The organism is Flavobacterium sp. (assembly GCF_044377315.1).
Taxonomy (GTDB): Bacteria; Bacteroidota; Bacteroidia; order Flavobacteriales; family Flavobacteriaceae; genus Flavobacterium.
This window is the reverse complement of sequence record NZ_JBILJG010000023.1, coordinates 1-44513: the sequence shown is the minus strand read 5'-3', so window position 1 is coordinate 44513 and position 44513 is coordinate 1. Positions and strand designations below refer to the sequence as shown.

Below are 44513 nucleotides of genomic sequence, written 5' to 3'. Positions count from 1 at the left end.
GGTGGAGCTGCTATTACTATCAAATCGGTTGTAAATAAACCAATTAAGTTTGTCGGAACTGGTGAAAAAATGGATGCTATCGATGTTTTCTATCCAAATCGTATGGCAGAACGTATTCTTGGAATGGGTGACGTTGTATCGTTAGTAGAACGAGCACAAGAGCAATATGACGAGGAGGAAGCAAGAAAATTGCAAAAGAAAATTGCGAAAAATGAATTCGGGTTTGATGATTTCTTAGCGCAAATTCAACAAGTTAAAAAAATGGGTAATATGAAAGACTTGGTCGGAATGATACCAGGCGCTTCAAAAGCCATGAAAGATGTTGAAATTGAAGATGACGCTTTCAAACATATAGAGGCTATCATTTTTTCGATGACGCCAAAAGAAAGAAGCAAGCCAGCTTTAATAGATGTGAAAAGAAAGACTAGAATTGCAAAAGGTGCTGGTAGAAAAATAGAAGAAGTCAACCAGCTAATGAAACAGTTTGACCAAATGAGCAAAATGATGAAAATGATGCAAGGTCCAGGTGGAAAAAACATGATGAAAATGATGGCTGGAATGAAAGGTGGAATGCCAAAAATGTAAAAAACGAGACGTGAATTATCACGTCTTTTTTTATTTGAAATTATAAAAATATATTATAAACAACACAACTAAATAACTACAAACCATGCAAATTCTAGACGGAAAAAAAGTATCAGAAGATATCAAAATTGAAATTGCTGCCGAAGTTCAAAAAATGAAAGACAATGGCGAAAAAGTTCCACATTTAGCAGCCATAATAGTTGGAAATGATGGTGCAAGTTTGACCTACGTTGGTAGCAAAGTAAAAGCTTGTGAAAGAGTTGGCTTTGAATCAACTTTGGTTAAAATGCCAAGCACAACTTCAGAAAATGAACTACTTAGAAAAGTTAAAGAGTTAAATCAAAATGATGATATCGATGGTTTTATTGTGCAACTTCCACTTCCAAAACAAATAGATACGCAAAGTATTATTAATGCGATTGATCCAAGTAAAGACGTTGATGGATTTCACCCAGAAAATTTTGGAAAAATGGCTTTAGATATGAGCACATTTATACCAGCAACACCTTTTGGAATTTTAGAACTTTTAGAAAGATACAACGTTCCAACTGATGGTAAACATACTGTAATTATTGGAAGAAGTCATATTGTTGGTCGTCCGATGAGTATATTAATGGGAAGAAATCATTTTCCTGGAAATTCTACGGTAACTTTAACACATAGTCATACTAAAAATATTAACCAAATCACCTCGCAAGCCGATATTATTATTACAGCTCTTGGTGTTCCAAATTATCTAAAAGCCGAAATGGTAAAAGATGATGTAGTTGTAATTGATGTTGGAATTACACGTGTTGCTGATGAAACATCTGAAAAAGGATATAAAATTGTTGGCGATGTTGACTATGAAAATGTTTCTAAAAAAGCATCATTTATTACACCAGTTCCTGGTGGAGTAGGACCAATGACAATCGCAATGTTGCTAAAAAATACACTTTTAGCAAGAGAACAAAAACGATTAAAAAAATAGCATGATAATTTCGTTAGCAACTAGAGAACAACTTGTTGAGGTTCAAAAGTTGGCACAAATTATTTGGCCAGCAACATACAATTCTATCCTTTCTCAAGAACAGTTTGGCTATATGATGGAAATGATGTACAGCCTTTCATCGCTTAAAAAACAATTGGAAAGCGGAAAAGTATTTTTGCTAGTAGAAGATGTAAATCGTTTTGTTGGTTTTGCTTCTTATGAATTGCATGTGGAAGCAACTGCTAAAACCAAAATTCATAAACTTTACGTTTTGCCCGAAATGCAAGGAAAAGGAATTGGTCGAAAATTGATAGATTACATCAAAGAAATTTCCATAAATGAGAATGATGAATTTTTGCAACTTACTGTAAATCGTCATAACAATGCTAAAGATTTTTATCTTAAATACGGATTTAAAATCACTGAAGAAAAAGTTTTCGAAATAGGAAACGGATATGTTATGGATGATTATGTGATGGAAATGCAGTTGTAATTAGTATTGAAAATTATCATGCAATATTTCCTAATCCTTCAGGAAGTGGTCGATAAGCATAGTAATGTAAAACTTCTTTGATAGCTACTTTTAGAGCTTCGTTTATTGGTAAAATGGTTGTACCTAACCTAAAATCTATTTGGGTTAGATTCATGTAATAATCTGTAAATATCGGCAAATAAAGCCCTTTGCTAATAGCTTCTTCAGTATTGTTGAAGTTTTCTTGTTGGTTTTCTTTTATGATTTTACATGTGGCTAATTTCAATTCTCCAAATTTATCTCGACTGGCAGCATAACCAAAAAGGCGACATATTAACCCGCGATAGCGATAGTTTCTACAACTTCCGTTTGAACTATCAATTAATGTAAGAGGTTGGTACAAATGACAATTAGAAATCTTCTTTTCGTTTAGTGTCTTTAACATAAACTCGGCTTTGCCATTCAAAAAAAGATAGAATGCCCATGGCAAAAATTCTAAAGGTGAAGCATCAATATCGGGTTTAGAGCAACATTTGCCACAACCAGAAAGACAATGCAAGTTTGTTTGCGATTTAAAATCGGTAATTTCATTCTCAAGTCGATCAAATAACTGTTCAACCAATCGCACTTTGCTTTCTATAGACATTAATTTTTGTCTAATTTACGCTTATAAAAATGGCTTATGGCTTAATAGGGTTTTATTTTTTGAAACTTAAAAAGAAGCGAGTCAATTCCTTAAATCTAAATTGGACAACAGTATATCCTAGTTTAGAAAATAGTTCATTTTATGGATTAACTGAAACTGATTTTAAAAATGGAGTAGGAAAAACAATTGTAGTAATTTACGCTTCTTATAATATGTTTGGTAAAACTGTTGTAAAACTTTACTTTATTTAAAAGCTTAATTCTTAAGATAAAGTAGTACTAAGCTATGCTTGATATTTGATTTTGCGCTTTTTTAAGAAATGCTTTCATTAATAATCTGTTAGGAGCTATTCTTGCATTAATTAACATTTTTTTAGCAGATGCTTTATCGCTTATTACGTTTTCTTGAATTGTTTGTTTTGTCCCCATAAACCATGAAACAAAGTTAAAATTCGTTTCTGCAGAAATCTCGCTTTTCGAAGAAGTTAATTTAGCATCATCAGCATTAACTATTAACGATGCAACACTAGTAGTTTCTGAAATAGTTTGACTTATCATAGTAGAACTAGATAATATAAAAAAATACAAAAGAATTGCAGATGATGATAGTAAGCTTGAGAAATTAAACTTTTTCATAATAGTAGGCTTTAGGTTAGAAAACTAATTTTTGGGAAATCATAGTTCTCATTAGCGAAGCAAAGCTAGAGTAATTCAAATCCCTCAAAAAATATTTTCGTCGAAATGCCTGGAAAGTCGTTGAAATGGTATTTTATCTATAAGTTTAGGTTAAATAATTGAAAATTTGTAATTTAAGCAAAAAAAAAGATGCCATAGCGACATCTTTTTATACTATTTTAAGATTAGATTATTTTTTTATTACCAACCTGAATCCTTCTCCATGTATGTTTAGCACTTCTACATTCTCATCAAGTCTTAGGTATTTTCTCAATTTAGCAATATAAACATCCATGCTTCTTGAAGTGAAGTAATTGTCATCTCTCCATATTTTTGTAAGAGCTAATTCTCTTGGCATTAAATCATTTTCATATAATGCTAGCATTTTAAGCAATTCATTTTCTTTAGGAGATAATTTAATTGGCTCTTGGTTTTGAAAGGTTAAGAAACGCAACTTTGAATTAAGATGAAATTTTCCAATTTCAAACTCAAATTTTACAGGTTCATTTTTCACTTCAGATGACTTACGTTGAATAATAGCTTTGATTTTCATTAGCAATACTTCAGAGTCAAAAGGTTTGTTTAGGTAATCATCTGCGCCAACTTTATATCCTTTTAAGACATCTTCTTTCATTGATTTGGCTGTAAGAAAAATAATTGGTACATCTTTATTTTTTTCTCTAATCTCTTTGGCTAATGTATAACCGTCTTTATATGGCATCATTACATCAAGGATGCATAAGTCGTAAGTATCTTTTTTAAATTTTTCAAAACCTTCCATACCATTTTTTGCCAGCACAACTTCAAAATCATTTAGCATTAAGTAATCTTTTAGTATGGCTCCAAAATTTTGATCGTCTTCGACCAATAGTATTTTTTTGTTTAAAGTTTCCATTTTTTTTTAGTTTATTAGTGGTAATTTTATGATGAATGTGCTTCCTTTTCCTTTTTCGCTTTCTACGAAAATTTGTGCATTGTGATCTTCAACAATCCTTTTTACATAAGACAACCCTAATCCGTGTCCTTTAACATTGTGAATATCACCGGTATGTTCTCTGTAAAATTTTTCAAAAATTCTTTTTTGAGCTATTTTACTCATTCCTAATCCATGATCTTTTATTTTTATAATAATAAAATCTTTTACATTTTCGGTGTAAAGATCAATAATTGGGCTGTTTGGCGAATATTTTATTGCATTATCTAAAATGTTTACAATTACATTGGTAAAATGAACGTCATTCAATAAAGCAGTTGCTCTTGTGGCATCCAAATGAGTTATTATTTTTCCTTGTCTGTCTTCAATAATTAGATTAACATGTTCAATTGCTTCTTTAATTATATCGTGAACATTGTTGTTTTCTTTGTTTATTTCTAATTCTCTCTTTTCAAGTTTTGAAATTCTAAGAACATTTTCAACTTGCGCATGCATTCTTTTGTTTTCATCTCTTATCATTTGCAAATAGCGCTTCACTTTTTCATGGTCATCAATAACTTTTGGGTTCTTGATGGCATCAAGAGCTAGGTTGATTGTAGCAATTGGTGTTTTAAATTCGTGCGTCATGTTATTGATGAAATCGGTTTTGATTTCAGAAATTTGACGTTGTTTTATCAATTGGCTTAACGCGCTTGAATAGGCAATTATGATAATTAATGTAAATATTATTGACAAAACTGTAATTCCGATTAATTCTGAAAATAAAAACTTCTTTTTTTCCGGAAAACTTACCATTAATTGGTATTTGTTGTTTCCTTCATTATCAGTAAAAATTGGAATTGTCGATGTATTAGACTTTTCATAACGAAATTTTTCCGATTTTATTTTAGTGGCAAGTCCATTACTATATATTCCAAACTCAAATGGTGTTTTCACATCATATTCGTCAAGATAAAATTTCAATAGTGCATTCAACTTTTCAGTTGAAATTCTTTCTTGAATTGGTTTTACTGCGGCAATATCTTTAAAAAATATTTCAAATTGTGCATTGTCTAAAATTGCCATGTTTCCTGTTTTCTGAATTTTTACATCAGGTGCAATTTTGTGCTGAATACTCGAATTATCAATTTTAGCATTATTATAAATTTCTGTAGTTCTTTTGCTAGAAAAACTTTTTAATTTTATACTGTCAATTTTTTTGTCAAAGAGCGATGATGATAAATTGAAATCTTCTGATATTATATTATTTGAATAAATAATTGTTTCGTTGGTTTTAGAATTTCTTTGATAATAACCAAACTCTAAAAAATCACTTCTTTCAGGATCTTTACCTATGCTATCTTTAAGTTTTTTGTACTTATCAATAAAACTATAAGCTTCTTCTTTTTGAATTCTTTCAGAAACGTTTCCTATAACTTGTGCTACATGAAAACGAAATTGCTCATCATTGTTTTTTAAAGAAGTATTGAACCAATATACTTGAACTACGATTATCCCAATTAAAGATAAACTCATCAATAGTACGAGTAACCGAAAGAAAAACTTATTCATACCTACAAATTTAATATTTTAACAATTAGCGTAAGAATAGATTAACCAAACATTAACATTAATACGAAAAATTATTGAATTGACAATGTTTTGAGAATTTCGTCAATTTTGTTTTTTGCAAGTTCTAAGTCAACGTTTTCAACTACAAAAGTGCTTTTGGAGTTGCGTTCTTCGTCTGTAATTTGATTTTTAATTCTACTTAAAACTTTTTCTTTTGTAGTTTTATCTCTTTCTATAACTCTTTGAATGCGAGTCTCTAGCGGTGCAGTAATGTTTATAATTATAGCACAATCTTTATAACTTCCACTTTCAAATAAGATGGCAGTTTCTTTTACAACAAATGGATTGTTGTTATTCTCTTGTAGCCAATTTTCATAATGTTTTTTTACTTCTGGATGCACTATTGAATTTAGTTGCTTCAGTTTGTCAGCATCATTAAAAACAACTTCTGCTAATTTTTTTCTGTCAATATTGTTTGATTTGTCTGTAATTTCTTTACCTAAAAGGAAAATTATTTTTTCAACAACATCTGGAAAATCCATGACCTTCTTGGCTTCGACATCAGAAATATATACTGGGATTCCTTTTGTTTGTATATAATTGGCAATTGCCGATTTTCCACTTCCAATACCTCCTGTTATGCCAACAACTTTGGTTTTAATTTTTGTTTTGTCAAAAAACAATTCTGGAAAGGCATCTTCAGGCTTTTTTTTGAGAAGATTAATTTTTATAAATGATTCGATAAACCTTAATCCATATCCATAAAATTGTTTCCAAACAGCTTTTATTGAATAAAAGCCAATTAGTAAGTTTCTATTTTGAAAACTTGATACAAGAAAAATTAATAAAAAATAAATGAAATATAGTTTTAAAGGCAAATCAATTGCAAAAACTAATAATAGGATAGAAGCAAAAAATCCAATAATAAAAAGCGAAGGGAACCAGTAGGTGAATTTTGCATATTCTGGATGCCAACTGTTTAGTATAGGTCTTGCTTTTCCAAATTTTGAGACTTGAAGTTCAAACTTTTCCCAATCAATTCTTCTTTTGTGATAAACAAAACAGTTTTTCAAAAGTCGAGATTGAAATCCAAGTTTCCAAAGACGAATTGTCAAATCGGGATCTTCGCCAGGATGAATATTACCAAAGCCATTAGAAGCTAAAAAGGCTTTCTTTGAAATCCCCATATTAAAACTACGAGGTTGAAATTTATCCAATTTTTCTGACCCACCTCTAATTCCTCCAGTTGTAAGAAAGGATGTCATGGTAAAGTTAATAGCTTTTTGAATAGAAGAAAATGATTTTAATGCGCGATCACTTCCTCCATAAAAATCAACAAAATTTGAACTTAATTCTTTTTCAACATTTTCAAGATAATTTTCTGGAATAATACAATCAGAATCAAAAATGATGAAGTAGTCACCTTTTGCTTTCTTCATTCCAAAATTGCGCGAATCGCCAGGACCCGAATTAGGTTTAAAATAATAGGAAATAGTTAGTTTACCTTTAAATTTCTCAAGTACTGTTTCACATTTGGTTGTTGAACCATCTTCGATAATTACTATTTCATATTCTTTTTTATAGGAAGACGATAACAAACTAGCTAGTAATTCTTCTATCTCATCAGGTCGATTGTAAACAGGAATTAGTATAGAAAAAAACATGGGTTGTTTGGTTTTTATAATTTTACAAATATAAAAAAAATCCGCCTCGTTTTTACAACGAGACGGATTTTAAAATTAGCAATGTTTGGGTAAATTATTCTTTTACCACTTTTATAGTTTTAACTTCATTATTTGAAGTAACTTTCACCATGTAAGTACCGCTTGGTAAAGCAGACATATCTACTTGAGACATGTTAGCATTAACCGTCTTAGTAATTACTTGTTGACCTACTATGTTATAAACAGAAACATTAGTTATTGCTTTGTTGTATTCTAAGTTTAATACATCAACAACTGGGTTTGGTCTATATGTAAAGTTAGCATTGTCAAAAGTATCAGTTGCTAAGTTTGGACAAACAATTTTAAATGTTTGGCTAAGTGCTGTTGTTGTTTCACTATCTAATAAAATTAAGTATTCTGTTCCAGCAGTTAATGTTCCAATTGGATATACTCCAGTTTGATATATATCATCTATACAAGTCCAACCTGTTGTGTCGCATGACCCACTAGCATCTTTGTATAAATAGTCAACATAACTGGTAGTTGAAGCTGCAGTAACTTCTATATTATAAATTCCTGTTGTTGCTGGAGTAAATGAATACATTTTTTCGACACCCGGAGTAGTATAATTACATCCTGTTCCTGGTCCTGGGAAAGCACTTTGAAAAGTCCATGCGCCTGGGCCAGCAATAAAATCTGCAACTGTATCAGTATTACAATCAAGAGCTGTAGCGTTTGCACAATCTGGAGGGCAAACTGCTTGTGTTTGGGCTGCACTTGTAATAGTACATGACGCATCTTGGTCGTTTGCTATAGTGAATAGTACAGATGTACCATTTGGATATGGACCAAATTGAACAACACCAGTAGCAGATGCATTTTGAGATGCACTACTTTGATTGTCTGCTATTGTTACAGAAGTTGCAGTTCCTAAGTTTGTTACATTAACATCTACAAAAAATTGTGGAGCATTTGCGCAATCTGAAACTACAGTATAAGTTGCAGTTGCATTTGAACAAGCTACTACAGACCATGCTAATGTAAAAGTTCCAGATTGTCCAGCAGTACCATAACCATCTACTACAAAGTAAACAGTTTGATCAGAACCAGTTGTATTAGCCCAAGTATTTACTTGAGTGTCTGGATCGTCATAACATGTAATAGCTGTTGAAGTAGAGCAATCGCCATAGAACATACTAACTACTGAATCATAGCTGTTTACTGTTTGTTCAATCGTTAAAGTTGCTCCATTCGGAACTACTAAAGAATAATACACATCAGGTGATGGACCTGAACTACAAGAAGGCGTGTTGTTATTAGTTGCACCAACTGTTGATGCTGAAAGCGGAGAAGTTTGAGTACCTAAATCAATTGCGCCTGAGCATAAATCATTTGATGGAGGACAAACCGCTTGTGTTTGAGAGGTACTAGTAACTACACAATTAGAATCTTGATCATTTGTTACTGTAAATATTACAGAAGTTGCATTTGGATATGGTCCAAATTGAACAACGCCCGTTGCTGATGCACTTTGAGTAGCGCTCCCTTGATTATCAGAAATAGTAAGTGAACTTGCTGTTCCTAAGTCAGTAACATTAACATCTACAAAAAATTGTGGACCATTATCACAGTCAGATACTACTGAATAGGTTGCAGTAGCATTAGTACATGTGTTTTCAACAATGTTTAGAGTGTAGGCTAAAGTTTGTGGAGCTGGCCAAGTTGAAATTACAATATAATATGTTTGACCTGATACAACTGGAAACTCATTTAAAGTTACTCCACCTTCACCAGAATTGCTTCCGCCGCCTATACATGCTGAGCCAATAGAAGCACAATTAGCATAAACAAACATTCCTGACCAAGTGCCAGTTGTTGACATTACAATATTAATTGTACCATCATTAGTAGCAGTATAAGAATAAACCACATCATTTCCTCCCAAATAACCATTTGTAGTTCCACATCCAGTTGCTCCTGGAGATCCTTCGTAAAATAAATCAGCGTAATTTGATGTATTGTCTGTTGTAGTATATGGTAATGTTACAACGATTGGATTTTCACATAAATTTCCTGGTGCTGGTACAGGAATAGTTGTAAAACTATATTCAGTACAGCCACTTGCATCACCATTTAAGTTATAAGGTACTATCGAAACATAATAAGTAGTTTCAAATGCTAATCCGGTTAATGAATATGAAGTAACATTACCTACATCAGTAGTTGCTAAAACATCATTCCCGCCTGGAGAAGAACCAACAGTTAAGTTATATCCAGTGGCAACTCCAGTTGCTGCACTCCATACTAAAGAAGTATTTAGTTGAACATTTGTAGCACCATTAATAGGAAATGTTAAAGCAGCATCACAGTTTGGAACAGAAGAAGTTTCTTGACTTATTGAAATGTTGTCGAGATAGAAATAGTAGTCACCAGCAGTCCAAGCACTATTAAATCTGAACTGTAAGTCAGATCCTGATGGAACATCACCAGATGGGATTGTAAATGAAACATTGGCACAAGTATTAGCAACAACATGATTGGTGTCATCAATAGTGTAGGCAGTAGTCCATGTTCCGCCAGCATCAATTGAATATTGAACTTGCGTATTTCCCCAACCAGCTGGTGTAGCAACAGTTGCCGCTGACCAGTTTACAATTTTGTAATCAAAAGAAAATGTTACGTCAGTTCCATTTGACGCACCAACATAGTTCGGAGTTGTAAGTACCGCTGTAGTAGCAGAATCGTATAGGTTCTTCCTAATAGAATTACCACTACAAGCTTGTGTAGCTGAAACAAAATAGGTGTTTGGATTTGCCCAGCCTGCAGGTACAGTTGTACTAGCATTGAATCCTTCTGACACTCCAATTTGAGCGTTACTTACTGTTAGAAAACCTAACAACATAGTAACTAGAAGAGTAAATTTTTTCATCATAGTTTTTATTTAGATTAATAGTCTGCAATATATAAAAATATTTTGTTCTACAAATGTTAAAAAAAAATATTTCAATAAAAATAGATAAAAACACCTTGAAATGCATGAAATTTAATATATATCAAAGTAACTCTTAAAATTTGTAAAAAAAACACCACTATAAAAAGTGGTGTTTTAAAATTATAATATGATATTTTTACGAAATACTTGAAACTTGAACCATTTCGTCAGTTTCAGCCTTATAATCAACTTTGTCAAATCCAAAACCAAATAAGTTGTAGAAATCTTTTCTGTAACCTTCTAAATCTCCAATATTTTCTAGATTTTCTGTTGTTGCTTCTGCCCAAAGTTTTGATACTTGTGATTGTATATCATCACGCATTTCCCAATCATCAATACGAATTCTTCCTTTATCATCTGTCGGTACTTCATTTCCAGTGTAAAGACGTTGTTGGTATAAACGTTGAATTTGCTCTATACAGCCTTCATGTAATCCTTCATTTTTCATGACTTTATACAACAATGATATATATAAAGGTATAACTGGAATTGCAGAACTTGCTTGTGTTACTAATGCTTTATTAACAGAAACATAAGCTTTTCCATTAAGGTCTTTTAAAGTATCTGTAATTGTGAACGCTGTTGCTTCTAAATGGTCTTTTGCTCTTCCGATTGTTCCTTTTCTGTAAACAGGTTCAGTAACTTCTGGTCCGATATAGGAATAAGCAATAGTAGTTGCGCCTTGAGCCAACAAATTTTCTTTTTTCAAAGCTTCAATCCATAAAGTCCAGTCTTCTCCACCCATAACCTTTACAGTATTTGCAATATCATCTTCATTACAAGACTCAATTGAAATGTCTGAAACTTTTCCGGTATGAAAATCAACTGTTTTATTAGTAAATGTTTGACCAATTGGTTTCAAAACGGAACGGTGTAAAATTCCTGTTGCAGGATCTAAACGTACTGGCGAAGCCAAACTATAAATAATTAAATCAATTTGACCTAAATCAGCTTTTATGATGTCAATTGCTTCTTGTTTTACTTCATTAGAAAAGGCGTCGCCATTGATACTTTTTGCATATAATCCGGCTTTGTGAGCTTCATTTTCAAAAGCGGCAGAATTGTACCAACCTGGTGTTGCGGTTTTTCCTTCAGTTGCAGGTTTTTCAAAGAAAACACCTAAAGTTGCTGCATTTGAACCAAAAGCACTCGTGATTCTTGAAGCTAAACCAAATCCGGTGGAAGCTCCAATAACCAGCACTTTTTTAGCGCCATCTATTGTTCCTTTTGATTTAACGTATTCAATTTGATTTTTAACGCTTTGTTCACAGCCTTTTGGATGAGCTGTTAAACAAATAAATCCTCGCATTCTTGGTTCTATAATCATAATGTAAAAAATTTGTTGTTTGAAAATTTAGTTTCTAAATTTTGTAAAGCAAATATAAATCAATTTTTTAATTTAAAAGTTCTTTGGCATGATTTAATGCCGATTCAGAAATATTGGCACCCGATAACATTTGTGCAATTTCTGTAATTCGTTCTTCTTGAGTAAGTAACTTTAGTTCGGATTGCGTTTGATTGTCTTTTTCAGTTTTATAAACTTTAAAGTGCTCGCTTCCTTTTCCTGCAATTTGTGGTAAATGTGTTATGGCAAAAACTTGCATGGTTGTACTCATTTGTTTCATGATTTGCCCCATTTTATGAGCGATTTCACCTGAAACTCCCGTGTCAATTTCGTCAAAAATAATTGTTGGAAGTTTTGAATATTGTGCCAAAATTGATTTTACAGCCAACATTATTCTCGACATTTCTCCACCAGAAGCTACTTTTTTTAGCAAACCAAAATCGGAACCTTTATTTGCAGAAAATAAAAACTGAATCTCATCTTTTCCGTTAGCAAAATAATCATCTTTAGTATTCAATTGAATATTAAATCGAGCATTTGCCATTCCTAAAAGTTCCAAAATAGTAGCTAGTTTATTGGTTAAAACCGGTATTGCTTCGGCTCTTTTGGTATGAATGTTTTTTGCTAAAGTATCTAATTCATTTTCTTTAGTTGAAATTGCATTAGTAATGGCATTTATTTCTGATTCTAATGTAGTTACAGAAACAACTTTAGTATCTAGTTCATTTTGAATTTCAAGTAATTCTTCGACAGTATTTACTTGATGTTTTTTTTGAAGTGCATAAATTAATTGCAATTTTTGATTGATTAATTCAAGTTCTTCTGGATTTCCATAAATTGTTTCAGAAAGATTTTCAAGTTCTTTTTGAATGTCATCAAATTCGATAACAATACTTGCGATTCTTTCATGAAGTTCATTGTATTCTGAAGAAAAGCCAGCAATTTTTTGAAGTCCAATTTTAATTTCTTTCAAGTTTAGAATGGCTCCAAACGGTTCGTCATTTGCTAATGCTACTGATTTTGAAAGATTTTCTTTTATGAACTCAACGTTGTTTAATTTTTCAAATTGCGTTTCAAGTTCAAGTTGTTCGCCCGATTTTAAGTTAGCTGCAAGTAATTCTTCTAGCAAAAAAGTATTGTAATCTTGCTCTTTGATAACCGATTGCAGTAATTCTGTTTTTGATTTTAACTCCGATTTTGATTTTTTGTATTCTTTTAAAACCAAACTATATTCCGTAATCAAATTTGCATTAGAAGCAACAGAATCAACAATTTGAAATTGTACAACATCATCTGAAAGTTCCTGTGTTTGATGTTGCGAATGAATATCGATTAGATATTGACTTAAATCTTGTAATTCCTGAAGATTTACAGGTGTATCATTAATAAATGCTCTTGATTTTCCTGAAGGTAAAATTTCTCTGCGAATGATTGTTTCTTCTTCGTAATCTAAATTATTGGCCTCAAAAAATGACTTTAATTTGTAATTTTTGATAAAAAAATGTGCCTCGATTATACATTTTTCTTCTTTGTTTTTTAGCGAAGTTAAATCGGCTCTTTTTCCAAGAACCAATCCTAATGCGCCAAGAAGAATTGATTTTCCAGCACCAGTTTCTCCCGTTATAGTTGAGAAACCATCTGAGAATTGGATTGATAATTTTTCAATCAATGCAAAATTTTCTATCGAAAGAGAAGTTATCATTTAGAATAGCTAAAACTAATATTTAATTGATGCCCATCTACTTGAGTTTAGCGGAGAAACTCTGTTTAGATTATCGACAAGTTCAGAAATTGTTACACTCGGACCGCCAGAAAAAATCGAAACTATTTCTTCCGTTTTGGCATCAAAAAAAGTTCTTGTAATAAATGCATTGGGCCTAACACTATGAATTTCTTTCATAATGGCAATAGCGTTAATTATTTTTTCTTTAGCCGCTTTCATATCTTTTGTCATAATGTCTAAACCTTCAAGATGATACTTGAACATAGCAGTTCTATATGGTGCGAAAGTATTTGAAAGCATATCATTTACCAAAAAAAAGCGATTGTTATTTCCTTTAGATTGTGTCCATCCTGCAAACCCACTTCCTTGAGCAACATTTGCAATTTCTCTTGCCGTCTCAAGGTACTCTGTTCCCCCATTCAAAGCAAAAGTGTCTGCATCTATTCCAATAATCATTAAACAATAAAACGAAATTACTGAAATCAAATTGGATTCAAATACAGTTGGATTATAATTCAAATTTTGAAACTCTGCATAGTTAAATGAGAATTCTTTATCATTGAAATTAAAAATAGGAGAATTATAAGTTGAATTATAAATTGGTCTTGAAGCTTGCACTTGAATAGTTGCAGTAAAAGCATCGTTTTCTTGTTGCGAAACATTAATAAACATGGAACAATTTATTTTTTCGCTAGAAGACAACTCTCTTCCTGTCCAACTACTTTTGTTTATAAATTCGGTTAGCGACCTTTGCAATGTTTGAAAAATTTGCTGATTGGTGACTGTCACCAACTCAGAATTTACCGAAACGGTGCAGTTTAACTCTTGCGAATAGGCAAAGTTTACTATGAATAGGAAAATATATAAAATCTTATTTTTCATATAGGTTGAATTTATTTTTAGAGTTCATATATGGTATCACTTTTTTATAGTTTTTTTATAACTATTTTTTTGTAGCGATTTCATAATGCGCTATAATTTTATTAATAATATCAGTCGCTACTTCTTCTTTAGATTTTAAAGGCATTGGTTCAATGGATAAATCTTTTGAAATAAAGGTTACTTTATTTGTTTCTTTTCCAAATCCTGCGCCTTCATCTTGTAAAGAATTTAAAACTATCAAATTTAAGTTTTTTTTCTGAATTTTCGCTATTGCATTTTCAATTTCATTTTCAGTTTCTAAAGCAAAGCCAATTAAATATTGATTTTTCTTTAGTTGTCCTAATGAAGCTAAGATGTCTTTTGTTTTTTCTAATTCAATAGTAAACGCAGCTTCACTCTTTTTTATTTTCTGAGTAGCGATATTTTTTGGTTTATAGTCTGCAACAGCAGCAGCACAAACAGCAACATCTACCGATTCGTAATAAGAATGACAGGCTTCATACATTTCTTGTGAAGATGTCACTCTAACAATTTTCACTGAAGAATTTTTACTTGAAAGATGTGTTGGTCCCGATATAAGAATCACTTCGGCTCCATTATTTGCTGCGCTTTCAGCAATATCAAAACCCATTTTTCCTGTAGAGTGATTTCCTATATAACGAACTGGATCTAGTGCTTCATAAGTTGGACCAGCTGTAATTAGTATTTTTTTTCCTTTTAAAGGTAATTTACTTTCAATATCTTTTTCAAGAAAAGCGACAATATTTTCAGGTTCTGCCATTCGACCTTCTCCAGATAGACCACTTGCTAATTCTCCATTTTCTGCAGGAATCATGATGTTACCAAATTGTTTCAAAGCTCGGAAACTAGCTAATGTTGACGGATGTTTGTACATGTCCAAATCCATCGCGGGTGCAAAATATACTAGACATTTAGCCGATAAATAGGTAGCAATTAATAAATTATCGCAATTGCCATTGGCCATTTTAGACAAAGTATTGGCAGTTGCAGGAGCAATAAGCATAAAATCAGCCCAAAGTCCTAATTCAACATGGTTATTCCATTGTGCATTTTCATCATCTTCATTATAAAAAGTTGAATGAACAGGATTTTTGGATAGAGTAGAAAGGGTGAGTGGTGTTACAAAATCCTTAGAAGCAGGTGTCATTATCACTTGGACATGTGCACCTGCTTTTATAAATAATCGAACTAATGTAGCTGTTTTATATGCGGCAATTCCACCAGAAATTCCTAGCACTATTTTTTTACCGCTTAAAACCGACATGTTCTTATTTGTTAGAATCTCTGTGATAGATTTTTCCGTCTAACCATTCTTGAACAGCTAGCGCGTGTGGTTTTGGAAGTTTTTCGTAAAATTTAGAAACCTCAATTTGTTCTTTATTTTCAAATACTTCTTCCAAACTATCATTGTAAGTAGCAAATTCTTCCAATTTCTCTGTCAATTCTTTTTTAATTTCAGAGTTAATTTGGTTTGCTCTTTTAGCCATAATCGTGATTGCTTCATACACATTTCCAGTAGGCTCTTCAATCGTTGTTTTATTGTAAGTGATTGTGTTTACTGGAGCATTCGTCTTTTTTAAATCCATGACTTTAATTTATTTTTGAAATTGTTGTAAATTCTTTTCTATTTCGGCTAACATACTATCAGCAGTAGCTTTTCTTGTCGTATTGGCATTAAATTTCATTAAACCAGAATAAGCTAATCTAGCATTTTCAAGGCGTTCTTGCATTTTTGACGGAACACTGTTTATTGCCAAATTATAAGCTGAATTTAATTTATAATATAATGCTTCTTCTTTATAAGATGTTCCGGGGAAATCTGCAATAAAATTATCAAGTGCAATTATTGCCGATTTGTAATCGGTTATAGTATTGTATTGTTTGGCGTTTTCAAAAACTTTTTTCTCAATTTTACCAGTCAGCGTTTTTAAAACTGAATTTGCTTCTTCCAAATAAGTTGAATTTGGATAAGTGTCAATAAATGCTTGTAATTTTTCGATAGCTTTGCTTGTATCAGTTTGGTCGATACTGTATACTGGAGACAACATTGAATAACTTTTGGCTCCTAAAAAAGCAGCTTCTTCTAATTTCTCACTTTTTGGATAACTTGAGGCAAAACTTTCAAATTGATAACCTGCTAAATAATATTGTTCTGTTTTAAAATACGATTGTGAAAACATATAAAACATTTTTTCTGCTTGCGGTTTTCCTCTGTAAGCTGTTGCCAGTTGTTCAAAAAGTCTAATTGCTTTGGCATATTTTGCTTTTTCATATTGTTTAGTTGCAGCTTCAAATTTAGCACCGATATCTTCGTTTTTCAACGCTTTTTGATATTCGCTACATGAGCTAAATACAACTAAAATGATCAATATTGATAAAAAATTCTTCATTATTTTGTTTAGATTTCTTGATTTTAGGCACTTACAGCTACTTCAAAATCAAATGCAAATTTAGACATTAATTTTTCTACTTCAAAATATATTTTTGAAGCACCTATTTTTAATTTAATTTTGTTCTTATTTTTCTGTTTTACTTACAAATGCAGCCAATCGATTTGCTAAATCTTCATTTACATTAACTAGCGGTAAACGAACTGTGTTTTCAGACAACCCTAATAAACTGAAAATTTCTTTAATTCCAGCTGGATTTCCTTGTTCAAATATCATATCGATACTATCTGCTAAAAGGTAATGTAACTGGTATGCTTCGTCTGTTTTACGTTCCAATCCAAGTCTAACCATATCAGAGAATTGTCTTGGAAAACCTTCTCCAATTACAGAAATAACACCACTTCCACCAGCTAAAACCATTGGCAAAGTAATCATGTCATCACCCGAAATTACGTGAAAATCTTTTGGTTTATTTTGAATTAACTTCATTGCTTGCACAATATCACCAGCAGCTTCTTTTATAGCAACGATATTTTTGAAATCATTTGCCAATCTAATAACAGTTGATGGTAACATATTACTAGCCGTTCTGCCAGGAACATTATACAAAATTATAGGAATTGGTGATGCTTGGGCAATCATTTTGAAATGTTGGTAAATTCCTTCTTGGGTTGGTTTATTATAGTATGGTGAAACCGAAAGTATAGCGACAAAATCAGATAAATCTCTAGTATTCAACTCTTCTACAACTTTTGCGGTATTATTTCCACCAACACCAAGAACTAATGGAAGTCTTTTCTTATTGGTCTCAACGATAGTTTTGATAACCAATTCCTTTTCATCTTGACTCAAAGTTGCCGATTCTGCTGTGGTTCCAAGTACAACTAAATAATCAATTCCGTTATCAATTTGAAAATTTACGATGCGTTGTAAAGCTTCAACATCAACTGAAAAATCTTTTTTGAATGGCGTAACTAGCGCAACACCTGTTCCTACTAATGATTGCATATTATATTTTGTTAAGTATTTTTAAATATTTGAATAATTCATCTATAAAAACTTTGTAATTATTGGTTGTTGTGTTTATCATAAAATGATTAATTCGTTTGTCAACAGCAGAAAAACCTACTTTAAAACTTGCATTTGAAAGATTAGAGACTTGCAACAAAGCAGCCTTTTCAATGTCATAATAATTAATTAACAAATCAAATTTCTTAGAAATAAATTCATTTACATCAGGATTCTTAAAATTTGCTGCTAATGTAAAATCATTTGTACTGTATGTTGGATGTTCAAACGCTTGGTTTTTTTTAGCTACTGTATTAAAAATCAACACACTAATTTTTTCTAGTGGAATTCCTTTTTTTTCTAGTTCATTTAATATTGCAACTTTTTTTTCAAAATATGTTTCATCAAAAATAATTCCGACTGTTTTAATAGGGTTTGAGTTAAAATCAGGTGTAACATTAGACAACCTTTTTTTAACTTTATTTTTTATTAAAAAATCCTTTAATTGATTTATAAACATAGTATTTTTGCTTGAGGTACAAATTTAATTAAATAAGTCTCATTTCAGATGGTAAATCTAAAAAACAATAACGTAGTAGTAAAGAATTTTGTTTTATTCTTAACATTTTTGTTTCTACTTTCTTGTCAGCCGCAAAAAGAGTTCGTTACTAAAATAGAAGGAAAGAAAATTCCAGTAACCGAAATTTTAGGCCAATCTACTGAAATTGAGTCTTATATAAAACCTTATAGAGATACTATTGAAAAAGATTTAAGCGCTGTTTTGGCTTATGCACCAGTAACTCTAGATAAATCAGGTGAATGGCAATCAACTTTTGGAAATTTATTTTCGGATGTTACCAAAGAGAAAGGAAATTTTGTTTTTAACAAAAGAGAAAATAAATCAATTGACTTTGTTTTATTAAACAATGGTGGTATTCGTTCCATTTTGCCAAAAGGAAACGTAACAACTCGAATTGCCTACGAAATTATGCCTTTTGAAAATAGCTTGGTTGTTGTAGCTTTAAAAGGAGAACAGGTACAAGAAATGGTCGATTATTTTATTGCAGAAAAGAAACCACACCCATTATCGGGAATGACTTTTACAATTACAGCTGATAATAATTCAAAAAATATTCTTATTAACGGAAAACCGCTTTCAAAACAGACAACTTATTATGTTGGAACTAACGATTATCTTGCAAATGGTGGTGATAACATGATTTTCTTCAAAAAAGGAGTTGCTCGTTATGATTTAGAGTATAAACTCAGAAATGTATTAATAGATTATTTTAAAGACGTTGATACAATTCGGGTTGTAAATGACATTAGAATTATTAAAGAGTAAATCCAAAACTATGAAAAGAAGAGAATTTATTGAAAAAACCGCTGCAAGTGCTACTTTATTAGGTTTAGGATTATCCATTAGTAGTTTTAAATCTAACGGAATAAAACATTTGACGATACTGCATACTAACGATGTTCATAGTTACATTGATCCTTTTCCTGCTAATCATCCAAGAAATCCAAATATGGGTGGAGTTTCTCGACGAGCTGCTATAATTGAAAGCATTCGTAAAGAAAATGACAATGTTTTATTGCTTGATGCCGGCGATATTTTTCAAGGAACACCTTATTTTAACTATTATGGTGGCGAATTAGAATTTAAGCTAATGAGTATGATGAAATACGACTTGGCAACCATGGGAAATCATGATTTTGATAATGGAATAGATGGCTTTCATTCACAATTGCACAATGCTAATTTCGATTTTGTTTCGGCTAATTATAATTTTAAAAATACTGTTTTGGACGGAATTGTAAAACCTTATAAAATTTTCATTAAAAACGGAATAAAAGTTGGTGTTTTTGGTTTAGGAATTGAGCTTGATGGCCTAGTTGACAAAAAAAACTACAAAGAAACAGTTTGCAATAATCCAGTAGAAATTACGCAAGACATTGTTTCAACTTTGAGAAAAAAAGAAAAATGTGATTTAGTAATTTGTCTGTCGCATTTAGGTTACCAATACAAAAACGAACCAGATAAAATTTCAGATTTAAAATTGGCAGCATTGACTAAAGATATTGATTTAATTATTGGTGGTCACACACATACATTTTTAGACAAACCAACTATTGTTAAAAACCTTGATAACCAAGATGTATTGGTAAATCAGGTTGGTTGTTACGGGATAAATCTAGGAAGAATTGATTTTTATTTTGATACAGATATGTCAAAATTATCCTCAGGAAAATCGATTATTGTCTAATATAAAAAAAAGATTAATGAGAAGTATCGAAATTTTCGGTGCTTTTTTTATAACAAATTGTGAAAAAGAGTAACTTTGCAATCTTTTTTAATAAAATGTTATGAGTTCACACAGTCACCAAAATATGCATAGCAGATGGTCAACAGCGGGTTTGCTAATTACTTTAGGTATTATTTATGGAGATATTGGTACTTCTCCGTTGTATGTAATGAAATCGATTATTGGTGAACACAATATAAGTGCTGAGTTAATTTTAGGCGGTTTATCTTGTATATTTTGGACACTTACACTTCAAACAACATTAAAGTATGTAATAATTGTATTAAACGCTGATAATCATGGTGAAGGTGGAATATTTTCTTTATATTCATTAGTGAAGCGAACTAAGATTCAATGGCTTATTGTTCCTGCAATTATTGGAGGTAGTTTGCTTTTGGCAGAAGGAATTATTACTCCGCCAATTTCAGTATCATCTGCGGTTGAAGGATTATTAATATTTAAACCAGATATTCCAACAATTCCCATTGTAATTGGTATTTTATTCTTTCTTTTTACCATTCAACAATTTGGAGCTAAGATTGTTACGAAGTTTTTTTCGCCAGTGATGTTAACTTGGTTTTCGATGTTAGGAATTCTAGGGATTCTACAAATAACAAATAATTTTGAAGTTTTAAAAGCAATTAATCCTTATTATGCATTTAAGTTATTAACTTCAGATGCATCTGGACATGGTTTTTTTATTCTTGGTGCCGTTTTTCTTTGCACAACTGGAGCAGAATCATTGTATTCGGATATGGGACATTGTGGAAGAAAAAATATTAGAATTAGTTGGATTTTTGTAAAAGCTATGTTGCTTCTTAATTATTTTGGGCAAGGTGCTTTTTTAATGCAACATGATGGTCAATCGTTAGCAAGTTTAAATGCAAATAATCCAAATCCGTTTTATTTAATTATGGCAGATTGGTTTCAGCCAATAGGAATTGTGGTAGCTACACTTGCTGCAATTATAGCTTCTCAAGCTTTAATTAGTGGTTCGTTTACATTAATAAATGAGGCAATGCGTTTGAACTTTTGGCCAAAAGTTAAAATTAATTACCCAACAGATGTAAAAGGACAATTATATATCCCATCTATTAACTGGTTATTATTTGTAGGTTGTGTTGGAATTATTTTATATTTTAAAGAATCCAAATATATGGAGCATGCCTATGGTTTGTCTATAATTTTGGGTATGATGATGACTACAACATTATTGAATTTTTATTTAATTATGAAAAGAGTAAAATGGTATTTTATTGCACCATTGATAGCGCTTTACACAACAATTGAAGTTAGTTTTCTTTGGGCAAATATTACTAAGTTTATGGATGGTGGTTATGTTACTATTGTGATCGCTATCTTTTTAATTTGTGTTATGTCAACTTGGTATCTTGCTAAGAAAATTAGTAAAAATTATACCAAAATTGTCAAAATTGATGATTATAAAAAAGTTCTAGCTGAGTTAAGTGTAGATTTATCTATTCCAAAATATGCTACACATTTAGTATACATGACAAATTCAAATAGAAGTGATGAAATTGAAGAAAAGGTTATGTATTCAATTTTGCAAAAAAGACCAAAAAGAGCTGATATTTATTGGTTTATTCACGTAAGCATTTTGAGTGAGCCATATAAAAAAGAATACCGAGTAACAGAAATTGTGAAAGATGATATTTATAGAGTAGATTTTTATCTAGGATTTAGAGAAGCTACTAAAATTAATTTGATGTTTAAAGAAGTTATCAAAGATATGATGAAAAAAGGTGAAGTTGATATTACTAGTCGTTATGAATCTTTAAGTAAAAATCATATTATTGGAGATTTCAAGTTTGTTCTTTCAGAAAAATTCTTGTCAAACGATAGTGATGTAACTTTCTTTGAGAAAATTGTAATGAATGCTTACTTTATTATGAAAAAATTCAGTTTGTCCGAAGAAAAAGGTTTTGGATTGGATAGTAGTTCTGTAAAAGTTGAGCAATTTCCATTAGTCCTTCATGCTCCAGAAAAAATTGAGATGAAAAGGATAGAAGCTCACTGATTAAAAATAAAATAGTAAAAAGTATTCTTTACTGTCAAAATGGTTGTAAAGAATACTTTTTTGTTTCTAGTAAAAGCAATACCTTTGCAGGCTGATTAAAAAATAATGAGATTACACCGAAATTTAGTTTACACTACGATTGATGCATTGAATGCGATTTTCAATGAAGGAGAATACGCCGATAAAGTAGTAGCAAGATCTTTGAAAAAAGACAAACGTTGGGGAAGTTCCGACAGAAAATTTGTGGCAGAAACTATCTACGAAGTTGTTCGTTGGAAACGTTTGTATGCCGAAATTGCTGCCGTAAAAGAACCATATGATAGAGATGATTTATGGAGAATGTTCGCCACTTGGGCAGTTTTACGTGGTTATCCAATTCCTGATTGGCGACAATTAGAAGGAACACCTGAACGTAAAATAAAAGGAAAATTTGACGAATTGTCAAAAATCCGAACGTTCCGTGAATCTATTCCAGATTGGATGGATGAATTGGGTGTAAAAGAATTGGGCGAAGAACTTTGGACAAAAGAATTGGCTGCTCAAAACAAGCAAGCGCAAGTTATTTTAAGGGTAAATACTTTAAAAACCACTAAAGAAAAGCTTCGTGCAATCCTAATGGATTTAAACATTGAAACGGAATTTTTAAAAGATCAACCAGATGCTCTAGTTTTAAAAGAAAGAGCCAATGTGTTTTTGACAGATGCTTTTAAAGAAGGCTTTTTTGAAGTTCAGGATGCCTCTTCACAGTTAGTGGCTCGTTTTCTTGACGTACAACCTGGAATGCGAGTGGTTGATACTTGTGCTGGTGCTGGAGGAAAAACACTTCATATGGCTTCATTGATGGAAAATAAAGGACAACTAATCGCAATGGATTTGTATGAAAGCAAACTAAAGCAATTAAAGTTAAGAGCCAAAAGAAACGGAGCTTTCAATATAGAATACAGAATAATTGATACAACTAAAGTTATCAAAAAGCTTTACGAAAAAGCCGATAGAGTCTTAATTGACGCACCATGCAGCGGATTAGGAGTTTTAAAAAGAAATCCTGATAGCAAGTGGAAATTACAACCAGAATTTATAGATAACATAAGAAGAGTGCAAGCTGAAGTTTTGGAAAGTTATTCTCGAATTGTAAAACCTGGCGGAAAATTAGTTTATGCAACTTGTTCTATTTTACCATCTGAAAATCAGGAACAAATTAAGAAATTCTTAAGTTCTGATAACGGAAAAAACTTTACATTTGTAAAAGACTCAAAAATTTTAGCTTCAGAGTCAGGTTTTGATGGGTTTTATATGGCATTATTAGAAAGAAAATTATAATTTTTATGAGAAAAGTTTTTTTGATGTTGTTTTTATTTATGTCTGTGCAAACATTTGCCCAAATTCCTAATGGATATTATGCTTCTGCAACCGGAACTGGTTTTGCATTAAAATCTCAATTGCATACTATCATTAAAAATTATGTTCCAAAATCATATAATTCATTGTGGAGTCTCTATTCTACTTCTGCTTACAGAGATAATTACTATGAAAATGATGGCTCTCTTTTAGATATTTATTCTGAAAAAATTAACGAAATTGATTTTACCAATTATAATTCTACGTTACTAGAATGTGGTTCAACAACTACTTCTTATGAAGGACTTTGTTATAACAGGGAGCATTTAGTGCCTGAAAGTTTTTTTGAGTCTTACTTTAACAGTATCGGTATTGATACTTCTATTAATAGTGTAGCATATTATGCTAAAAATGATGCACATTTTATTCCTCCAACAGATATAAGAGTAAATGCATGGAGAGGAAATTTACCCTTTGGTAGACTATCTGCAACCAACTTGAATCCATGTGCAGGAGGAGATGGGCCTTCTTTTTCTCCAACAAATTTGCCATGTTATACTTCTAATGTTTCTAAAATTGGATTTAACAATAATAGTGGTTATTCGGCGGGTTATACTGGTAATGTTTTTGAACCAATTGATGAGTTTAAAGGTGATGTTGCAAGAGCTGTTTTGTACTTTGTAACGCGTTACGAAGACGTTTTACCACTAATGTATTCAACTTGTTCAAATACTACAGCTAAAGCTATGTTTAATGGAAGTTCAGGTCAAGGTTTGAATGCTACTTTTCTAAATATTATGAAAACTTGGCATCAAAATGACCCTGTTAGTGAAAGAGAAATTGCAATAAACAACAGAATTTATACGCATCAAAGTAATAGAAACCCTTTTATAGATCATCCAGAATGGGTTACTACAATATGGGGTTCTCCATTACAAACTGAAACATTTGAATTGCTTTCTGCTATTTCTGTTTATCCTAATCCAGCAGTTGACAATAGAATTACAATTGAAGCGGAAACTATTTTAGATGAAATCAATTTGATTAGTACAAATGGTCAATTGATGCTACAAATTAAAAATCCTAACTCTGATAACAACAGATATTTAGTAGAAAATTTACCTCAAGGATTTTATTTCTTGAAATTATTTTCTAATAATGAATCGATAACTAAAAAGATTATAATTAACTAAATTATGAAAAAAATAATTTCAATTTTATTGCTATCAATAAGCGCATTTGCTCAAAATGGTGCTCCAGCAACTCCTTATTATAATGGTTTCAATTGGAACCAAACTGGAACAGCCTTAAAAAATGCACTTGCAACTAAAATAACCAATACGCATACAAATCAGTTATCATATTCTGATGTTTGGGACGCCTTAAAAATTGTTGATTTAGATCCAACAAATTCTGCAAATGTCTTATTGGTTTATGGTTATGAAAATGGTTCAGATGGGAATATTACCAATGATAGAACAAGGAGTAAGAATAGTAATGGAGGTGCTGTAGGTGATTGGAACAGAGAGCATGTGTTTGCTCAATCATTAGGTAATCCTGAACTTGGACAAACTGGTCCTGGTGCAGATGCGCAAATGCTTAGAGCTTCTGATGTTCAAAGAAATGGAGAACGAGGAAATAAATTTTTTGCAGAAGGCTCAGGAAATTCTGCTACTATTGGAGCTAATTGGTATCCTGGAGATGAATGGAAAGGTGATGTTGCAAGGATAATGTTTTATATGTACTTGAGATATGAAAATCGCTGTACGCCAAACTATAATGCAACAGGAACACCTATTGCTTCTGACTCATCATTACCAGCTATTTTATTACAATGGAATGCCGAAGATCCCGTTTCTCAATACGAGGATGTTAGAAATACTTATTTAGGTAATTCTTCAAATACTTTTGGACAAGGAAATAGAAATCCTTTTATAGATAACCCTTATTTAGCAACATTAATTTGGGGAGGACCAGTTGCTCAAAACAGATGGCCAAACATATATTTGTCAAACGAACAGTTTGATTGGACTTCAGATATTGCTGTTTTTCCTAACCCAACAAATAATAATAGAATTTTAATTACTACACAGTCAAATATTGATGTAATTGAATTGGTTTCTGTTAATGGACAATTGATAAAAAAAATTGAGAATCCAATTTCGAATGATAATGCTTATTCATTAGAAAACTTGCCAAAAGGATTTTACTTACTAAAGATTTCTTCTGAAAATAAGTCGGTTGTTAAGAAAGTGATTGTAGATTAAATCAAAAAAAATAAAAACGGGTTCTACAAAAAAAAATCGCATCAAATAATTGAAGCGATTTTTTTTAATTTTTAAAAGAATCTAATTAAGCAATTCTCTTGTTTTTTCTATATGTGTAAAATGCAAAAAATAATCCTGCTATTCCTAAATATATTAATTTTCCATTTATAGGAACTGGGTCCGGGTCTTCACCTTCTAAATCTCCATCTCCAGTATTATCACCAGGTTGAGCAAAAGCTATAAAATCTGTTAAAATGAAAAAACCAAGAATGTATAGTTTTAATAATTTATTTTTCATCGTTAATTATAATTTATTTGGCATAAATGTACTAATCATTTTTTATATTTTCAAAATTTTTTTTATTTAATTTTTAAAAATTTAATAATTTAGGAATAAATACATTGTTATTTCTTACAAAATTTACATCAAAATTAATCAAATTCTGAAGTAAAAAATAATTTTACTGTTGGAAATTTACTTTGTGTCATTTGAATAGTAAAATCTGAATCTGCTAAAAACACTAATTGATTGTATTTGTCTTTAGCTAAAAATTTTTGTTTTATTCTAATAAATTCTCTGAACTCTTCGTTTTTTGCATCATCTGGTTTTACCCAGCAAGCTTTGTGAACGGGAAAATTTTCGTAAGTACATTTTGCACCATATTCATGTTCTAAACGATATTGAATTACTTCATATTGCAAGGCTCCAACAGTTCCAATAACTTTTCTATTGTTCATTTCAAGTGTAAATAACTGTGCAACACCTTCGTCCATTAACTGGTCAACACCTTTGTCAAGTTGTTTCGCTTTTAATGGGTCGGCATTATTAATGTATCTAAAATGCTCCGGAGAAAAACTTGGAATTCCTTTAAAACTCATAATTTCTCCTTCAGTTAGCGTATCACCAATTTTAAAATTTCCAGTATCATGCAATCCTACAATATCACCAGGGTAGGAGATATCTACAATTTCTTTCTTTTCTGCAAAAAAAGCATTTGGACTTGAAAATTTCAAATTCTTATTATGACGAACATGCAAATAAGGTTTGTTTCTTTCAAATGTTCCTGAAACAATTTTTACAAAAGCTAATCTATCTCGATGTTTAGGGTCCATATTAGCATGAATTTTAAAAACAAAACCCGACATTTTTTCTTCTTCAGGATTTACCAATCTTGTTTCAGATTCTTTTGGTCGTGGCGATGGAGCAATTTCAACAAAACAATCAAGCAATTCTCTAACTCCAAAATTGTTCAAAGCGGAACCGAAGAAAACCGGCTGAAGTGTTCCTTTTAAGTAGTCTTCTCTGGAAAACTTTGGATAAATTTCGTCTATCATTTCTAATTCTTCACGAAGTTTATCAGCTGGTTTTTGACCAATAATTTTTTCTAATTCTGGATTTTGAACATCAGAAAAAGCAATAGTTTCCTCTATGTTTTTTCGACTATCACCGCTAAATAAGTTGATATTTTGTTCCCAAAGATTATAAATTCCCTGAAAATCATACCCCATTCCTATAGGGAAACTTAGTGGCGTAACATGTAACCCTAATTTTTGTTCTACTTCATCCATCAAGTCAAACGCATCTTTACCTTCACGGTCTAATTTGTTGATGAAAACAATCATCGGAATATTTCGCATTCTACATACAGCAACCAATTTTTCGGTTTGTTCCTCAACACCCTTTGCAACGTCAATTACTACAATTACACTATCAACAGCCGTTAATGTTCGAAAAGTGTCTTCTGCAAAATCCTTGTGGCCTGGCGTATCTAGTATGTTTATTTTTTTATCTTGATAATTGAAGGCCAAAACCGAAGTCGAAACCGAAATTCCTCTTTGGCGTTCAATTTCCATAAAATCGGAAGTTGCTCCTTTTTTAATTTTATTACTTTTTACCGCTCCAGCTTCTTGAATTGCTCCTCCAAAAAGTAACAATTTTTCCGTTAATGTTGTTTTACCAGCATCGGGATGCGAGATAATTCCGAAGGTTCTTCTTCTTTCTATTTCTTTTAAAAAACTCATATTTTCTATAAATGGATTGCAAAAGTAGCAAATTCTATATTACAAATGGTAAATTCAATCTCTAAACCACAAACTTCCAACTTCCAACTTCTAACTTCCATATTGCAACTACTTTTTGTTAATAAATTTTTGTTAATAGTAACGGCTATTATTGTTTAATGCGTTTGAATTGTTATTTTTGTTGGCTTTTAATTAGCAAATAGAAATTTAGTTAATACAAAATATTTAATTTTAATATAAATGAAAATGAAGCAGTTGTTTTTAGGAGTTTTACTTTCCTTAAATTTAATTAGTTACGCACAAAAAAACACTAAAGAAGTTTTGTTTACAATTGATAATACACCGTATTATACCGACGAATTTTCAAGAGTTTACAATAAGAATTTAGATTTGGTTAAGGATGAATCTCAAAAAGATTTGAACCAATACCTTGAGTTATTTGTTGGTTATAAGCTAAAAATCAATAAAGCAAACAAATTGGGCTTGCAAAATGGTGAAAATTATAAAAACGAATTAAAAACATACAGAACGCAACTTTCTAAAAATTATTTGTCTGATTCTAAGGTAACTAAAGAACTTGTTGAAGAAGGACACAATCGTTATTTGAAAGAAGTTAAGGCTTCACACATTCTTATAACGGTCGAAGAAAATGCTTCTCCAGAAGATACATTGGTTGCATTCAATAAAATTAAAGACATTAGAGAAAGAGTCGCAAAAGGAGAAGATTTTGGAACACTTGCGCAACAATTTTCACAAGATCCATCTGCTAAAGAAAACAAAGGTAACTTGGGTTATTTTTCGGCTTTCAGAATGATTTATCCTTTTGAGTCGGCTGCTTATAAAACGCCAGTTGGAAAAGTTTCAAATCCAGTAAGAACACGTTTTGGTTACCATATTATCAAAGTAGATGACATTCGTGACAATCGTGGTGAAGTTTTGGTTGCACACATAATGGTTTTAAATCCTGAAAAACCAGAAGATGCTCCAACTGCCAAAATTAAGATTGATGATATTTATAAAAAATTAAATCAAGGTGAAAGTTTTGATAGTTTGGCTAAACAATTTTCAGAAGACAAATCTTCTTCGTCTAAAGGTGGCGAGTTAAATCGTTTTGGTTCAGGGCAATTAAGTTCAGAAGAGTTTGAAAATGTTGCTTTTGGAATGACATCTAAAGGTCAAATTTCTGAACCTTTTCAAAGTAAATATGGTTGGCATATTGTAAAATTGCTAGAGAAATTTCCATTAAAAACTTTGGAAGAAATGAAGTCGGAATTGGAAAATAAAGTTAGTAAAGATGATCGTTCAAGATTAATTACTAATTCTTTAACCGAAAAATTAAAACTTAAATACCCAATAAAATTAGATAAAAAAGTATATGCAAATGCTGTAAAAGCCGTTACTGATAGTGTTTATGTTAACAAATGGGATTTGCCCAAAGAAACCAAACTATATGATGGAAGACTTTTTGCAATAAAAGAAAAATCGTTGACTGGAACCGATTTCTTGAATTTTATCAAAACGAATCAAAAATCGGCTAGCAAAATCAAACCTGTTTCTAAATGGGTCGATAACGTTTACGCTAAATTTGTTGATGATCAATTAAACACCTATTATAATAATAATCTTGAAAACGAATTTCCTGATTTTGCTAATGTAATGGAAGAATACCGAGATGGTTTACTTCTTTTTGACCTGATGGACAAAGAAATTTGGGAAAAATCAAAAACGGATACCGTTGGTTTGAGTGCTTTTTATGAAGCTAGAAAAAATAATTATATGTGGAAAAACCGTTATGATGTAGTTGTTTTTTCTTCAACCAAAATGGATTATATAAAAAAAGCACATAAATTAGCAAAAGCTGCTGTTTCTGATGATAAAATTAAAGAACAACTAAATCCGAAAGATAAAGTTGAAGTAATGTCAAACGCTGGTGTTTTTGAAGAAGGAAATAATGCATTGCCTAAAAATGTAAAATTAGAAGAGGGTATTTCAGAAATTATTCAAGACGGAGAACATTATTTTGTTGTAAAAGTTAATAAAGTTCTTCCATCTGGACCAAAGACTCTTGAAGAATGTAAAGGAAAAGCTATCAATGATTACCAACAATATTTAGAACAAAATTGGGTTGGAGATTTGAAGAAAGAATTTATTGTAAAAGTAAATCAAGATGTTTTTGAAAAAGTAAAACAACAATTAAAAAAATAATTAGCAATAAATTTAATTGCTTTAAGTAAAACATATGAAATTCAATACTATTAAAAATTTCCTAATCGCTTTAGCATTACTATTGACTAATTTTTCAATTGTTGCTCAAGAAGTTGTTGCTGACACATTAAAAAAACAAACTGTATTTTCTGGAAAAAAGCAAAAAATTGACGGAATTATTGCAACAGTTGGCGATTATCTTGTTTTAGATTCTGATATTGATAAAAATTTTCTTGAGCTTACTAGTCAAGGAAATTCAATTAAAGATATTAGTCGTTGTCAAATGTTAGGAAAGTTACTTGAAGACAGATTATATGCACATCAAGCAGTTCAAGATAGTATCATTGTTACCGATGCCGAAGTAAAAACAAAGCTAGAAGAACAACTAGCCTATATGGTTGAACAATTAGGTTCAATGGAAAAAACGATAGCTTATTTCAAGAAGAATTCCGAAGAAGATTTCAGAGCTGATTTGTCGGAAATTATTAAAATGAATAAACTTACTTCCGAAATGCAACGTAAAATTGTTGATGAAGTTACGATAACACCTGAAGAAGTTAGAAATTTTTACAAAAAAATTCCGGAAAACGAAAGACCAACTTTTGGGGCAGAAGTAGAAGTTTCACAAATTGTAATCCATCCAAAAATTACGGATGAAGACAAGCAAAAAGTAATTGATAAACTAAAACAATTTAAAAAAGAAGTTCTCGAAGGTTCAAGTTTTGCAACCAAAGCGGTTTTATATTCTCAAGATCCTGGCTCAAGTACCAATGGTGGTTATTATAAGATGAATCGTAAAACTCCTTTTGTTAAAGAATTTAAAGATGTAGCATTTAGTCTTGCTGAAGGTGAAATATCTGATCCTTTTGAAACTACTTATGGTTTTCACATCATAATGATTGATAAAATAAAAGGACAAGAAGTAGAATTGCGTCATATATTATTATCTCCAAATGTTACTGACCAAGCATTAAAAGATGCTAAAGAAAAAATAGTTCAAATCAAGAAAAAAATTGAGAATAAAGAAATCACTTTTGCTGATGCAGCAAGAGCAGAATCTGACGAAAAAGAGACCAAAGCAAATGGTGGTGTTTTAATAAATCCTAAAACACAAGATACCAAGTTTGAATTGACCAAAATGGATCCGAGTTTTTATTCACAAGTTTCTAACCTTAAAGCAGGAGATGTTTCTAATGCAATTATTGACACAGATCAATCTCAAAGGAAAAAATATAAAATAGTTACTGTTACCAATAAAATTGATGAACACGCAGCTGATTATGCTAAAGATTATTTAAAAATTAAAGAGTTAGCTTTGAAAGAAAAGCAAATCAACGCTATTGCTAAATGGTCTGAAGAAAAAATTAAAGAAACTTACGTAAAAATAAACAACGAATATAGAGATTGTGAATTTGCCAATAATTGGCTTAAAAAGTAACTTTATATCTAATATTTAAAATCTAATATCTACTATAAGAATGTCCGACGTAACAGCAATACAAAATCTAGTTCAAAAAAGAATTGAGCTTAAAAAAGAGATTTCCAAAATAATTGTAGGTCAAGATGATGTTGTTGATCAGATTTTATTAAGTATTTTTTCTGGTGGACACGCTTTGTTAGTTGGTGTTCCTGGATTGGCAAAAACCTTAATGGTTAATACTATTTCTCAAGCTTTAGGTTTGGATTTTAAGAGAATTCAGTTTACACCAGATTTGATGCCTTCTGATATTTTAGGAAGTGAAATTTTGGATGAAAATCGTCAATTCAAATTTATTAAAGGGCCTATTTTTTCTAATATAATTTTAGCTGATGAGATTAACAGAACGCCACCAAAAACCCAAGCTGCTTTACTAGAAGCTATGCAAGAACGTGCCGTTACTATTGCAGGACAAAATTATAAATTGGATTTACCTTATTTCGTTTTAGCAACACAAAACCCAATTGAGCAAGAAGGAACTTATCCTTTGCCAGAAGCGCAATTAGACCGTTTTATGTTTGCAATTAAGCTAGATTATCCATCTTTTGAAGAAGAAGTTCAAGTTGTAAAAAGCACGACTTCTGATGCTAAGCCAACCATAAATCCTCTTTTTACAGGACAAGAAATTATCGATTTTCAGCATTTAATTCGTAGAATTCCAGTTGCTGATAATGTGATTGAATATGCAGTTACTTTGGTTGGAAAAACGAGACCAAATTCGCCATTATCTAATGAGTATGTAACTAATTATTTAGATTGGGGAGCAGGACCAAGAGCTTCACAAAATTTAATTTTGGCTGCCAAAGCCAATGCAGCATTCAACGGAAAATTTTCTCCAGATATTGAAGATGTAAAAGCAGTTTCAGTTGGAATTCTAAGACATAGAATCATCAAAAACTACAAAGCAGACGCCGAAGGAATTACCGAAGAAATGATTATCGAAAAGTTGATGTGATTTTAAAGATATTGAATGAAACTCCTAAGAACAATGATTGTTTTTAGGAGTTTTTTGTTTTGTATATTTAATCAAAACTTATTAGTTATCAATTTTTGCTTCTTTAAATATGATTTTGATAAAAATGATATAGCAAAATTCTTGTTTTCGTAAATTATTTAGTGCCATAAAGATATTTAGTTAAAAATTTTTTAATGGTACAACGTTTTCGTAATTTTGTGCTGCAAACATTAAAAAAAATTATCATGGCTTTTGATATTGAAATGATTAAAAAAGTTTATGGAACTATGGCTGAGCGTGTAGATAAAGCACGTGAACTAGTAGGTCGTCCATTGACACTTTCTGAAAAGATTTTATATTCTCACTTATGGGATGGAACGCCTTCTCAAGCTTTTTCAAGAGGAAAAGATTATGTTGATTTTGCTCCTGATAGAGTAGCTTGCCAAGATGCAACTGCTCAAATGGCATTATTGCAATTCATGCACGCTGGAAAGAAAACAGTGGCTGTTCCAACAACAGTGCACTGTGACCACTTAATTCAAGCAAAAGTTGGTGCTACAACCGATTTAGCAGTAGCTAATTCACAATCAAAAGAAGTTTTTGATTTTCTTTCTTCTGTTTCTAATAAATACGGAATTGGTTTTTGGAAACCAGGTTCTGGAATTATTCACCAAATTGTTTTAGAAAATTATGCATTTCCTGGTGGAATGATGATTGGTACCGATTCACATACTGTAAACGCTGGTGGATTAGGTATGCTAGCTATTGGTGTTGGTGGTGCTGATGCGGTTGATGTAATGTCTGGAATGTCTTGGGAATTGAAATTTCCTAAACTTATCGGAGTTAAATTGACAGGAAAATTAAATGGCTGGACGGCTCCAAAAGACGTTATTCTAAAAGTGGCTGATATTCTTACTGTAAAAGGTGGAACTGGGGCGATTGTAGAATACTTTGGAGAAGGTGCAATCAATATGTCATGTACAGGAAAAGGAACTATTTGTAACATGGGTGCAGAAATTGGAGCAACAACTTCAACTTTCGGATATGATGATTCGATGAGAAGATATTTAGCCGCAACAGGTCGTCAAGATGTGGTTGATGCTGCCGATAAAGTAGCTGACTATTTAACGGGTGATGCTGAAGTATATGCTAATCCAAGTCAATATTTTGATGAATTAATCGAAATTAATTTATCTGAATTAGAGCCACATATAAACGGTCCATTTACGCCAGATAGAGGAACACCAGTTTCTAAAATGAAAGAAGAAGCCGCTAAAAATGATTGGCCTCTTAAAGTAGAATGGGGATTAATAGGTTCTTGTACTAACTCATCTTATGAAGATATGGCACGTGCTGCTTCAATTGTAGAACAAGCTGTTGCACACGGAATTACTCCAAAAGCTGAATTCGGAATCAATCCTGGTTCAGAGCAAATTCGTTACACTATTGAAAGAGACGGAATTATCGCTACTTTCGAAAAAATGGGAACAAAAGTATTTACCAATGCTTGCGGACCTTGTATCGGTCAATGGGATAGAGCAGGAGCAGACAAAGGAGAAAAAAATACTATTGTTCACTCGTTCAACAGAAATTTCTCGAAACGTGCTGATGGAAACCCAAATACACATGCTTTTGTAACTTCTCCAGAAATGGTCGCTGCTTTGGCAATTTCGGGGGATTTGTCTTTTAATCCTTTAACAGATACTTTATTAAATGATAAGGGTGAAGCTGTAAAATTAAATCCTCCAACAGGTGATGAATTGCCAAAAAGAGGTTTTGATGTTGAAGATGCAGGTTTTCAGGCGCCAGCGGCTGATGGAAGTGGAGTAGTTGTTGCTGTTTCTGAAACTTCTGATCGTTTACAACTTTTGGCACCATTTGATGCTTGGAATGGGAAAAATATTTCAGGAGCAAAACTTTTGATAAAAGCGTTCGGAAAATGTACAACCGACCATATTTCTATGGCTGGACCATGGTTGCGTTTCCGTGGACATTTAGATAATATTTCTAACAATATGCTGATTGGTGCAGTAAATGCTTATAACCAAGAAGCTAATAAAGTTAAAAATCAATTAACGGGTGAATATGCTGCTGTTCCTTCTGTTGCAAGAGCTTACAAAGCAGCTGGTGTTCCATCTATTGTGGTGGGAGATCAAAACTATGGTGAAGGTTCTTCTCGTGAGCATGCAGCGATGGAGCCACGTTTCTTAGGTGTAAAAGCAGTTTTAGTTAAATCGTTTGCTCGTATTCACGAAACGAATTTGAAAAAACAAGGTATGTTGGCTTTAACGTTTGCTAACGAAGCTGATTATGATAAAATTCAAGAAAATGATACTATCAATTTCTTAGATTTAACAGAATTTGCACCAGGAAAACCATTGACATTAGAATTTGTTCATGCTGATGGTTCAAAAGATATAATTTTGGCAAATCACACCTATAACGAAAGCCAAATTGGTTGGTTTGTAGCGGGTTCTGCCTTAAACCTGATTGCTGCCAATGCTTAATTAATATTGGTTAGTAATACATTTTTACAAATGTAAACTCCTAGGGAAACTTAGGAGTTTTTTTATGTTAGTAGTTTTGGGAATATTTAAATAAAAAACCTTTCAATATTGCTAGTAAGCATTTTTTACAAAAAAAAATCAAAGAAACTATTTACTCCGATACTTCAACTAGACCATCTTGCCATTCTACTTTATCATATCTAAAATCAACTGATGTTAATGTGCCTTTTTTCTTAACGGTATAGGTTCCAGTTATTTTAGCTTTATCGCCTTCAATTGTGATTACGCCACTCTCTTTATCCTTGTTTTGTTGGTAATACGAAAACAATTTTGCAGCTATTTCTTCTTTTATGGTGACTTTAGCTTGAAATGTGCTAATGACAATTGTTTCATTATTGTTTTTGGCTATTAGCTCGATTCCGTTTTGCCCGTATTTGTATATTACAGGAGCTGATTTTGATTGCGATAACGCAAATTGGCTTACAAGAAAATATAAGAATACAATTTTTCTCATGGCATTAGTAGGTTTTAATCTTTAGATAGATTTGGGGAAAATAGCTAAATGATTATTTTGTTTTTTGACTATAACAAATCTAATAAATGTAACGATTATATCACAAATTAATCGATTAAATACATGTTATTTCAATAAAAATAATGATTAAACTTACAAAATATGTTTCCAAGTAAAAAAAATACGCTATAAATTTTAGTGTATTTTTAGAATAGATTATTTTGATTATTACAAATTTGCAGTTGTAGTTTTGGTTTCGCCATTTCTTATATAAACAATGGCGACTTCTTCTGCTAAACTTAGTTTTGCCAATTATTTCATATAGCTGTAAATTCTTTTTCGGTTAAATCAATTGAATAAATTTGATCACATAAAACGCCAAATGCTTTGTTAGTAATTTGTAGAGCAAGTTTCTTACTGTCTGGACTAAAGTAGGCTTATGCATTATCGCCACCAAAAGTTAGTTTTTGAGTATTTTTTAGGTGTTTTTCTTGTGAAAAAGCAGTTGTATTTAGTAATGATAAGAAGCCTATGACTAGAACTTTAGTTTTGATAGTATTTTCATTATATGAATTTTATTTCAATTTATAAATATAATATTTTGAGTTGATTTTTATAAATAGTTATTCAGTTAGATACAACTCGTAAAATACTCTAAAAGATTATTTTTCTTCTAATTAAGATTAAAACAAAGGTAAAAATAGTATAAAATATAAAGAAAGGGGCAATGTTTTCAATGAATCCTAATGGCAACATAATGGCAATAATCAATAGCTGAAAGCCTAATCCGTATAGTGAAAGCAATGTCATGAACCAATTAGGAAACGTTTTTACTTTGTAAGCATCTTTATCTAAAAAGTGAATTATTTTATCGAAAGCGCCATAAACCACAGTATATATTCCAAATAATATATCAACAGATTGCTGCGTTTCTCCTGGTAAAGCTTTCGGTGATTTGTATTCAAAAATTTTGCTTGTTGAATCACCTCCAACCGATTTATTTCTCAAAATAACATAATAATAATTGTATAATGTTCCTTGCAATTGAATTGCTATAAAAGCTAGTAAACTAAGCCAAATAGTCGTTTTTGACACATAACAGATGGTCATAAGAAATAGAAAGTTCAAGATGATATCGAAAACACTGTCTAAATATCTTCCAAAATAAGAAGGTGTGTTCTTGAGTCTTGCCAATTCGCCATCGGCAGCATCAATTCCGGATTTTAGAATTATAAAAAATGCAGCCCAAAAATATTGATGTGTGAGAATACAATAAATCGCAATTAAACCCGAAATTCCAAATAATATGGTTACGTGAATAGGAGTGAAGTGTGTACTTTTAAGTTGATTAGCAAGGAATTTTCCGAATGGTCTTCCGTAATCTGATAAGTCAAGAAATTTATCTTGAGCTGAAAGTTTTGACATTTAAAGTTTCTAAATAGAACTGCGACAATATAGTCTGAAAATTTATTTTGAAAGGCGATGTAACGTATAAGTCATGGTTGCTAACAAAATAAAAGCCATTATTTGATGTGTTAATCCTAACCACAATGGAACGCCTAATAACAAGGTTAAAACACCCAATGTAAATTGCAAAAATACTATAAAAATCAATAGGTTTAATCCATTTTTCTGTTGTGTTGAAAGTGCAAATTTTTTACTTTTAAAATATAAAAATAGAATTAATCCAACAACAACATAAGCCATTGTTCTGTGAACAAACTGAACACCACTTTTACCTTCTGTCAATCGTAATAGCCAAGAATATTTTTCTAAAATGATGCTTTCATGAAAGAATTGTCCATCGCTCATTAAGGGCCAATGGTTGTGTATCAAACCCGCGTTTAATCCTGCTACAAATCCGCCATAAATGATTTGTATTATTAGAAAAACAATGGCAATTCGAGCATATTTTCTTAAAGTTGTGTTGACTTCTTTTTTGTCTGGATAAATTAAATCTAATGCCACCCATAAAGTGTAGGCAAAAGTTATAAATGCAAAAGTTAGGTGTAAAGCTAATCTAAAATGACTCACATCAGGATTATCAACTAATCCGCTTTTAACCATAAACCAACCTAAAAATCCTTGAAATGCTCCCATTCCTAAAAGGATAATACATTTTTTAATTGTTTCAGAATTTAATTTCTTTTTGATTAAAAAATATACGAATGGAATGATAAAAACCATTCCAATTATTCTTCCAATAAAGCGGTGAAACCATTCCCAGAAATAAATAAATTTATAATCAGAAAGTTGAAAATCATTGTGAATATTGATTTTTTGATATTCAGGAAATTTCTTGTATTCATCAAAAGCTGCTTGCCATTTTTCTTCTGATAAAGGCGGAAAAGTGTCGGTTACCAAATGCCAATCGGTCATGGAAAGTCCAGAATTGGTCAAACGCGTAATTCCGCCCACGGTAACCATTATAAAGAGTAAAATACAACCTGAAAGTAGCCAATATATGACTGATTTATTTGTTTTCATTGTTTATTTAATTGGAAAATTTTCGGGATTTTGTCTTGTATTCCAAATATCCATGATGAAAATATGTGTGTCTGTAAAAGAATAAATAATTTCAAAATGGCTTGCTATTTTTAGTCTAATATTTTCGTTGTTCGATTTTAAAGAACTTTCAGGAAAAACTAATAATTGTTTTATAGAATCTTGAAATTGCGAATTTAATTTTTTGCTATAAATATTCGACTTATTTCTTTTATTCCAATAGAAAAAAATAGAAGTTCTGGATTCTAATGCAAATCTTGTCCAAACTATTTTTCTTGCTCTTCGAACCATTTTTCTATTTCAATTTGTGCTTCTTCATCCGAAATAAACTCGCCATTTTCAATTTGTTTTAAAGCTTTATCAATTCTGGCTTGTTCCCATTCATTAAAAACACGAACTTTTTCTGTTTTTTCATATACAGCCGAAGGTTCATTAACAAAAGAATCTTCATTAAAAAAATTATCTAATAAATCATTTAGTTCCATCAATAAATCAATATCATTTGTGTCGATTATTTTTTGGATTAAATCTAATTTTAATTCGGAATTTATCATAGATTTTATTTTTTTAGTAAAACTATTAAAAAAGAATGACTTTTAAGAAAAAACAAAAGTTAATCTTTACTTATGATTTTCCACTTTTTTTAATCCTAAATTTTCGGCTCTTTTCATTACAAAATCGTAAGCTGCTTGATATTCATTCGGGATTTTTCCGTCTAAAATTGCTTCTTTTACCGATTCTTTCAACATTCCGATTTCTTTTGAAGGCTTTAAATTGAATAGTTCCATGATTTCTTCACCAGAAATTGGCGGTTGAAATTGGCGCACATGATCGCGTTCTTCAACTTCAACAATTTTTTTGCGAACAAGATCAAAATTAGTATGGTATTTTTTAAATTTTGCTGGATTTTTGGTAGTAATATCAGCTTCGCATAGCGTCATTAAATGATCTACATCTTCACCAGCATCAAAAACTAAACGTCTTACAGCAGAATCGGTTACAATATCTTCTGCCAAAACAATTGGTCGAGAACTCAACATAACCATTTTTTGAACAAATTTCATTTTTTGGTTCAATGGCATGTGTAATCTTTCAAAGATTTTTTTAACCATTTTTCCACCTAGAAATTCGTGTCCGTGAAATGTCCAACCTTGTTTTTTGGTAAAACGTTTTGTTGGTGCTTTCCCAATATCGTGCAACAATGCAGCCCAACGAAGCCAAACATCTTCAGTATTTGGACAAATATTGTCGACTACTTCTAACGTATGGTAAAAGTTGTTTTTATGCGTATGACCTTCAATTTCATCTACATTATTTAAGGCTGTTAATTCGGGTAAAATTAGGTCTAAAAGTCCGGTTTTATATAAATGTAAAAACCCAATTGATGGTTTTTCGGTAGATATAATTTTGTTTAACTCATCAACAATTCGTTCGCCAGAAATAATCTTTATTCTATCTTTATTTCTAGAAATAGCTTCTAATGATTCGGCTTCAATTTCAAAATTTAATTGCGTTGCAAAACGAATACCGCGCAACATTCGTAAAGGATCGTCTGAGTAAGTTATGTCTGGATTTAAAGGCGTTTTTATGATTTTATTTTCCAAATCAGCTAATCCATTGAATGGATCAACTAGTTTGCCATAATTTTTTTCATTCAAAGAAAAAGCCAATGCATTTATGGTAAAATCGCGACGGTTTTGGTCGTCTTCCAATGTTCCATTTTCTACAATTGGATTTCGGCTATCTTGGTTGTAGCTTTCTTTTCGAGCACCAACAAATTCGATATCAATTTCTTTGTAGCGAAGCATTGCTGTTCCGTAGTTTTTGAAAACTTGAACTTTAGGTTTGTTAGGTAATAATTCGGAAACTTTCAAAGCCAAATCAATTCCAGAACCTACCGCAACAATATCAATATCTTTTTTGAAATCCCTTTGAAGTAAAAAATCACGAACAAAACCACCAATAACGTAGCTATCAACGTTGAGTTCTTTGCTAGCTTGAGCAATTATTTTGAATATTGGATTGTTTAGTGCTTTGGTGTAGTTTATTGTAGCCACTGATTCACAGATTATTTTCTAAATTTATTTGATAATTCTTTTGTATTCAAGTGAAGTTTTATTGAAATTGACTAAAATAGCAAGTCTATGTCCAGAAACATGTAAATAATTTAAACATTGAGATATATGTTTTTCATGTAGTGAATCTGTTGATTTTATTTCAATTATTATTTTATCTAAAACAACAAAATCAGCATAAAATTTATGATTTAAAATAATATCTTTGTAATGAACTAAATATTCTTTTTCTCTTTCAAAAGCAAAATTAATTTTTGATAACTCATATTCAAAAGCATCTTTATAGACAATTTCAGAGAAACCTTTTCCAAGATTTTTGTGAACTTCAATTAAAGCTCCAATAATTTTATAGGTATCGTCTTCATATAAATAGTTTGACATTTTATGGTTTTTAATCTGTGAATCTGTGGCTAATAAATTACTTTCGTATTATTTTAACTTGATTATCTAATGAAAGTTTTATTATTGTTGATGGATTTTTGCAAATTTTATCTTGGTGCAAATTTACTACATAGTCAACACCTTTTATAATTTCGGGGTCAATTTCTTTGAACGATTTTGGAGCAAACATTCCTGAAATATTGGCTGAAGTTGATACCAAAGGTTTCTTCATTCGTTCCATTAGTTTGAAACAAAAAGGTTCTTTTACAATTCTAATTCCCAATGTTTTATCTTCAGCTATAATATTTGGAGCTACATTTTTGGGATTGTCAAGAATTAAAGTTGTTGGTTTTTCGGATAAATCGATGATTTCCCAAGCTACGTCTGGAATATCTTTGAAAACATTGTACATCATTTTTTCGCCATTCATCAGTACAATCATACTTTTTGATTCTTCTCTTTTTTTGAGTGCATATATTTTGGCAACAGCTTCTGCATTAGTTGCATCACAACCAATTCCCCATACGGTATCGGTAGGATAAAGTATGATGCCACCATTTTGAATTACTTCGTATGCTTTTTGGATTTCGGTGTTGATGTCGTTAGTCATTCTTTAACTATTTAATAATTCTATATAATTTTTATTAAACTCTGCTAAATTGAAATTTTCTTTTAATGTAACAAAGGCATTATTACTCATTTTAGATAACAAATTTCTATCTTCTTCTATTATTTTAATTTGTTTTATAAATTCCGAAATAATTAAATTTGTATCAGTATAATTTTCAATTATTATTCCGTTATTATTAGTAGTATTTATAAATTCAGATATTTCCCCAACATTAGTACAGATTGGAACTACTCCAAATGCCATTCCTTCTAAAACAACCATTGGAAAACCTTCTCTGCTAGATGTAATAAGTAATAAATCACTTGATTGATAGTATTCATTTAATGTAACAGTATCATTTATCTCTCCAATTATCTTTGTATTTAATGGGGCTTCTATCGTTTTTTTATCAAAGTTTCCAATTACTATAAATGATGTATTTAAATTATTAAGTTGGCATTCTTTTGCTATTTCAAAAAATATTGAAGCTCTTTTTTCATAGCTATTTCTTCCAACAAAGAGTATTTTTAATGAATCATTAAATTGTTTTTTTGGTTGTTCAATTGGTATACTAACTTTATTTTTAATTATATTAATTTTTTCAATTTGTGTTGGAGAAATATTATTTTCTAGATATAATTTTTCAAAATCTGAGACTGTTTTTTTTCCTAATACTACTCTTTTATTTATTCTATTTACATGCGGAATACTGTACTTTTCTGCTGCGTAAGGCTCTTCATAAGAAAATGCATGAATTAAATCGATTATTTTTACATGTGATTTCAAATAGGGTATGATGTCATAAAAAAAATGTGAATTACAGCCAAAAACGATTGCTTTTGGGTTTGAATTTATTTTTCTTGAAATTAATTTCAAAGCAAGCATTTTTAGCTTCCTTTTTTTTATTAATTTATTTATTTCTATAATTTTAATAAAATTTTCAAATTTCTTTTTATTGTGGTCATTTACAGATTCATTAGTAATTAGACATACATTTTTTTTGTTTTCAAAAACTTTTAAAATATCTAAATGAACTGTCTCTGCTCCTCCCATATGATAAAATGGAAAGAAAAAAAATATTTTTTCAGATTTTAATTCAAAAATTGCTAAATAAAAAAGTTTTATGTAATATATAATCTTCATAAATGTTTTTTTATAAACGATTTTATTTCTTTCTCAACTTTATAAATTGTTTTATATGAAATTGAGGATTTTATTTTATTAAGAAGTCTAATATCATCATATATTTTCCTAAAATTACTTACAGAATCGTTTAGTTCTAAAAGATTGAAATATTTTGAGTGATGTTTTTTGTATATATAATCAATCATTTTAGCATGATTATGTTCGTTTTTAATGAAATTATTTCTTGAATTTATTGTTTGTCTGTAAAAAAATAAAATTTTATCAATCCTGAAGACAGTATCGTTTTTCTCTAATAATTGCATCCAAAACTCCCAATCTTCATAACCATAAATCATTTTTAAATCATAGCCTTCAGTATTAATAAAATCAATTCTTTTGAACATTGCTGAGCAAAAAATACAATTTTGAAAAATAAAATCTTCATATTTATATTTTGGTAAATCCCAATAAATATTTTCTTCACCAAAGAGATTCGCCTTACAATATACTAATTTAAGAGAAGGATTATGGTTAAATGCTTTTATAGCTTCAAAAATATAATCTTCATCAATTTTGTCATCACCATCTAGAGGTAAAATAAACTCTCCGTTTGAATTATTGATTCCATAATTTCGTGCAAATGAAACACCAGAATTTTTAATGTTTAAATAATTGAAACGATTATCTTTTGCAGAATATTCAATTGCAATTTCTTCTGATTTATCTGTAGAACCATCATTAACAATTATGCATTCCCAATTTTTGTATTTTTGATTTAAAACTGATTCCAAACATTCTGCAAGAAAATTTTCTTGATTAAAACATGGTACAATTATAGAAACTTTATCCATCTTTAAATATTATCTATATAATTTTTTATTTGTCTCTTTCCTTTTTTTTTGTCACTTAATCTTCTAAAAAAATAAAAAATTGGAAACTTACTTTTCATTTCATTATTTGACTCTATAAATTTGACTCTTAAGTCTTCATAAATTTCTTTAAATTGAAGTAAATTGTATTTTGTGTGTAAGTTAAAATATTTTTCATATTGATAATAAAGAAAACGAACTTTAGATTTGGATTCATTAAACTTTTTTGTTTCAGATAATCCCATCATTATTGAATTGATTTTTCTATTATCCTCTAACAACTTTTTTGGATTTATAATTTTCCCTACACCAAGTTGTTGGTTATTATGTAATCTGTATGAAATTAATTTTTCTGTACTAAAGCATAATGCATTTCTTTGAGTTAAGACATATGCAAACCATTCATCATGAATAAAATTTTCTATTGTAAGAAAAGGAATGCTGTATTCTTTTACTTCTTTTTTTATGCATAAAGTTGCACCGGTCAAAAAATTACTGGTATGTAATAGTGATTTTCTTAAATCTGATGTCTCTTTTATAGAATCATGAAAAAAACAAACACTTTCCCACAGAGAGATTTTTTGATGAATCAACTCACTATTTTCATCTATAAAATTTGCATCACTGAACACACCTTGAGCCTTTTCGTTTTTAGAAAAAACATTCATTATTTTCTCAACTTTATCATTCCTCCATATATCATCTTGATCTGATAAAAAGATATAATCACCAGTTGTTAGACTAATTGCTTTTTCAAAATTTTTATTACTACGAAGATTTGTTTCATTTTTATGAATTTTAAACAATTCAGGTTTTTTTCCTTTATACTCTTCTAGTATTGTTACGGTTGAATCAGAAGAACAATCATCACAGATAATAATTTCATCAACTGGGAAGGTTTGATTCAAAATGGAGTCTATTTGCTCCTTTATAAATTTTTCACCATTGTAAGTGCATAATGCTACAGATATTATCATAAAATTAATTTTGTTCAAAAATTGTTTTTACCCAAGTTTTAATACTGTATTTTTCAAAAATTTGAATTGGTAACTCTTGATATGGCAATTCAAAAAAAGTTTCAGGTATTTTTTCTATACTATCGTCCCAAACAAATATATTATTTGGATTGTAAAAATCATAATTAATAATGTCTTTATTTGTAGTTATTAATTTTTTTCTATGACTCATGGCATCAAAGACTCTAAATGTTAACCCATTTTGAATAGTTTTTTGAATATCGATTATAACTTTAGATCTCTCAAAAAAGGTCTGAGCTTCTTCAAAAGTAATTGGGTTTTCAATTAATTCAATACCAGTATTTTGGTACTTTTCTAGCTTACTTTTGTTCCTATTTTGAACAATTATCTTTTTTCTATAATTTGAAAGCCTATTTGTAAGTTTTAAAATTTCATCAATTCTCTCATCTAAAGCACCAATAAAAAAAACATCATATTCATTTTCA

General features: G+C 30.7%; 40 protein-coding genes and 3 pseudogenes. 14 read left to right on the top strand and 29 right to left on the bottom strand.

The annotated features are described in order from the left end of the window. The 3 genes and pseudogenes from ACIQ66_RS08545 to ACIQ66_RS08535 form a co-directional block, all read left to right on the top strand. A pseudogene (locus ACIQ66_RS08545) lies at positions 1-585 on the top strand (signal recognition particle protein); the annotation flags it as partial. Between the two features lie 85 nt (positions 586-670). After that, complete coding sequence (locus ACIQ66_RS08540) at positions 671-1555, top strand: bifunctional 5,10-methylenetetrahydrofolate dehydrogenase/5,10-methenyltetrahydrofolate cyclohydrolase (RefSeq protein ID WP_396212381.1); 885 nt, start codon at positions 671-673, stop codon at positions 1553-1555. A gap of 1 nt (position 1556) precedes the next feature. Beyond that, on the top strand, positions 1557-2048 hold the full coding sequence (locus ACIQ66_RS08535) for a GNAT family N-acetyltransferase (RefSeq protein WP_396212380.1): 492 nt from the start codon (positions 1557-1559) through the stop codon (positions 2046-2048). 16 nt (positions 2049-2064) lie between these two features. Here the strand turns inward: ACIQ66_RS08535 and ACIQ66_RS08530 are convergent, their stop codons facing one another. Beyond that, a complete protein-coding gene (locus ACIQ66_RS08530; protein WP_396212379.1) occupies positions 2065-2673 on the bottom strand; it encodes a YkgJ family cysteine cluster protein in 609 nt (202 codons plus the stop codon). A gap of 29 nt (positions 2674-2702) precedes the next feature. Between ACIQ66_RS08530 and ACIQ66_RS08525 the strand changes: the two genes are divergently transcribed. Further along, entirely contained in the window at positions 2703-2924 is a 222-nt protein-coding gene (locus tag ACIQ66_RS08525; protein ID WP_396212378.1) for a hypothetical protein, read from the top strand. A gap of 27 nt (positions 2925-2951) precedes the next feature. On the opposite strand, the gene ACIQ66_RS08520 is transcribed toward ACIQ66_RS08525, so the two are convergent. The 14 genes and pseudogenes from ACIQ66_RS08520 to ACIQ66_RS08455 form a co-directional block, all read right to left on the bottom strand. Then, complete coding sequence (locus ACIQ66_RS08520) at positions 2952-3308, bottom strand: hypothetical protein (protein WP_396212377.1); 357 nt, start codon at positions 3306-3308, stop codon at positions 2952-2954. A 229-nt stretch (positions 3309-3537) separates the two neighbouring features. Next, positions 3538-4242 (bottom strand): response regulator transcription factor, encoded by a 705-nt coding sequence (locus ACIQ66_RS08515; protein ID WP_396212376.1) that lies wholly within the window; start codon positions 4240-4242, stop codon positions 3538-3540. A 6-nt stretch (positions 4243-4248) separates the two neighbouring features. Beyond that, positions 4249-5832 (bottom strand): sensor histidine kinase, encoded by a 1584-nt coding sequence (locus ACIQ66_RS08510; protein ID WP_396212375.1) that lies wholly within the window; start codon positions 5830-5832, stop codon positions 4249-4251. A gap of 71 nt (positions 5833-5903) precedes the next feature. After that, positions 5904-6515 (bottom strand): dephospho-CoA kinase, encoded by a 612-nt coding sequence (coaE, locus tag ACIQ66_RS08505; RefSeq protein ID WP_396212383.1) that lies wholly within the window; start codon positions 6513-6515, stop codon positions 5904-5906. Further along, positions 6507-7496, bottom strand: a pseudogene (locus tag ACIQ66_RS08500) (glycosyltransferase); the annotation flags it as partial. The gene coaE and the pseudogene ACIQ66_RS08500, both read right to left, overlap by 9 nt. Before the next feature lie 94 nt (positions 7497-7590). Then, a complete protein-coding gene (locus ACIQ66_RS08495) occupies positions 7591-10428 on the bottom strand; it encodes a T9SS type A sorting domain-containing protein (RefSeq protein WP_396212374.1) in 2838 nt (945 codons plus the stop codon). 196 nt (positions 10429-10624) lie between these two features. Beyond that, positions 10625-11815 (bottom strand): enoyl-ACP reductase FabV, encoded by a 1191-nt coding sequence (gene fabV / locus ACIQ66_RS08490; protein WP_396212373.1) that lies wholly within the window; start codon positions 11813-11815, stop codon positions 10625-10627. A 67-nt stretch (positions 11816-11882) separates the two neighbouring features. After that, positions 11883-13535 (bottom strand): DNA repair protein RecN, encoded by a 1653-nt coding sequence (recN, locus tag ACIQ66_RS08485; RefSeq protein WP_396212372.1) that lies wholly within the window; start codon positions 13533-13535, stop codon positions 11883-11885. A gap of 15 nt (positions 13536-13550) precedes the next feature. After that, on the bottom strand, positions 13551-14438 hold the full coding sequence (locus ACIQ66_RS08480; protein WP_396212371.1) for a DUF4835 family protein: 888 nt from the start codon (positions 14436-14438) through the stop codon (positions 13551-13553). Positions 14439-14499: 61 nt separating this feature from the next. Further along, positions 14500-15723: a bifunctional phosphopantothenoylcysteine decarboxylase/phosphopantothenate--cysteine ligase CoaBC gene (gene coaBC, locus ACIQ66_RS08475; protein ID WP_396212370.1), complete on the bottom strand. Its 1224-nt coding sequence runs from the start codon at positions 15721-15723 to the stop codon at positions 14500-14502. 4 nt (positions 15724-15727) lie between these two features. Beyond that, a complete protein-coding gene (locus ACIQ66_RS08470; protein WP_298176515.1) occupies positions 15728-16045 on the bottom strand; it encodes a DNA-directed RNA polymerase subunit omega in 318 nt (105 codons plus the stop codon). A gap of 9 nt (positions 16046-16054) precedes the next feature. Beyond that, entirely contained in the window at positions 16055-16849 is a 795-nt protein-coding gene (locus ACIQ66_RS08465; RefSeq protein WP_396212369.1) for an outer membrane protein assembly factor BamD, read from the bottom strand. 126 nt (positions 16850-16975) lie between these two features. Next, positions 16976-17857 carry a 4-hydroxy-tetrahydrodipicolinate synthase gene (dapA, locus tag ACIQ66_RS08460; RefSeq protein WP_396212368.1) on the bottom strand — a complete coding sequence of 294 codons (882 nt, stop codon included), beginning with the start codon at positions 17855-17857 and terminating at the stop codon, positions 16976-16978. 1 nt (position 17858) lies between these two features. Continuing rightward, positions 17859-18377, bottom strand: coding sequence for a DUF6913 domain-containing protein (locus ACIQ66_RS08455; RefSeq protein WP_396212367.1), 519 nt, complete (start codon positions 18375-18377; stop codon positions 17859-17861). Positions 18378-18425: 48 nt separating this feature from the next. Here ACIQ66_RS08455 and ACIQ66_RS08450 point away from each other — a divergent pair, with 48 nt between their 5' ends. The 6 genes from ACIQ66_RS08450 to ACIQ66_RS08425 all read left to right on the top strand — a co-directional run bounded on the left by ACIQ66_RS08450 (position 18426) and on the right by ACIQ66_RS08425 (position 25806). Beyond that, complete coding sequence (locus ACIQ66_RS08450) at positions 18426-19202, top strand: 5'-nucleotidase C-terminal domain-containing protein (RefSeq protein WP_396212366.1); 777 nt, start codon at positions 18426-18428, stop codon at positions 19200-19202. A 10-nt stretch (positions 19203-19212) separates the two neighbouring features. Further along, a complete protein-coding gene (locus tag ACIQ66_RS08445; RefSeq protein ID WP_396212365.1) occupies positions 19213-20124 on the top strand; it encodes a bifunctional metallophosphatase/5'-nucleotidase in 912 nt (303 codons plus the stop codon). 100 nt (positions 20125-20224) lie between these two features. Continuing rightward, positions 20225-22201 (top strand): KUP/HAK/KT family potassium transporter, encoded by a 1977-nt coding sequence (locus tag ACIQ66_RS08440; protein ID WP_396212364.1) that lies wholly within the window; start codon positions 20225-20227, stop codon positions 22199-22201. A 105-nt stretch (positions 22202-22306) separates the two neighbouring features. After that, positions 22307-23521 carry an RsmB/NOP family class I SAM-dependent RNA methyltransferase gene (locus ACIQ66_RS08435; protein ID WP_396212363.1) on the top strand — a complete coding sequence of 405 codons (1215 nt, stop codon included), beginning with the start codon at positions 22307-22309 and terminating at the stop codon, positions 23519-23521. Positions 23522-23526: 5 nt separating this feature from the next. Then, positions 23527-24732, top strand: coding sequence for an endonuclease (locus tag ACIQ66_RS08430; protein ID WP_396212362.1), 1206 nt, complete (start codon positions 23527-23529; stop codon positions 24730-24732). A gap of 3 nt (positions 24733-24735) precedes the next feature. Further along, positions 24736-25806, top strand: coding sequence for an endonuclease (locus ACIQ66_RS08425; protein WP_396212361.1), 1071 nt, complete (start codon positions 24736-24738; stop codon positions 25804-25806). An 85-nt stretch (positions 25807-25891) separates the two neighbouring features. Here ACIQ66_RS08425 and ACIQ66_RS08420 read toward each other — a convergent pair whose 3' ends face one another. Next, positions 25892-26104: a hypothetical protein gene (locus tag ACIQ66_RS08420; protein WP_396212360.1), complete on the bottom strand. Its 213-nt coding sequence runs from the start codon at positions 26102-26104 to the stop codon at positions 25892-25894. A 134-nt stretch (positions 26105-26238) separates the two neighbouring features. Then, entirely contained in the window at positions 26239-27828 is a 1590-nt protein-coding gene (locus tag ACIQ66_RS08415; RefSeq protein WP_396212359.1) for a peptide chain release factor 3, read from the bottom strand. 246 nt (positions 27829-28074) lie between these two features. Here ACIQ66_RS08415 and ACIQ66_RS08410 point away from each other — a divergent pair, with 246 nt between their 5' ends. The 4 genes from ACIQ66_RS08410 (at position 28075) to ACIQ66_RS08395 (ending at position 34972) form a co-directional block, all read left to right on the top strand. Beyond that, the gene (locus tag ACIQ66_RS08410; RefSeq protein WP_396212358.1) at positions 28075-30033 is read left to right on the top strand and encodes a peptidylprolyl isomerase; all 1959 of its coding nucleotides are present in this window, start codon (positions 28075-28077) and stop codon (positions 30031-30033) included. Positions 30034-30067: 34 nt separating this feature from the next. Next, positions 30068-31471 (top strand): peptidylprolyl isomerase, encoded by a 1404-nt coding sequence (locus ACIQ66_RS08405; protein ID WP_396212357.1) that lies wholly within the window; start codon positions 30068-30070, stop codon positions 31469-31471. 40 nt (positions 31472-31511) lie between these two features. Beyond that, complete coding sequence (locus ACIQ66_RS08400) at positions 31512-32465, top strand: AAA family ATPase (protein ID WP_396212356.1); 954 nt, start codon at positions 31512-31514, stop codon at positions 32463-32465. A 245-nt stretch (positions 32466-32710) separates the two neighbouring features. After that, positions 32711-34972, top strand: coding sequence for an aconitate hydratase (locus ACIQ66_RS08395; RefSeq protein ID WP_396212355.1), 2262 nt, complete (start codon positions 32711-32713; stop codon positions 34970-34972). A 151-nt stretch (positions 34973-35123) separates the two neighbouring features. On the opposite strand, the gene ACIQ66_RS08390 is transcribed toward ACIQ66_RS08395, so the two are convergent. From ACIQ66_RS08390 to ACIQ66_RS08335, 12 genes and pseudogenes are all read right to left on the bottom strand, one after another. After that, positions 35124-35486: a hypothetical protein gene (locus ACIQ66_RS08390; protein WP_396212354.1), complete on the bottom strand. Its 363-nt coding sequence runs from the start codon at positions 35484-35486 to the stop codon at positions 35124-35126. Positions 35487-36140: 654 nt separating this feature from the next. Beyond that, positions 36141-36911 carry a CDP-alcohol phosphatidyltransferase family protein gene (locus ACIQ66_RS08385; RefSeq protein ID WP_396212353.1) on the bottom strand — a complete coding sequence of 257 codons (771 nt, stop codon included), beginning with the start codon at positions 36909-36911 and terminating at the stop codon, positions 36141-36143. A 42-nt stretch (positions 36912-36953) separates the two neighbouring features. Further along, positions 36954-37973: a COX15/CtaA family protein gene (locus ACIQ66_RS08380; protein ID WP_396212352.1), complete on the bottom strand. Its 1020-nt coding sequence runs from the start codon at positions 37971-37973 to the stop codon at positions 36954-36956. Positions 37974-37976: 3 nt separating this feature from the next. Next, positions 37977-38282, bottom strand: a complete 306-nt coding sequence (locus ACIQ66_RS08375; RefSeq protein ID WP_396212351.1) for a type II toxin-antitoxin system RelE/ParE family toxin — start codon at positions 38280-38282, stop codon at positions 37977-37979. Next, positions 38258-38545 carry a hypothetical protein gene (locus ACIQ66_RS08370; RefSeq protein WP_396212350.1) on the bottom strand — a complete coding sequence of 96 codons (288 nt, stop codon included), beginning with the start codon at positions 38543-38545 and terminating at the stop codon, positions 38258-38260. The genes ACIQ66_RS08375 and ACIQ66_RS08370 overlap by 25 nt, the downstream gene beginning before the upstream one ends. A 66-nt stretch (positions 38546-38611) precedes the next feature. Continuing rightward, entirely contained in the window at positions 38612-40039 is a 1428-nt protein-coding gene (locus ACIQ66_RS08365) for a CCA tRNA nucleotidyltransferase (protein WP_396212382.1), read from the bottom strand. 33 nt (positions 40040-40072) lie between these two features. Further along, positions 40073-40447, bottom strand: a complete 375-nt coding sequence (locus ACIQ66_RS08360) for a GxxExxY protein (protein WP_396212349.1) — start codon at positions 40445-40447, stop codon at positions 40073-40075. A 37-nt stretch (positions 40448-40484) separates the two neighbouring features. Then, entirely contained in the window at positions 40485-41057 is a 573-nt protein-coding gene (locus tag ACIQ66_RS08355; protein ID WP_396212348.1) for an L-threonylcarbamoyladenylate synthase, read from the bottom strand. Between the two features lie 3 nt (positions 41058-41060). Beyond that, positions 41061-42200, bottom strand: coding sequence for a glycosyltransferase family 4 protein (locus tag ACIQ66_RS08350; RefSeq protein ID WP_396212347.1), 1140 nt, complete (start codon positions 42198-42200; stop codon positions 41061-41063). Next, positions 42197-43033: a glycosyltransferase family 2 protein gene (locus ACIQ66_RS08345; RefSeq protein ID WP_396212346.1), complete on the bottom strand. Its 837-nt coding sequence runs from the start codon at positions 43031-43033 to the stop codon at positions 42197-42199. The genes ACIQ66_RS08350 and ACIQ66_RS08345 overlap by 4 nt, the downstream gene beginning before the upstream one ends. A gap of 2 nt (positions 43034-43035) precedes the next feature. Then, positions 43036-44028, bottom strand: a complete 993-nt coding sequence (locus ACIQ66_RS08340) for a glycosyltransferase family 2 protein (RefSeq protein ID WP_396212345.1) — start codon at positions 44026-44028, stop codon at positions 43036-43038. 4 nt (positions 44029-44032) lie between these two features. Beyond that, positions 44033-44513: pseudogene (locus ACIQ66_RS08335) on the bottom strand (lipopolysaccharide core biosynthesis protein rfaS); the annotation flags it as partial.

Coding starts and splice junctions, on each gene's coding strand:
- ACIQ66_RS08395 (WP_396212355.1), top strand. CDS start 32,711: ATGGCTTTTGATATTGAAATGATTAAAAAAGTTTATGGAACTATGGCT.
- ACIQ66_RS08450 (WP_396212366.1), top strand. CDS start 18,426: ATGGTAAATCTAAAAAACAATAACGTAGTAGTAAAGAATTTTGTTTTA.
- ACIQ66_RS08405 (WP_396212357.1), top strand. CDS start 30,068: ATGAAATTCAATACTATTAAAAATTTCCTAATCGCTTTAGCATTACTA.
- recN (WP_396212372.1), bottom strand. CDS start 13,535: ATGATAACTTCTCTTTCGATAGAAAATTTTGCATTGATTGAAAAATTA.
- ACIQ66_RS08430 (WP_396212362.1), top strand. CDS start 23,527: ATGAGAAAAGTTTTTTTGATGTTGTTTTTATTTATGTCTGTGCAAACA.
- ACIQ66_RS08425 (WP_396212361.1), top strand. CDS start 24,736: ATGAAAAAAATAATTTCAATTTTATTGCTATCAATAAGCGCATTTGCT.
- ACIQ66_RS08525 (WP_396212378.1), top strand. CDS start 2,703: ATGGCTTATGGCTTAATAGGGTTTTATTTTTTGAAACTTAAAAAGAAG.
- ACIQ66_RS08375 (WP_396212351.1), bottom strand. CDS start 38,282: ATGGTTCGAAGAGCAAGAAAAATAGTTTGGACAAGATTTGCATTAGAA.
- ACIQ66_RS08345 (WP_396212346.1), bottom strand. CDS start 43,033: ATGGATAAAGTTTCTATAATTGTACCATGTTTTAATCAAGAAAATTTT.
- ACIQ66_RS08340 (WP_396212345.1), bottom strand. CDS start 44,028: ATGATAATATCTGTAGCATTATGCACTTACAATGGTGAAAAATTTATA.
- ACIQ66_RS08390 (WP_396212354.1), bottom strand. CDS start 35,486: ATGAGAAAAATTGTATTCTTATATTTTCTTGTAAGCCAATTTGCGTTA.
- dapA (WP_396212368.1), bottom strand. CDS start 17,857: ATGCAATCATTAGTAGGAACAGGTGTTGCGCTAGTTACGCCATTCAAA.
- ACIQ66_RS08515 (WP_396212376.1), bottom strand. CDS start 4,242: ATGGAAACTTTAAACAAAAAAATACTATTGGTCGAAGACGATCAAAAT.
- ACIQ66_RS08445 (WP_396212365.1), top strand. CDS start 19,213: ATGAAAAGAAGAGAATTTATTGAAAAAACCGCTGCAAGTGCTACTTTA.
- ACIQ66_RS08540 (WP_396212381.1), top strand. CDS start 671: ATGCAAATTCTAGACGGAAAAAAAGTATCAGAAGATATCAAAATTGAA.
- ACIQ66_RS08380 (WP_396212352.1), bottom strand. CDS start 37,973: ATGAAAACAAATAAATCAGTCATATATTGGCTACTTTCAGGTTGTATT.
- ACIQ66_RS08415 (WP_396212359.1), bottom strand. CDS start 27,828: ATGAGTTTTTTAAAAGAAATAGAAAGAAGAAGAACCTTCGGAATTATC.
- ACIQ66_RS08400 (WP_396212356.1), top strand. CDS start 31,512: ATGTCCGACGTAACAGCAATACAAAATCTAGTTCAAAAAAGAATTGAG.
- ACIQ66_RS08530 (WP_396212379.1), bottom strand. CDS start 2,673: ATGTCTATAGAAAGCAAAGTGCGATTGGTTGAACAGTTATTTGATCGA.
- ACIQ66_RS08470 (WP_298176515.1), bottom strand. CDS start 16,045: ATGGATTTAAAAAAGACGAATGCTCCAGTAAACACAATCACTTACAAT.
- ACIQ66_RS08370 (WP_396212350.1), bottom strand. CDS start 38,545: ATGATAAATTCCGAATTAAAATTAGATTTAATCCAAAAAATAATCGAC.
- ACIQ66_RS08440 (WP_396212364.1), top strand. CDS start 20,225: ATGAGTTCACACAGTCACCAAAATATGCATAGCAGATGGTCAACAGCG.
- ACIQ66_RS08455 (WP_396212367.1), bottom strand. CDS start 18,377: ATGTTTATAAATCAATTAAAGGATTTTTTAATAAAAAATAAAGTTAAA.
- ACIQ66_RS08510 (WP_396212375.1), bottom strand. CDS start 5,832: ATGAATAAGTTTTTCTTTCGGTTACTCGTACTATTGATGAGTTTATCT.
- ACIQ66_RS08360 (WP_396212349.1), bottom strand. CDS start 40,447: ATGTCAAACTATTTATATGAAGACGATACCTATAAAATTATTGGAGCT.
- fabV (WP_396212373.1), bottom strand. CDS start 11,815: ATGATTATAGAACCAAGAATGCGAGGATTTATTTGTTTAACAGCTCAT.
- ACIQ66_RS08480 (WP_396212371.1), bottom strand. CDS start 14,438: ATGAAAAATAAGATTTTATATATTTTCCTATTCATAGTAAACTTTGCC.
- ACIQ66_RS08355 (WP_396212348.1), bottom strand. CDS start 41,057: ATGACTAACGACATCAACACCGAAATCCAAAAAGCATACGAAGTAATT.
- ACIQ66_RS08535 (WP_396212380.1), top strand. CDS start 1,557: ATGATAATTTCGTTAGCAACTAGAGAACAACTTGTTGAGGTTCAAAAG.
- ACIQ66_RS08385 (WP_396212353.1), bottom strand. CDS start 36,911: ATGTCAAAACTTTCAGCTCAAGATAAATTTCTTGACTTATCAGATTAC.
- coaBC (WP_396212370.1), bottom strand. CDS start 15,723: ATGTCGGTTTTAAGCGGTAAAAAAATAGTGCTAGGAATTTCTGGTGGA.
- ACIQ66_RS08435 (WP_396212363.1), top strand. CDS start 22,307: ATGAGATTACACCGAAATTTAGTTTACACTACGATTGATGCATTGAAT.
- ACIQ66_RS08465 (WP_396212369.1), bottom strand. CDS start 16,849: ATGAAGAATTTTTTATCAATATTGATCATTTTAGTTGTATTTAGCTCA.
- ACIQ66_RS08410 (WP_396212358.1), top strand. CDS start 28,075: ATGAAGCAGTTGTTTTTAGGAGTTTTACTTTCCTTAAATTTAATTAGT.
- ACIQ66_RS08495 (WP_396212374.1), bottom strand. CDS start 10,428: ATGATGAAAAAATTTACTCTTCTAGTTACTATGTTGTTAGGTTTTCTA.
- ACIQ66_RS08520 (WP_396212377.1), bottom strand. CDS start 3,308: ATGAAAAAGTTTAATTTCTCAAGCTTACTATCATCATCTGCAATTCTT.
- ACIQ66_RS08420 (WP_396212360.1), bottom strand. CDS start 26,104: ATGAAAAATAAATTATTAAAACTATACATTCTTGGTTTTTTCATTTTA.
- ACIQ66_RS08350 (WP_396212347.1), bottom strand. CDS start 42,200: ATGAAGATTATATATTACATAAAACTTTTTTATTTAGCAATTTTTGAA.